The 55616-nt window shown below is 64.0% G+C and carries 59 protein-coding genes and 1 riboswitch (1 of these 60 cut by a window edge); of the genes, 46 read left to right on the top strand and 13 right to left on the bottom strand.

Features of this window, described 5'->3' with window-relative positions:
* The first annotated feature begins 2016 nt into the window (after positions 1–2016).
* The 20 genes from FKV23_RS17485 to aqpZ all read left to right on the top strand — a co-directional run bounded on the left by FKV23_RS17485 (position 2017) and on the right by aqpZ (position 19723).
* Complete coding sequence (locus FKV23_RS17485; protein ID WP_141623048.1) at positions 2017–2295, top strand: hypothetical protein; 279 nt, start codon at positions 2017–2019, stop codon at positions 2293–2295.
* Positions 2296–2352: 57 nt separating this feature from the next.
* Positions 2353–2745: a hypothetical protein gene (locus FKV23_RS06045; RefSeq protein ID WP_141623047.1), complete on the top strand. Its 393-nt coding sequence runs from the start codon at positions 2353–2355 to the stop codon at positions 2743–2745.
* A 58-nt stretch (positions 2746–2803) separates the two neighbouring features.
* Positions 2804–3268, top strand: coding sequence for a hypothetical protein (locus tag FKV23_RS06040; protein WP_141623046.1), 465 nt, complete (start codon positions 2804–2806; stop codon positions 3266–3268).
* A gap of 853 nt (positions 3269–4121) precedes the next feature.
* Complete coding sequence (locus tag FKV23_RS06035; RefSeq protein WP_141623045.1) at positions 4122–4748, top strand: hypothetical protein; 627 nt, start codon at positions 4122–4124, stop codon at positions 4746–4748.
* A 599-nt stretch (positions 4749–5347) separates the two neighbouring features.
* Positions 5348–5725 carry a hypothetical protein gene (locus FKV23_RS06030; RefSeq protein WP_141623044.1) on the top strand — a complete coding sequence of 126 codons (378 nt, stop codon included), beginning with the start codon at positions 5348–5350 and terminating at the stop codon, positions 5723–5725.
* A gap of 139 nt (positions 5726–5864) precedes the next feature.
* Positions 5865–6242, top strand: a complete 378-nt coding sequence (locus FKV23_RS17775; protein WP_407067648.1) for a DUF6869 domain-containing protein — start codon at positions 5865–5867, stop codon at positions 6240–6242.
* Between the two features lie 516 nt (positions 6243–6758).
* Positions 6759–7175 (top strand): hypothetical protein, encoded by a 417-nt coding sequence (locus FKV23_RS06025; protein ID WP_141623043.1) that lies wholly within the window; start codon positions 6759–6761, stop codon positions 7173–7175.
* Positions 7176–8879: 1704 nt separating this feature from the next.
* A complete protein-coding gene (locus FKV23_RS06015; RefSeq protein WP_167285013.1) occupies positions 8880–9371 on the top strand; it encodes an ankyrin repeat domain-containing protein in 492 nt (163 codons plus the stop codon).
* Positions 9372–9431: 60 nt separating this feature from the next.
* Complete coding sequence (locus tag FKV23_RS06010; protein WP_141623040.1) at positions 9432–9821, top strand: hypothetical protein; 390 nt, start codon at positions 9432–9434, stop codon at positions 9819–9821.
* Between the two features lie 67 nt (positions 9822–9888).
* Complete coding sequence (locus FKV23_RS06005) at positions 9889–10518, top strand: hypothetical protein (RefSeq protein ID WP_141623039.1); 630 nt, start codon at positions 9889–9891, stop codon at positions 10516–10518.
* A gap of 69 nt (positions 10519–10587) precedes the next feature.
* On the top strand, positions 10588–11055 hold the full coding sequence (locus tag FKV23_RS06000; RefSeq protein WP_141623038.1) for a hypothetical protein: 468 nt from the start codon (positions 10588–10590) through the stop codon (positions 11053–11055).
* A gap of 484 nt (positions 11056–11539) precedes the next feature.
* Complete coding sequence (locus tag FKV23_RS05995) at positions 11540–11902, top strand: hypothetical protein (protein ID WP_141623037.1); 363 nt, start codon at positions 11540–11542, stop codon at positions 11900–11902.
* A gap of 65 nt (positions 11903–11967) precedes the next feature.
* On the top strand, positions 11968–12300 hold the full coding sequence (locus tag FKV23_RS05990; protein ID WP_167285010.1) for a hypothetical protein: 333 nt from the start codon (positions 11968–11970) through the stop codon (positions 12298–12300).
* A gap of 81 nt (positions 12301–12381) precedes the next feature.
* Positions 12382–12705: a DUF3658 domain-containing protein gene (locus FKV23_RS05985; RefSeq protein WP_141623035.1), complete on the top strand. Its 324-nt coding sequence runs from the start codon at positions 12382–12384 to the stop codon at positions 12703–12705.
* 556 nt (positions 12706–13261) lie between these two features.
* Entirely contained in the window at positions 13262–13648 is a 387-nt protein-coding gene (locus FKV23_RS05980) for a hypothetical protein (RefSeq protein ID WP_141623034.1), read from the top strand.
* Between the two features lie 2510 nt (positions 13649–16158).
* Positions 16159–16527: a GFA family protein gene (locus tag FKV23_RS17895; RefSeq protein ID WP_141623033.1), complete on the top strand. Its 369-nt coding sequence runs from the start codon at positions 16159–16161 to the stop codon at positions 16525–16527.
* A 110-nt stretch (positions 16528–16637) separates the two neighbouring features.
* Positions 16638–17183, top strand: coding sequence for a SixA phosphatase family protein (locus tag FKV23_RS05970; protein WP_167285007.1), 546 nt, complete (start codon positions 16638–16640; stop codon positions 17181–17183).
* Positions 17184–17280: 97 nt separating this feature from the next.
* Positions 17281–18141 (top strand): pirin family protein, encoded by an 861-nt coding sequence (locus FKV23_RS05965; RefSeq protein WP_141623031.1) that lies wholly within the window; start codon positions 17281–17283, stop codon positions 18139–18141.
* Between the two features lie 220 nt (positions 18142–18361).
* On the top strand, positions 18362–18820 hold the full coding sequence (locus FKV23_RS05960; protein ID WP_141623030.1) for a hypothetical protein: 459 nt from the start codon (positions 18362–18364) through the stop codon (positions 18818–18820).
* A 186-nt stretch (positions 18821–19006) separates the two neighbouring features.
* The gene (aqpZ, locus tag FKV23_RS05955; protein ID WP_141623029.1) at positions 19007–19723 is read left to right on the top strand and encodes an aquaporin Z; all 717 of its coding nucleotides are present in this window, start codon (positions 19007–19009) and stop codon (positions 19721–19723) included.
* An 84-nt stretch (positions 19724–19807) separates the two neighbouring features.
* Here the strand turns inward: aqpZ and FKV23_RS05950 are convergent, their stop codons facing one another.
* The 4 genes from FKV23_RS05950 to FKV23_RS05935 all read right to left on the bottom strand — a co-directional run bounded on the left by FKV23_RS05950 (position 19808) and on the right by FKV23_RS05935 (position 23970).
* Positions 19808–20683, bottom strand: coding sequence for a pirin family protein (locus tag FKV23_RS05950; protein ID WP_141623028.1), 876 nt, complete (start codon positions 20681–20683; stop codon positions 19808–19810).
* Positions 20684–20792: 109 nt separating this feature from the next.
* A complete protein-coding gene (gene rlmKL, locus FKV23_RS05945) occupies positions 20793–22940 on the bottom strand; it encodes a bifunctional 23S rRNA (guanine(2069)-N(7))-methyltransferase RlmK/23S rRNA (guanine(2445)-N(2))-methyltransferase RlmL (protein WP_141623027.1) in 2148 nt (715 codons plus the stop codon).
* Positions 22937–23461: a hypothetical protein gene (locus FKV23_RS05940; protein ID WP_141623026.1), complete on the bottom strand. Its 525-nt coding sequence runs from the start codon at positions 23459–23461 to the stop codon at positions 22937–22939. The genes rlmKL and FKV23_RS05940 overlap by 4 nt, the downstream gene beginning before the upstream one ends.
* Positions 23462–23463: 2 nt before the next feature.
* Complete coding sequence (locus tag FKV23_RS05935) at positions 23464–23970, bottom strand: MOSC domain-containing protein (RefSeq protein ID WP_141623025.1); 507 nt, start codon at positions 23968–23970, stop codon at positions 23464–23466.
* Positions 23971–24043: 73 nt separating this feature from the next.
* On the opposite strand from FKV23_RS05935, the gene FKV23_RS05930 reads away from it, so the two are divergent.
* From FKV23_RS05930 to FKV23_RS05915, 4 genes are all read left to right on the top strand, one after another.
* Positions 24044–24601, top strand: a complete 558-nt coding sequence (locus FKV23_RS05930; protein ID WP_141623024.1) for an N-acetylmuramoyl-L-alanine amidase — start codon at positions 24044–24046, stop codon at positions 24599–24601.
* A gap of 67 nt (positions 24602–24668) precedes the next feature.
* The gene (locus FKV23_RS05925; RefSeq protein WP_141623023.1) at positions 24669–25595 is read left to right on the top strand and encodes an acyl-CoA thioesterase; all 927 of its coding nucleotides are present in this window, start codon (positions 24669–24671) and stop codon (positions 25593–25595) included.
* Between the two features lie 61 nt (positions 25596–25656).
* Entirely contained in the window at positions 25657–26553 is an 897-nt protein-coding gene (locus tag FKV23_RS17330; RefSeq protein ID WP_208543247.1) for a hypothetical protein, read from the top strand.
* An 81-nt stretch (positions 26554–26634) separates the two neighbouring features.
* Positions 26635–27867 (top strand): RNA polymerase sigma factor, encoded by a 1233-nt coding sequence (locus FKV23_RS05915; RefSeq protein ID WP_141623022.1) that lies wholly within the window; start codon positions 26635–26637, stop codon positions 27865–27867.
* 509 nt (positions 27868–28376) lie between these two features.
* On the opposite strand, the gene FKV23_RS05910 is transcribed toward FKV23_RS05915, so the two are convergent.
* Entirely contained in the window at positions 28377–29045 is a 669-nt protein-coding gene (locus FKV23_RS05910) for an EF-hand domain-containing protein (protein WP_167285005.1), read from the bottom strand.
* A gap of 207 nt (positions 29046–29252) precedes the next feature.
* Here FKV23_RS05910 and FKV23_RS05905 point away from each other — a divergent pair, with 207 nt between their 5' ends.
* Complete coding sequence (locus tag FKV23_RS05905) at positions 29253–30035, top strand: arginyltransferase (protein WP_141623020.1); 783 nt, start codon at positions 29253–29255, stop codon at positions 30033–30035.
* On the top strand, positions 30032–31264 hold the full coding sequence (locus tag FKV23_RS05900; protein ID WP_141623019.1) for an endonuclease/exonuclease/phosphatase family protein: 1233 nt from the start codon (positions 30032–30034) through the stop codon (positions 31262–31264). The genes FKV23_RS05905 and FKV23_RS05900 overlap by 4 nt, the downstream gene beginning before the upstream one ends.
* A gap of 47 nt (positions 31265–31311) precedes the next feature.
* Here FKV23_RS05900 and FKV23_RS05895 read toward each other — a convergent pair whose 3' ends face one another.
* Positions 31312–31608 (bottom strand): hypothetical protein, encoded by a 297-nt coding sequence (locus tag FKV23_RS05895; RefSeq protein ID WP_141623018.1) that lies wholly within the window; start codon positions 31606–31608, stop codon positions 31312–31314.
* A 46-nt stretch (positions 31609–31654) separates the two neighbouring features.
* Positions 31655–32869 (bottom strand): formate-dependent phosphoribosylglycinamide formyltransferase, encoded by a 1215-nt coding sequence (gene purT, locus FKV23_RS05890; RefSeq protein ID WP_141623017.1) that lies wholly within the window; start codon positions 32867–32869, stop codon positions 31655–31657.
* 116 nt (positions 32870–32985) lie between these two features.
* Between purT and FKV23_RS05885 the strand changes: the two genes are divergently transcribed.
* The 9 genes from FKV23_RS05885 to FKV23_RS05845 all read left to right on the top strand — a co-directional run bounded on the left by FKV23_RS05885 (position 32986) and on the right by FKV23_RS05845 (position 38322).
* Positions 32986–33954, top strand: coding sequence for a hypothetical protein (locus tag FKV23_RS05885; protein ID WP_141623016.1), 969 nt, complete (start codon positions 32986–32988; stop codon positions 33952–33954).
* Positions 33955–34080: 126 nt separating this feature from the next.
* Entirely contained in the window at positions 34081–34944 is an 864-nt protein-coding gene (locus FKV23_RS05880) for an SPFH domain-containing protein (protein ID WP_141623015.1), read from the top strand.
* Positions 34945–34979: 35 nt separating this feature from the next.
* Entirely contained in the window at positions 34980–35261 is a 282-nt protein-coding gene (locus tag FKV23_RS05875) for a hypothetical protein (RefSeq protein WP_141623014.1), read from the top strand.
* Positions 35261–35464 carry an Arc family DNA binding domain-containing protein gene (locus FKV23_RS05870; RefSeq protein ID WP_141623013.1) on the top strand — a complete coding sequence of 68 codons (204 nt, stop codon included), beginning with the start codon at positions 35261–35263 and terminating at the stop codon, positions 35462–35464. The genes FKV23_RS05875 and FKV23_RS05870 overlap by 1 nt, the downstream gene beginning before the upstream one ends.
* A complete protein-coding gene (locus FKV23_RS05865; RefSeq protein ID WP_141623012.1) occupies positions 35461–35640 on the top strand; it encodes a DUF4177 domain-containing protein in 180 nt (59 codons plus the stop codon). Before FKV23_RS05870 ends, FKV23_RS05865 begins: the two co-directional genes overlap by 4 nt.
* Entirely contained in the window at positions 35640–36452 is an 813-nt protein-coding gene (locus FKV23_RS05860) for a CPBP family intramembrane glutamic endopeptidase (protein ID WP_141623011.1), read from the top strand. Before FKV23_RS05865 ends, FKV23_RS05860 begins: the two co-directional genes overlap by 1 nt.
* Entirely contained in the window at positions 36449–37000 is a 552-nt protein-coding gene (locus tag FKV23_RS05855) for a PH domain-containing protein (RefSeq protein WP_141623010.1), read from the top strand. Before FKV23_RS05860 ends, FKV23_RS05855 begins: the two co-directional genes overlap by 4 nt.
* A gap of 9 nt (positions 37001–37009) precedes the next feature.
* Positions 37010–37816 carry a M15 family metallopeptidase gene (locus tag FKV23_RS05850; protein ID WP_141623009.1) on the top strand — a complete coding sequence of 269 codons (807 nt, stop codon included), beginning with the start codon at positions 37010–37012 and terminating at the stop codon, positions 37814–37816.
* 95 nt (positions 37817–37911) lie between these two features.
* The gene (locus FKV23_RS05845) at positions 37912–38322 is read left to right on the top strand and encodes a DUF4332 domain-containing protein (protein ID WP_141623008.1); all 411 of its coding nucleotides are present in this window, start codon (positions 37912–37914) and stop codon (positions 38320–38322) included.
* Positions 38323–38493: 171 nt separating this feature from the next.
* Here the strand turns inward: FKV23_RS05845 and FKV23_RS05840 are convergent, their stop codons facing one another.
* The 5 genes from FKV23_RS05840 to FKV23_RS05820 form a co-directional block, all read right to left on the bottom strand.
* Positions 38494–39168, bottom strand: a complete 675-nt coding sequence (locus tag FKV23_RS05840) for a DNA-3-methyladenine glycosylase family protein (protein WP_141623007.1) — start codon at positions 39166–39168, stop codon at positions 38494–38496.
* Between the two features lie 10 nt (positions 39169–39178).
* A complete protein-coding gene (locus FKV23_RS05835) occupies positions 39179–39571 on the bottom strand; it encodes a DUF423 domain-containing protein (protein ID WP_341867575.1) in 393 nt (130 codons plus the stop codon).
* A gap of 96 nt (positions 39572–39667) precedes the next feature.
* Positions 39668–40807 (bottom strand): polyketide cyclase, encoded by a 1140-nt coding sequence (locus tag FKV23_RS05830; RefSeq protein ID WP_141623006.1) that lies wholly within the window; start codon positions 40805–40807, stop codon positions 39668–39670.
* 151 nt (positions 40808–40958) lie between these two features.
* Positions 40959–41600 (bottom strand): response regulator, encoded by a 642-nt coding sequence (locus FKV23_RS05825; protein ID WP_141623005.1) that lies wholly within the window; start codon positions 41598–41600, stop codon positions 40959–40961.
* A gap of 205 nt (positions 41601–41805) precedes the next feature.
* Positions 41806–43056, bottom strand: a complete 1251-nt coding sequence (locus FKV23_RS05820; protein ID WP_141623004.1) for a sensor histidine kinase — start codon at positions 43054–43056, stop codon at positions 41806–41808.
* A 147-nt stretch (positions 43057–43203) separates the two neighbouring features.
* On the opposite strand from FKV23_RS05820, the gene FKV23_RS05815 reads away from it, so the two are divergent.
* The 8 genes from FKV23_RS05815 to FKV23_RS05780 all read left to right on the top strand — a co-directional run bounded on the left by FKV23_RS05815 (position 43204) and on the right by FKV23_RS05780 (position 49875).
* Positions 43204–43806, top strand: coding sequence for a GNAT family N-acetyltransferase (locus FKV23_RS05815; protein WP_141623003.1), 603 nt, complete (start codon positions 43204–43206; stop codon positions 43804–43806).
* Positions 43803–44582 (top strand): septum site-determining protein MinC, encoded by a 780-nt coding sequence (gene minC, locus FKV23_RS05810; protein WP_141623002.1) that lies wholly within the window; start codon positions 43803–43805, stop codon positions 44580–44582. Before FKV23_RS05815 ends, minC begins: the two co-directional genes overlap by 4 nt.
* Positions 44583–44607: 25 nt before the next feature.
* The gene (minD, locus tag FKV23_RS05805; protein WP_141623001.1) at positions 44608–45417 is read left to right on the top strand and encodes a septum site-determining protein MinD; all 810 of its coding nucleotides are present in this window, start codon (positions 44608–44610) and stop codon (positions 45415–45417) included.
* Positions 45418–45419: 2 nt separating this feature from the next.
* On the top strand, positions 45420–45680 hold the full coding sequence (minE, locus tag FKV23_RS05800; RefSeq protein WP_141625073.1) for a cell division topological specificity factor MinE: 261 nt from the start codon (positions 45420–45422) through the stop codon (positions 45678–45680).
* A 110-nt stretch (positions 45681–45790) separates the two neighbouring features.
* Positions 45791–46264, top strand: coding sequence for a hypothetical protein (locus tag FKV23_RS05795; RefSeq protein ID WP_141623000.1), 474 nt, complete (start codon positions 45791–45793; stop codon positions 46262–46264).
* A gap of 59 nt (positions 46265–46323) precedes the next feature.
* Entirely contained in the window at positions 46324–47019 is a 696-nt protein-coding gene (locus tag FKV23_RS05790) for a YrbL family protein (protein WP_167285002.1), read from the top strand.
* A 70-nt stretch (positions 47020–47089) separates the two neighbouring features.
* Positions 47090–49093 (top strand): M2 family metallopeptidase, encoded by a 2004-nt coding sequence (locus tag FKV23_RS05785; RefSeq protein WP_141622998.1) that lies wholly within the window; start codon positions 47090–47092, stop codon positions 49091–49093.
* A 107-nt stretch (positions 49094–49200) separates the two neighbouring features.
* Positions 49201–49875 carry a class I SAM-dependent methyltransferase gene (locus FKV23_RS05780; protein WP_141622997.1) on the top strand — a complete coding sequence of 225 codons (675 nt, stop codon included), beginning with the start codon at positions 49201–49203 and terminating at the stop codon, positions 49873–49875.
* Positions 49876–49987: 112 nt separating this feature from the next.
* Here the strand turns inward: FKV23_RS05780 and FKV23_RS05775 are convergent, their stop codons facing one another.
* Complete coding sequence (locus FKV23_RS05775; protein WP_141622996.1) at positions 49988–52348, bottom strand: Tex family protein; 2361 nt, start codon at positions 52346–52348, stop codon at positions 49988–49990.
* Between the two features lie 396 nt (positions 52349–52744).
* Between FKV23_RS05775 and FKV23_RS05770 the strand changes: the two genes are divergently transcribed.
* The 3 genes from FKV23_RS05770 to gcvP all read left to right on the top strand — a co-directional run.
* On the top strand, positions 52745–53203 hold the full coding sequence (locus FKV23_RS05770) for a VOC family protein (protein ID WP_141622995.1): 459 nt from the start codon (positions 52745–52747) through the stop codon (positions 53201–53203).
* Positions 53203–54462 carry a multidrug effflux MFS transporter gene (locus FKV23_RS05765; RefSeq protein WP_141622994.1) on the top strand — a complete coding sequence of 420 codons (1260 nt, stop codon included), beginning with the start codon at positions 53203–53205 and terminating at the stop codon, positions 54460–54462. Before FKV23_RS05770 ends, FKV23_RS05765 begins: the two co-directional genes overlap by 1 nt.
* Positions 54463–54702: 240 nt before the next feature.
* Positions 54703–54858: riboswitch (glycine riboswitch) on the top strand.
* A 60-nt stretch (positions 54859–54918) separates the two neighbouring features.
* Positions 54919–55616, top strand: the 5' end (the start) of a protein-coding gene (gene gcvP, locus FKV23_RS05760) for an aminomethyl-transferring glycine dehydrogenase (protein ID WP_141622993.1). It continues 2269 nt past the right edge of the window; 698 of the gene's 2967 nt are visible here — the first part of the coding sequence; its start codon is at positions 54919–54921; its stop codon lies beyond the right edge, outside the window.

The following is a 55616-nucleotide window of genomic DNA, read 5'->3' as shown; positions in this document are numbered from 1 at the left end:
CTCGGCCTCCGGGACAGTTGGCCAAGCCCAGACGGGCGGCACAGGGATCGGTCAAGCTCGGGTTTGGGGGCGGCGCTCCTGGCTTCGGTCAATCGGGTCCGGGCCACCAACTGTTGTCGGCCTTCGTCGGGTTTGATCGGCGGGCTCACTGCTTCGTGTACGGGTACGGTTCCACTTCGCCGCCTTTCACCGTGCGCCTAACAGGTCGTTCAAGCCGAACCCGCTTCGGATCAGCTTGCACCCGGGTGGTTCCGCGTTAACATCGGCTTCGGAACCGGCCCGGGGCGGGTCGGCTTAACTCTGGCGTTAGGCCGCACAACACATGACAGAGCTACGTGTAGTAATCCTTGTCGGTTTCATCGGGCTCTTTGCCATCGTTAGCGCGTTCGCCATTTACTCGCTAGCTTTCCCGCCTTTCACGGACGCTGAAATCCAGCAATCCTTCGTGGACACTTGGGGCGTAAATGCCATCATCACTATAGTTGGCCTAGCCGTTGTCTTGCCAATTGGCGCTTTGTCGGCGCTACTTAGTTGGCGCGGGACAAGCTTGACAAAGCGTTTATCCGTCGCGTCTGTTACGCTCTCCATTACTGCTGCAGGCGTTCTTGTTCTCGCCCACGCAACGCTCACTGAGCGGACAACCAAGCTCACTGGGCAAGAGTTTGGCGGTATCCTCGGCCTCGGTTTGGGGCCCATCTGAGGTGCGGCCTAACAATTCGTTCAAGCCGAAGTTGCTTCGCAACTCGGCTTAACTCTGGCGTTAGGCGCCTATGCAGGTCAATCGTATGCCAAGTCCACAATACTTGATTGCCCATGCCTGCTTTGACTGCCGCAAGAGCTTCAAGGTCGCACCCCGCCCAGACTCAGTTGCCGTCTGCCCAAGCTGCGGCGGGACAATCTATGAGATGGGTCGCTCGTTCAAAGCGCCTCCCGCCAAAGATCTTGAGCAATGGACAAAGGTCCAGGCCCTCTTCGCAGCTGGCTTCCGGTTCTTTAGCTATCGCAGCACTTCCGGACCGTCACTGCCTGATAGGCTAGCGGACGTTGAGGCGTTCATCCGAGACAACCCGGCGCACCCACTCCGAGTGGCGCCGCCTAACAATTCATTCAAGCCGAACCCGCTTCGCGGGTCGGCTTAATTCAGGCGTTAGGCGTGGGCATGCCGCTTTCAAAATTGCGCTCCCACTGCCGAGCCGCCCTGCCCGGTCAGGCATTCCCTCGCGTCAAAAGCCGCCTTCGGTTGTTCCTTGCTGCACCGCCGCGGCCATTGTGCCGCTCGGCCTCCGGGGCAGTTGGCCAAGCCCAGACGGGCGGCACAGGGATCGGTCAAACTCGGGTTTGGGGGCGGCGCTCCTGGCTTCGGTCAATCGAGTCCATGCCACCGACTGCTGTCGGCCTTCTTTGGGTTTGATCGGCGGGCTCACTGCTGCGCGTACGGGTACGATTCCACTTCGCCGCCTTTCACCGTGCGCCTAACAGGTCGTTCAAGCCGAACCCGCTTCGGATCAGCTTGCACCCGGATGGTTCCGCGTTAACATCGGCTTCGGAACCGGCCCGTAGCGGGTCGGCTTAACTCTGGTGTTAGGCGCTGTAAAAGCAGTTTGCGTTGCTGGCTTCGCTGCCCCGCTCCGCCGTCCGCGCTGCGCACGGCTCCGCTGCTAGCGTTTCCAGGTCACTAGCCACAACCATCGTGCTTTCACCGCCGCCCGCTTCGCGCGCGGCTGGGTTCGTCGCGTCGGACACAGCTTCGGACACGCTGCCAGGCGCGCTCACACGGGGTCGCGGGCAGTCTGTCGGCTTCGGACGTAGGCCAAGCTCACGGCCGGGCTGTCGGTAAAGCCCACTTCGGGCGGCGCACAGCGGACAGGTCATCGGGCGCGAACTGTTGCCCAGGTTTCGGGCGCCTTCAAAGCGGCAGTTGCCAGCCCCGGGGCATTCTGGGGTAACCTCAGCGCCTAACAATTCATTCAAGCCGAAGTTGCTTCGCAACTCGGCTTAATTCAGGCGTTAGGCCCCATGACAGACCACATGACAACCGACAGCGTAGGTCAGCCCGTTCGCATAGGCACGCTTGTCCGCGTCACTGATATCCATGAGTCCATCGTTGCCCCCCTATCCCAACCGGAAAGGGATCGAGTTTTGTCCATGCTCGGCGAGACCTTCAAGGTCTACGAGGTGGATGAGTGGGGACAAGCTTGGGTAGAGAAATGGTGGCATGGGGGTGAGGATCTTGCTGACTCACACTCGTTGGGCTTAGAGCCTCAGCAGATGCTCGTAGTGCAAAATGGGGCCTAACAGTTCATTCAAGCCGATGCCGCTTCGCGGCACGGCTTAATTCAGGCGTTAGGGCCCATGACCAAACACCTCGTGCACTTAGGGTTGCTTACCAGCCTGCTATTCCCAGCCATGGCTTTAGCCACCCCAATCGGTCCCATTACCAAAATCGTCGTAACAGAGACAGGTGTCGGACCCAAGAACGAGGGCTGCGCTTCGTTCGCCGTAACACCGAATCAGATCCGAGCCTTCTTTGACAAGGCGGTGCTGATCTCCGGGCGGCAACAGCACGACTTCTTCCTGCATGGCCCATGCGCCGCCCGAGGCACCTTGGAGACCCGCTACGACACTTGGCATTGGGAGATTCGTAACATGGGCACCGGCAGCATCACTGCCACCAACGGAGACACATTTCTCCTCGCGGACCCAAGCCAAGAGTCGTCTCTTGCAGGCGACTCGCCTGGGCCCTAACAATTCATTCAAGCCGAAGCCGCTTCGCGGCTCGGCTTAATTCAGGTGTTAGGCGCGCATGAGACATTTGCTAGCAACTGCGGTACTTATCATCGGCTTTTCCGGCTCAGGCTCGGCCTTGGCCGGAGACTCACATCCGTGCAAATCTGAGACTGAGGGGCGCGTGGCAAAAACCGGTATCAACTATCTCTTTCCGCCAGACCAGATCAACAATCTCCCGTCATGGCGCTTTGTGCTTCATTTTCAGGCGCCAACCCTATTTCGGGAGCGCCGGACAAAGAAGGTATCAGAGCAGATAAAGGCTGCCACCTTCAAAGCTGTCACCTTCCCAATTGGACTGGACGCCTTGCCCTATGACGCAAAGCAAAAGGTTGTCTCGGTGCCAATTGAGGTTCCTGAGTCTCGCCGCCGCCAACCCAACAGCCTGGCGGACTATGAGTCAGACGTCTGGAAGATCTACGGCAACATGATTGAGTGTGGCTTCGGAGACCTCTACTACGAGGCCATTGATTGGCGTGAGTAGCTGCGCGCCTAACAATTCATTCAAGCCGAACCCGCTTCGCGGGTCGGCTTAATTCAGGCGTTAGGCCGCTAAGAGCACTACCAAGTTATGGCGATCGTTGAGATTACAAGCTGGCATCTCGGGTTCCGGAAAGTATCTTGCACAGAGCTGTTGCATTCCGTAGCGGGTATCGGGCTGGCTGAGGCAAAAGGCATAACGGACGCACTTCTCAATGGAGAGACCCAGAGGATCAAGGTTTCGCCTCCTGTCGCTGCTGATCTGGCTGCGTCGCTCCAGCAGCTCGGCGCCTCGGCCCGCGTCGTGCCTCAGGCCTAGGCATGCTTTTCTCACTTTGGGTAGCGGGCCCGCGGCCTAACAATTCGTTCAAGCCGAACCCGCTTCGGATGACCTTGCACCCGGGTGGTTCCGCGTTAACATCGGCTTCGGAACCGGCCCGGGCGGGTCGGCTTAACTCTAGCATTAAGTTGCAGAGCCACCGGCATGGGAAAGCTCCTTTCAAAAACAGTAGCGTTCTGGCTTAGCCTGGGACTTCTAATTGCCTTTGTGGCAGCACAACTTCGCGATTTTCTTGTGCTGCGACTTCCCGCTCATCAGTCACTTGTAGATCGCGGAACTGGCCTAGCACTTGTGTTTGCTCTTGGCATCTTCGTTCTTCGTCCGTTATTCCTGCACTTTGGCATCGGCCAAAGAGATTCATCCAAGAGCCAACCACCAACCTAGGGCAGGCTGCAACCTAACAATTCATTCAAGCCGAACCCGCTTCGTATCAGCTTGCACGCGGGTGGGTTCGCGTTAACATCGGCTTCGGAACCGGCTCATGGCGGGTCGGCTTAACTCAGGCGTTAGACATCGCATGACAGATGATCGCTGGTTTCGAAACACGAGCTGGGATTCCAGCATCGCTTCTGCCTTTGAAGAGAAGCTGCGACGTGTTCGTCGCAAAAGCCAGTATCTTCGGATTCAATCCGGCCACCTCACACAAACCCATCCGCACGTAGCCCTAGAGCTGTTGGATCGGTACTTTGAGCTTGGCGACGACTTTGACCATGCCCAAGCTCACGTCGATCGTGCAAGAGCGTACCTAGCTATCGGCCACACAGAGGATGCGTTCACATCCTATGAGGCCGCTCTCAAACGCGAGGAGGAGTTTCCAAACCTGCGCACCGGTGCGTACTTAGATCTGCCGTATCAAATCGCCCTATCGGGCAGTACTCATCGCTACGAGCAAGCAATGGCGCTACTCTCGCCACAAGCCGAGGCGCGCCTCATGTTCGCCATGGATCACTTTGTGTTTCATGCAACAAAGGCGCTCATTCTCGCGTCCCAAGCAAACCTAGTGGACGCTCGCACCCATGCCAGGCTCGCCCTTGAGGCTGCAAGTCGTGATCATTCTGGGTTCCGCCACCATCCAGACGCAGGCCTCGTATCAGACAAGTATGCAGAAGCTATAGCCTTGCTGCGCCCTCTGTGCGATGCCTAACAATTCATTCAAGCCGAAGCCGCTTCGCGGCTCGGCTTAATTCAGGCGTTAGGCGCCAATGACAACATCTCCGCCACCCATGACTCATTTGCAACGCGCCGGTTATGCTCTCGTCGTAACGATCGTTATTGGGGCTGTGGTGAGCCTATTGATTGCCTTGGGGTCCGCGGACGGCATAGCCATCCTGCCAATATCTGCGTTTGATCTGATTGATAGCCCCTACCTACTTGTTCCAATCTACGTTTTGGCTTTTCTCCTTGCGCCATGGCTTTCTGCTCGCATCAAAGTCAAGCGTTGGTAACCTTGTCGGTGCAATTCAGATACGGTGCGCAGAAGTCACGCCCAGGCAGTCATTCTGCTGAGTAGGACCTTTGAACCTGGCTATGTGCAATTCCAGTCAAGGACACGGTATTCTCGGCGTATCCGGCCCAAGGCCATAAGGTCTGGGCTAGTGGCAAGGCGTCAAACAATCCTGATTTGCGCCTAACAATTCGTTCAAGCCGAACTACCTTCGCTACACCAACCACATGGCAGGTAGAGCATGCCATGTAGTTGCCTCCGCTACGGTAGTCGGCTTAACTCTGGCGTTAGGCCCCATCATGAAGAAATGGACCACTCCCGTTATCACCCTTCTAGCCTTGGCTGGCCAGCCCGCCTCTGCTTCCCAGACCGCGTGCTTCTTTGATAGCGGGCAGGATCCGGAATACTACGAGTTGGAGTTCATTGGCTACGATGACATCAATCCAATGATCGTCTTTAGCTCCACGGTGAATGGCTCCGGCAAGCGAATCACGCTGTCGTCTGAGAACTACTCGCTGGAACATTTCAGTCAAAAGACAGCGACGGTCCATCTAGAGTTTCGTAACCCTGGCGACGACTCATTGCCCCCGTCTTTCACTCTCATTGGCCGGAACGGTCTGGCTCAGCTCAAAATTGGTCCCACTGCCGTGGATGGCTCTCTTAGGTGTGGCTCTTGAATGGCTTCCAGTTGGGGCCTAACAATTCGTTCAAGCCGAACCCGTATCGGGCCACCACCTGGGTGCTTTTCCGCTACGCTAGCACCCAGTCGCCATCCCGCCACGGGTCGGCTTAACTCTGGCGTTAGGCGGCACAGACGTGGACTCGCAGGCCATCAAAGACTGGGCAACTTCATACATCGCTCTCCAGCAGGACAGCGGTCGTTCCCTTGAGGGTCACCCACTTTTCTGGGCGGCAGAGCATTTTATGCTTCCTGGAGACTCGGCGAGCGCCGAGGATTGCTGGGCTGCAATCCTAGAGATCCTGTCACGCAACCCGCCAGAATCAGTCATTGGCGCACTCGCAGCTGGACCGCTTGAGGATCTCATAGATGCTTCTGGTCCCGAGTTCATTGAGCGCATTGAGCTTCAAGCTCGTCGCGATCCGGCGTTCCGTCATATGCTTGGCGGTGTTTGGGCCAGTAGCACACCAAGCATCTGGTCCCGCGTTGAGGCGGCTCGTGGTGTCGCGTGGTAGTGCCGCCTAACAATTCATTCAAGCCGATGCCGCTTCGCGGCACGGCTTAATTCAGGCGTTAGGCGGCGTTGGGGATCACACATGCAACCAAAACTGAACGATTCCGAGACCACAATCATCCAACGAGTTGAGCGTGGGCTCAGCTTCTGGCGTTACGCCAGATGGATTCAACTTGTAGCAGGGCTATCTCTCGTTGTGTATTCCATTACGTTGACTGAAAGCAGCTCAAGCCCATCACTTCCATTCGTATTCGGCATCGCTCATCCATTTTTAGCTACAGCCATAGGCAGTGCGCTAGCTGGAGAGGCCATCTTTGACCGCTCCGCAAAAGAGCGGCGACTTCTTCTCAAACTGCACCGTACCGCAGAGGCAGGCGCCGCCTAACAATTCGTTCAAGCCGAACCCGCTTCGGATTACCTTGCACTCGGGTAGTTCCGCGTTAACATCGGCTTCGGAACCGGCCCGGGGCGGGTCGGCTTAACTCAGGCGTTAGGGCGCAGGGGGAGTCTTATGCGTTTGGCAGCACAGATTCTTCTCTTCTTGCCCATACTTCTTGGCTACTGGTACGCGCATAGTGAACTCGCGGTATGGGTTCAGTGGGTGCCTGACATGTTCTCGGCTCGACCCTTTCGCCTGACTGGCGTTCTGTTGGGGGCTATCTTGTGCGGGCTTCTCGCAGGAATCATTTTTTCTGCTCCGGTCAAGCTTCTCTTTCGGCGGCGATCTGTGTTGGCTGGTGCGGCCATTTCGTTGATTGCCGCTGCCTTTGACGCATATCACATACAGTTTTCTGGCCAACTTCCATTTACCCAAGTAGCTTTGTCGCTAGACCTCATAGTTCTCTTCTTGGCGCTGCCATTGGTTGTTTTCGTGCTCGACCGGCTGCGCCCTAACAATTCATTCAAGCCGACGCCGCTTCGCGGCGCGGCTTAATTCAGGCGTTAGGCCTACGTGGAGAGTTCATCGTGCGCCAATCATTGAGCCTCATCTCGTCAGTCTGTCTTCTTACCATCTCGGCGCTCCCAGCTTCAGCACTCGATTCGCCAGAACTTTCTCCCTCCATTGCCATTCAAGTGGTCCTTGACACCCAGCAGGAGACTTTTCGGGCTGTTGATAGTCCTGACAGCTGGTGGCACGACACAAAAGAGCGCTCTTGGTCGGTCAAGCGACCAGTGGCGCCCGGCACCCTAGATACAACTCACATGTTCGTCGTTACCTACAGGATTGATGGAGCTACGGTGGCCACCTGGCAGATCGACACAGGTACGGGCACTGCAGTTGCGGTACCGTAGGCCTAACAATTCATTCAAGCCGACGCCGCTTCGCGGCGCGGCTTAATTCAGGCGTTAGGCCGCTATGAAGTACGTCGCACGACCTCGAGAGTTCAGGCGTCCCGATATACATACCATCGGGCACATCTCTGGCGAGGAAACGGTGAGAGGAGATTCAATGCCGCTGCCCGACCGCGTCGAGATTGAACCTGAGCCAGGTAGTGAGCACTGCATGATGTATCGGTACACTCGGGCCGGAGAGTTCTGTGGTGACACATGGCATGAGGACTTGGACGCAGCGTTTATGCAGGCCGAGCATGAGTACGGTCTTAGTGCCTCCGACTTCCTTGCAGTTCATGAGGGCTAGTCGGACAACAGCCGTGGCGACGCGGCCTAACAATTCATTCAAGCCGAAGTTGCTTCGCAACTCGGCTTAATTCAGGTGTTAGCGCCCTATGGTAGTCAGTCGTAGCCGAGCCATTCTTTCGGGAAGCGCCGCCATTGCTGCGGTTATCGCCATTCAGGCGTTCAATAGCTTTGCCTGTTACAGCCATGACTTCTCGTCTTTCTTGGCTGCCCTCGGCATCTTCCTGCTCATCCCCTTGCTGCCCGCGATTATCTCGCTGGCAACAGCCAACCCGTTGAGGGCCCTAGGTGCCTGTCTTCTTGTTGTGCCCTGGCTCCTTCTGGCCTACTACACTGATTGTGTTCGCCCATATACTGGCGGTGGGGCGTCAATGATCTATGTCGCAGTGATTCTTTGGGGTACTCCGTGTTCAATCGTTGGGGCACTTGTCACTGGCCCCATCATGCGAGCGCTTGGTGTTTCTGTTGCCGGGCGCTAACAATTCATTCAAGCCGAAGCCGCTTCGCGGCTCGGCTTAATTCAAGCGTTATGCGTGGGTTAGCGGTTTCAAAGTGGCGCTGCTACTTCCGCACCACCTCGCCCGTTCCCACCGTCACTGACGCTTCGCACAGCCCGCTTCTGGCGGGTTCGCGTTGCACCGCCGGCGGTTCTCGCGCCGCTGAGGCACAGAGTTGGTCGGCTACCGGACCTGCGGCGCGGTTCGCTGTCGCGGTTAGTTTGCCGGCTCTCGGGTCGGCGGCGCCCGGGCTTCGGTTGGTCAAGCGCTGGCCTCGATCTGTTACCGGCCTTCGGGACAGTGATGGTAGGCTCCCGATCATGGTCGCGTCGGGGGCGGTGGCGACTTCGCTCATTGCCCAAGGCGCATAACAAATCGTTCAAGCCGAAGCCGCTTCGCGGCTCGGCTTAACTCAATCGTTAGGCTGCATGATCAAGTTCGTCGCAATCGTTACTTTGCTCTTAACTTCGCTAACGTGCGCCGCTCATGGCGCGGAGATATCCATGGAAGCACCTGAAATATACGACGCGGCAGTGTTCGGAGATTTCTCGAAAGTCGATGCCATACTAAAGCAGCATCCTACTTCCGTAAACGCTACCGATGAGTATGGCTTCACCCCTCTACATGGCGTGGTGGGAGAGCACTATTTTGATATGGCTAGACTTCTCATCGCCAATGGAGCCAACGTCAACGCCAAGAACGATAGCGGCACCACGCCACTTCACTTGGCGGCCTACCCGGAAATGGTTGAGATACTTGTCGCTAAGGGTGCCGACCTAGAATCACGCGATTCGAGTGGCAGCACTCCATTGCATGCGGCAACCGAACACCCTGAACTTATCGAGGTCATGGAAAAGCTGTTGGAGCTGGGGGCTGACGTGAACGCCAGAAACAACTCCGGGCAAACTGCTTTGGACATTGCGGTATCACGCGAGGATGGCGACAAGATCGAGCTGTTAGAGCAACATGGCGCACGCCCCGGCAATGCAACCTAACAGTTCGTTCAAGCCGAGGCCGCTTCGCGGCCCGGCTTAACTCAGGTGTTAGAGGTGGTTATGAGTTCTCGCAAGCTGATAGTTGGACTGCTGTCACTTCTGGCCACTTTGGGGACAGCGGCTGCCCAAAACCCAGCGCCCGCGCCGGGTTGGCTCTTCGGCACTTGGGTGCTCTGCGAGGACCCCGACAACAGTCCAAAGGACTCGCTGCAGTTCAACGCAGATGGCACCGGCCTAGTCATTCGCGCCAAGGGCAACGTCGAGTTCCTGCACAAGCACTCTGGACAGTCCGTATCCCTGCTCGCCAACGCAAATGGGTACGCCATTCCCATTGAGCTAACCTCCTCCTCAGGATTCGACAAGCTGCTTTTGCACAGCGACAAGACCGGCAACACTGCCAGCTACGTCAAGCCGGGCAGCCCCCAATCTCGCACCTGTAGCATCAAGTGACCACCTCTAACAATTCATTCAAGCCGAACCCGCTTCGCGGGTCGGCTTAATTCAGGTGTTAGATCTCATGGACAACTCAGTAGATCATTTCGAACTCCTGAAGCAGCAGCTTGCAACACTCGAAGCCATCCCTTCTGATCGGGGTGAGATCAGCTATTTTGCACAAGAAGCATTGCGCTTCTATTCGATAGCCGGGACGCTTCGCGAAAATGACATGCTCAAGAACGCATCAGCGGCTGAGCGTCAGATTTCGCACATCTTGGGAAGGTCTTTGCTCGAAGGCTTCTTCTGGCTCATCTACATCTTTGATGACCCAGCCAAGCGAGCTACCCGCTTCGAAGAAAAAATAAACGCCTTCAAGCGAGAGTACGGAAAATTCTGGAATGAGCCAATAATTCCAAGAAAGAAAAGCTTGGAGGCGGCTGACCCTGACTGGGCCGCGCTGCCTCGCCCGAAAGACGTAAATAGCATGCTCGCCCAAGCCGCGAACGATCATGGTGACAAGCTGAGCTATCTCTACTTCACGTATCGGGTTGCGAGCTTCGATACGCACGGAAACAGCATGGATGCGCTTTTCCAAGCTGTCTTCGGCAAGCCGTGCAACTTTGCCGTCCTGGACTTCGCATTCGGCTTCGATCTCATAGCCAATCACTATTTGGTCATCATGGGGCAATTGCATGACGCGGGAGAGATCTAACAATTCGTTCAAGCCGACGCCGCTTCGCGGCGCGGCTTAACTCAAGCGTTAGGCCTAGCTGGGAGCTACATGAGCGCATTGATACTCTCCCTTCTTACGGCTGTCACTAGCTTAGGCTCTGCCGTCGCTCCTGCAGACATCTATGCTCTGGGTCAATCCCTTTCACGCACCCTCTGCTCGGTTGACGTGGCCACAAAGGTGCAATCATTCAGGCCGTCGCTGTACGACCCGGAAGCGACTGAGCAGATAGAGACGGTCTCATGCAGCGCTGGAGAGTCGCAAATCCTGTACTCTCCGCTTGCCACAGACCCAAATGGAATTGTTCTCTACGTCTATGTGCATGGTACAACAGCAGAAGTGCCCGGTTTTCTACAGGTTGGCGCTTCGTTAGAGTCCGCAATTTTGGCGCTCGGCCAACCATCTCAGCGCCAACCGGGCAGCATTGTATTCCTCCTCGGAGAGAGCGGCTCAACGCTAGAAATCTTGCACAAGAACGGCAAGATCGTATCTCTTGCCTGGTCGTTCTATAGCGGCTAGGCCTAACAATTCATTCAAGCCGACGCCGCTTCGCGGCGCGGCTTAATTCAGGCGTTAGGCGGCAAATGGCGTACTTCATCATCCTACCTGCGTTTATTCTCTGGCTGCTTGCTGCCGCGGCGGCGATCCTTACGGCCAGGCTAGTTCCGCGCCTTGCGCCTATCTACCCCTATGCTCTAGGCATCTCGCTGTGGGCCACACTGGGGTTCATCGTCGCCAACGCCGTGCTTATCGGGCTGCTGGCGCTTGGATTTGTTGTGTTGGACAGTTCGTCAGCCCCAGCATCTGCTCCCCGTGACGCTGTGCAGATTGCCTGGGGGCTCACCGCTTTGGGCGGGCCTGTCGTAGCATCTGCACTTGGTTGGCTCGCCGGCTGTGCTCTCGGCGGTCTTCTTGCGTTCCTTCGGGCGCGTCGGTTGCCGCCTAACAGTTCGTTCAAGCCGAAGCCGCTTCGCGGCTCGGCTTAACTCAAGCGTTAGCCCTCATGTCACAGTATCTCCGCGCGTCCTTCTTCATTTACATCGCAACACTAATTGCACAGGCTGCGCTCGCTCCTTTCTATGAGACCGGCATTTGGCGGGTTGTTACACCTGCACTATGCTTATCGTTCGTGGCAATCGCCTTGTCGTTCATTCGCCGCAAACAGCGGGCTTGGCCCTATATGCTCTGGGTCTCCTTCTTTGGCATTCTCATCAATGCGTTCTTCTTTCCAACAAGTGAGTACTACGGGCGGTACACCGTCATCGCCCAGGCACTATCCGCTGTTGAAATTGGCACGTGTGCCGTTGTTCTGTGGTCTATCCTCCGCCATCAAGCTACCAAGCGTTGGTTTACGGCCGCACAATGAGGGCTAACAATTCGTTCAAGCCGAAGCCGCTTCGCGGCTCGGCTTAACTCTGGCGTTAGGTGGCTATGGGACTTTGGTCGCTACTTGGTGCAATCCTTTTTGGGGGCGTCTTCGCTCTCTTCGCGTTCTGGCGCGTCGACGTAGTTGATTCACAAACCATCCGCGGCGTCATTGCTGCATTTTTGTTCGGCTTGTACTGCGCCATCGTCATCTTCGGCACGTCGGACAAGAAGCGCTCATTGACCCTGTCCGGCCAGACACTCTTGGGTGTTGCCATGGCGTGCGCCATAGCCGCGTTGTTTGGTGCCATATCGGAGGGTTACATTCTGGCTGTCATGGTCGGACTTATTCTCGGCTTCACCGCGGACAAGTGGGTGGCGCATGTACAGTTGCCATAGGTCGCCACCTAACAATTCATTCAAGCCGAAACCGCTTCGCGGTTCGGCTTAATTCTGGCGTTAGGCCTCACAAGGAACGTCATGACAACTTCAGAAGATCATGAGTTTTCTGATCCACCGCCGGATGCCGAAGCGCTCAAGCTGATCGCAGCTCTTCGGCCGGAGCAAGTTCAAGCAATCGACGCGGCCGTAATGCGTGCTGCGGGGCGTAATTGGCGGAAGGTTGCTTTTGTCGTTGGCACGGCCATGGGCACCTTTCCTGAGCTGGCTCCTGGCATCCCTGACGTCTTCTATACTCAACGCGTTATCTCACTAGTGTCTCAAGGCCGGCTAGAGTCCCAAGGCGACCTTTCTCGCATGCGCTACAGTGAGGTTCGCATTCCAAGACAGGCCGGTGAGGCCTAACCGTTCGTTCAAGCCGATGCCGCTTCGCGGCACGGCTTAACTCAGTCGTTAGGCCCCACATGGCAGAGCACGCCACCCGTCCATCCGCTCGCACCAGAGTCGCTGCGCTGCTCAAGCTTGGCGCTCCGCTTGCGGTTGTGGGTGGGTTGGTATTGGCTGCTTGTCTGTACGCCGCCCACGTCGTTCCGCTTCCCACATGCGCTCAGCTACCGTGGATTAGGCTGGTCGCTATCGTAGGGGCAGTAGGGCTGCTTTCCCTCGCTGTTCTGTTCTACCGCAGCGGACTAAAAGTCTGGCGCTCTGGCCAGTTCCCCGCACCAGGCACACCAGTCATCTTTGCCACCAAGGTTTCGACTGGCTGGTGGGCTCGCGCCAATGCAGCTACATTGCTCCTGCTCGCCGCCCTCTCAGTGGCAGGTCTTGCTCTCTGGCTTCAGTTCTTCGTCTTCTCGCAATTTTGGGCGTATGTTCTTGGGCTTCGCGGCTGTGGGGCCTAACAATTCATTCAAGCCGATGCCGCTTCGCGGCACGGCTTAATTCAGGCGTTAGGCCCCGCATGAGAGAGCACCTCACTCGTGAACTCATCAAGGCACGTACCGGTCTGATCCGCACCTACGTGCTGCATGTTGTGTGGTTCACCGTCATGTGTGCATTCATCTCTCTCCAATGGGACAAGGACGGCCTGAAAGCTACAGTCTTGCTCACACTCGTCACGGTTCCGCCCGTGCTGTTCTACACCGTTCGGGTTCACAAACTCTGCCGCAGCATCGATCCAGCTGCTCGTACTGTCGGGCTAGTCCCTGTCCTGGTCACAACATTAATCTTGAGTCCCTTCGAGTCAGGACTGATTCTTCCGGCCAAGAACCTGCTCGTGGCAAACAAAGTTCTCCGGGTTCATCGGCAGCATGCGGTCGTTCTGGCAACCACTGGCTGTGGGCCCTAACAATTCGTTCAAGCCGAACCCGTATCGGGGTACCGCCTGGGTGCTTTTCCGCCACGCTAGCACCCAGTCGCCGCCCCGCCACGGGTCGGCTTAACTCTGGCGTTAGGCTGCACATGAGCAATCCTTACCAGCCATCAAAAGCAGACCTTCCGGCAGTCCAACGGCGTTGGCGCGTTGCCCACTCGATTACCGCACTTTTTTCTGGTCTCATGCTCCCGCCGGCAGCACTCCTACTGACAGCTCGTCTTCTTTTTCCTGATGTTCCATTGGCCCACGGCAACTCCACGTTCTGGGGAGCCGTTATCCTGGGGAGTATTCTGGCCGCGGCTGCAGTCTATCGACATAAGCGTATTCCTCTATGGTTGGCAGCTGTCATTGGCCCAGCCATAGTTTTTGTTCTAGCCTTCGCGCCCACTCTTTGGGCGGGGGTGCTGGGCGCAGCCTAACAGTTCGTTCAAGCCGAACCCGCTTCGGATTACCTTGCACCCGGGTGGTTCCGCGTTAACATCGGCTTCGGAACCGGCCCGCAGCGGGTCGGCTTAACTCTAGCGTTAGGCAACTGACCAAGCATGCCGAGAAACGGACGGAAAAGCGGATTTATCGGTCTGATAAGACTGTTGCTTGGACTTGCTCTAGCGACCCTGTGCGCTGCGGCGATACCGATCTACGGCCTCCCGTTCAATGGGTGCAATCAGTACGGATACCAAGCCTTCGATCTTCATTGCAGTCCTTGGCCAGAGTTTGCTCGCGGATTTGCATTTGTCGCTATTACTTCCTTGGCAACATTCGGCCGTTCTATTGGCCCTTGGATTGCTCTCGGTCTAGTGCTCTTGGTGGCAGCGGTCGGCGGGATTGACCTCTTGCGCTCTGAGCCTGTTTACTCCATCTCATTGATTGGAGCACTAATGAGCGGCTTATCCCACGGCGCGGTGGCGGCATTCATGCTCTACCTCGCAGCGGTCTTCTTTTCTAAACATAGGCAAGCAGTTGCCTAACAATTCATTCAAGCCGAAGCCGCTTCGCGGCTCGGCTTAATTCAGGCGTTAGGCATATGAGATCAAGTGCGCTGCTGCTGATAGGCCTATTGGTTGGCTGTGCCCATGCTCCGGCGCAGACGTCGTCTGTTACTTCACTCGTCAGTTCCGCCCCGGAGAGCTGCGATCTCTTTGCCCGCGAGCAGTCCGTCCTGCTTACAGTTCGTAACTCGGGGCCAGGAAAGCTTCGTATCAGGGCACAGAGCGGGTCCGGTCCGCCCTTCCGGATGGGCTGGCCCTACTACTCAATCCTCAGTGGTAAATCTGATCCTGCACAGATCTACCAGAGCCCTGCGGGGCATGGGCCACTACCTCTGGCAACCGTATCTATTGGGCCTGGTGACGAGTCGCAGTTCCTACTTTATCTGCCGGAGCGCACCCCAATCTCTAGCGATCTTCGCTACCGCGCGCAGTTCGAGGATCTGGCGGGTCAGGTGCATTATTCGGCACCCTTCAGCCTGTGCATCGCGAGCTCAATGCCTAACAATTCGTTCAAGCCGATGCCGCTTCGCGGCACGGCTTAACTCTGGCGTTAGGCCCCGTTCCGTGGCATTTGCGGCCGCGTCACTCCAGCAGGTTTCCCGCCGCTGATCCTTCTCCCCACTTCGGTCACTTGGTCGGCCCGCATGGAGTAGCCTCTCGGCGTGGGGTTCCCAGCAATGCCCCGGCTACTTCGGGCGCTGGGCAAGACCCACTCCTCTCGTGTTCCCATCGGTGTTACCTTTCCGGCTCAACGGCCAGTCTTCGGGTATCCGGCAACCGCTGTCCACGGGCTCCGAAGAACGTAACGGGGCCTAACAATTCGTTCAAGCCGAACCCGCTTCGGATCAGCTTGCACCCGGGTGGTTCCGCGTTAACATCGGCTTCGGAACCGGCCCGGGGCGGGTCGGCTTAACTCTGGCGTTAGGCGCCACGGGAAGATCATGGAACGTCTTGCCCTCTTTTTTGCAGCAGCGACTATTGCGGCATGCTCAGCGGCCTCGGAGCCAAAAAGCCCGCCATTGTCTTGCATCCCTGCTAGTTCATGTGGGTGCAGCATTATCGTGTCCGGAAACACCTGTCCGAGCGGAGGCGTGCATTTCTTCCACGAGCTGGCGGATGGCTCACCGCTGCAGTTTGATTTTGGCCAGGGTACCGTCGCCGCCACTTCAGAACGGGCTAGGACAAACGTCTTTAGCCCCGGGGCGGGCGAGTATTGGACTGAAACCTATCGCTATAACGGCGGCAGCATCGAGATTCGCTACTCTCCCGGACCCAACACGTGCCCAAAGCTCGTACAGGGGGAGCAGTGTGAGTACTTTGATGTACGTGCCCGGGTGCTCATCTCTAAACCTCAAGGCACTCAAAGCTATTCCGGGGTAGGCGCATGTGGCTGCTAGTGGCGCCTAACAGTTCATTCAAGCCGAAGTTGCTTCGCGGCTCGGCTTAATTCAGGCGTTAGACGCTATACCAGAACTTCAAGGAGAATTTGAGCCTATGCCTCTCAAAGCTACTTGTCATTGCGGTGCCACATCCTTCGAGGTAAGTGAGGCTCCCACCAGCATCACGGAGTGCAACTGCACATTCTGCTTCAAGCGGGGTGGGCTATGGGCTTACTACTCGCCAGAGCAGGTGTCATTCACAAAGACCGACAAGACCACCCCTTACACCAGCGACGCGACTACGCATGCTCATCACCATTGCAGCATCTGCGGTTGCGGTGCTTACAACCAGGTCTTGTGCACGTGGGGTGAGAGTGGGCCCGACTTCACCAAGCCGCAAGTTGCCGTCAATGCGAGACTGTTTGATGACTTTGACATCGCCACTCTTCCTGTCAACCATCTTGACGGCAGGAATCAGTGGTAGGCCCCTCGACACTGGCGCCTGACACTTCGTTCAAACCGAACTTCCTCCACTGAACCAACCACATGACAGATGATGCAGGTCATGTGGTTGTTGTAGCTATGGCACAGGACATGAACATCCAACGGACTATCCCCTGCATCGCGGCATTGTTGCTGCTGCCCATGCTCGCCGGGTGTGCATCTCGACCGGCCCCTTCCGCGATGGCGTCCGACGACATCCGCTTCGTGGTCGTGCGCCATGCCGAGAAACAGTCCGGCACCGGCGCTTCGGAGAATGACCCCGGTCTGACGGAGTCGGGACGCTGTCGTGCCGGGCGCCTCGCACAGTCGCTCGATGATGCCCGGCTCGTCGCGGTGTACTCGACGCCGTATCGCCGTACCCGCGACACGGGATTGCAGACTGCGCAGGCACACGGCCTGGACATGATTGAGTATGACCCACACCAACCGGCGACGGACTTCGCCGACACTCTGCGTGCCACGCATCGGAGCGGCACGGTACTCATCGTAGGCCACAGCAATACCGTGCCGGCGCTCGTCTCCGCCTTGTGCGAATGTGCGGTGAGCGAAATGGGTGAGGATGAGTACGACCATCGCTTCATCATCGCCATCGATGCCGCAGGCAATGCGCGGATGTCCGACATGCCGCTGCCCTGATCCGTCCCGGCAACGGTGTGTCGCGATTCCGGCGCTCCGCATTCACGGCAATGGTGCCAAGCTGCAGCTTCCACTTCACTGCTTGTGAGCGACAGCCATGGCCACGATCATCACCCCCCGCGTCCATGATCTCGGCGGCTTCCAGGTCCGCCGTGCCGTCCCGACGATCCAGGCCCGCAGCGTCGGGCCGTTCGTGTTCGTCGATCATATGGGCCCGGCGGTCTTCGAGGCCGGGCGCGGGGTCGACGTGCGCCCACATCCACACATCGGGCTGGCGACAGTGACCTTTCTGTGGTCCGGCACGATGACCCATCGCGATACGCTCGGCAGCGTGCAGGACATCAACCCGGGAGACGTCAACTGGATGACCGCCGGCCGTGGCATCGCCCATTCCGAACGTACGCCGTCCATGCTGCGCAAGGGCCAGCACCCGCTGCACGGAATGCAGACCTGGGTGGCGCTCCCGTTGCCGGACGAGGAGACCGCGCCTTCGTTCATCCATCATCCCGCCACCACCCTGCCCCGGCAGCACAGCGACGGCAGCAAGCGGCGGATCGTGGCCGGCCGAGGGTTCGGCGAGGAATCACCGGTAAAGGTGTTCTCCGACACCCTGTACGTCGCTCTCGATCTGGATCGGGATGCGGAGCTGGTATTGGAGAACAGCCATCCCGAGCGGGCTGTCTACATTCTGGAGGGTGAAGCCCAGCTCGACGGCGCCGACATACCGGCCATGCATCTGGTCGTCCTCGATCCCGGCACCCGACCGAAGCTGCGGGCGAAGACCCCACTCAAGGCAATGTTGCTCGGCGGCGAGCCTCTGGATGCACCGCGCCACATGTGGTGGAACTTCGTTTCCAGCTCGAAGGAGCGGATCGAGCAGGCCAAGCAGGACTGGCTGGACGGTCTTTTCGGCAAGATCGAGGGCGACGACGAATTCATCCCGCTGCCGGAGAGATGACGGGCCTGAACGCGGTCCGCGCCGGAAACATGAACAGGAGTCTCCAGGCAAGCCGACTTCGGTTACCCCGGAAACCATCTCCCCGGATTTGTCAATCCCTCGCTTCTGCATTATGGTCGTGACGGTGATCACGACCGGTATGCCAAGTCGTCGCTACTGAGACCGCATGCCGGCGCAATCGCCAATCAGCGCAAGTATCGGCGCAACCAGGGGGTTTTTGATGAAGATGGGGACACGTTACATGACGTTCTGCGTGCTGGGCCTGCTTTTCGCGGCCGCGGCGCAGGCACAGGATGTCCAGGGAGGGTGTCCGGCACTTCCGGCCAGCACGGGGCTGACCTGGGAATATCAGAACGTGGGCGATGCCGACTTCTGCCGCGCACTGCGCGAGGATGGTTCGGAAGCCTTCGGCATGTTCATCTCGAAGGATCCGGCGTTCTCGCCCAAGCGTTCCGACAGGGCCGAGGAAGGGGTGATCGACGGCCGGAAGGTGACCTGGTATCGCAGCGAGCTGGCCGGCAAGCCGGACATCATCGCCCGCGAGACCCTGCTCGAGCTCGGCAAGAACCGGACCGCCCACATCTGGGTCCAGGTCGGGAGCCAAGAACAGTTGCAGGAAACCTACCGCCAGGCATCCAGCCTGGAATTCAATCCGCAGCGGCAACTCAGCAGCAACTGAAGCCTGGGCTGCACGACGACACCGGGCGCGGCCATTGACCGCGCCCGGTGTCGTCGTGCCCGGCGAATGCCTTCCGGCGGCGTGGTCTGTGAGCACGCGTTCACAGGGCTTGCTCTAGCGTCTGCCGTGGCCCTGCCCGGCTTCCATGCGCAGGCGACCGACCATCCCTTCTTTGGAGCAAAGTCCATGATCAAGCGACTCGGTGCGGAGTTCATCGGTACGTTCTGGCTGGTGCTGGGCGGCTGTGGCAGCGCTGTGCTGGCGGCCAATTTCGGTGGTGACGGCAATCCGCTCGGTATCGGCCTGTTGGGAGTCTCGCTGGCATTCGGTCTGACCGTGCTGACCGGCGCATACGCACTCGGGCACATTTCGGGCGCCCATTTCAATCCGGCGGTGAGCTTCGGACTCTGGGCCGGCGGCCGGTTCCCGGCGAAGGACCTGGTGCCCTATGTCTTCGCCCAGGTGCTGGGCGGTCTGTTCGCCGGCTTCATCCTGTGGCAGATCGCCAGCGGCAGCAGCGCGTTCGCCTCCGATCCGGCTGCGGCCGGCAACTTTGCCAGCAATGGCTTTGGCGAACTGTCGCCAGGCGGCTACTCGATCGCAGCGGCGTTTCTGTGCGAGGTCGTGCTGACGGCGATGTTCCTGGTCGTGATCATGGGCGCGACCCATCGCAAGGCGCCGGCCGGCTTCGCACCGATCGCGATCGGCCTGGCATTGACCCTGATCCATCTGATCAGCATCCCGGTCACCAACACGTCGGTGAACCCGGCCCGCTCGACCGGCGTGGCGCTGTTCGCCGGATCGGGAGCGATCTCGCAGCTTTGGATGTTCTGGATCGCGCCGATCCTCGGTGGCATGCTCGGCGGCATGTACTACCGTTGGCTGGCGCCGAACAACGACTGACCGCCAACGGCCGGACGCGCCACGGAACGAAAGAGCCGCACCCGAAAGTGCGGCTCTTTCATTGCCGGCGCAGGATGCGATCGCTCAGAACCGGCCTTCCTGGAAGTCCACGAACGCCTGCATGATCTCCTGCCTGGTGTTCATCACGAACGGGCCATGGCGAGCGATGGGCTCGCGCAGCGGGCGACCGGCGACGACGATCAACCGTGTCTGCTCCATGCCAGCCTGCCCCGTGCCGGCCTTCAATGCCAGACGCTCGCCGCCGCCGAGGACGGCCAGGGTCTGCGTCGGCACTTCACGGGCGTCCTCACCCTTGCCGATCGTGACGCCGCCTTCGTAGACGTAGGCGAACGCGCTGTGGCCTTCGGGCAGGTCGTGGACCCACTCGGCATCCGGTGCGAGCACGATGTCGAGGTAGACCGGGTCGGTGGCCGGCTGCGAGATCGGGCCACGGGCACCATCGACCTCTCCTGCGATCACCTTCACCGAAACACCCGGCTTCGGCTCGGTTTGCGGGATATGCTCGGGCGCGAACTCCTGGTACTTCGGCTCGGTCATCTTGTCGCGCGCGGGCAGGTTCACCCACAACTGGAAGCCACGCATCCGCCCCTCTTCCTGCTCGGGCATCTCCGAATGGACCAGGCCGCGGCCGGCGGTCATCCACTGCACGCTGCCGGGGACGAGCACGCCCTCGTTGCCGTGGTTGTCCTTGTGGCGCATGCGGCCGTCGAGCATATAGGTGACGGTCTCGAAGCCGCGGTGCGGATGATCCGGGAAGCCGGCGACGTAGTCCTCCGGCTTGTCGGTGCCGAATTCATCGAGCAGCAGGAACGGGTCGAGATCGGGCAGCATCGGGCCGCCGATGACACGGGTCAGGCGCACACCGGCACCGTCCGAAGCCGGCTGGCCACGCAGCAGGCGGCTGGCATGTGCGTTGCGGATTTCGGGGGTGGTGGACATCAGTGGACCCTCGTCTGACTCGCCGGGAGTGGCGTTGGGAACAGGATGAACCTACACGAACAGAACAAACCACTCATTATCGCGGCTATTTGTTCCAAAAATAGAACATCTACGTGCGACGGCGAAGGCGCCAGCAGCGGTGGATGCGCGGATTGCGGGCGAAGTCGGGCGGGATGGTGTCGGCGCTGATCTCCTCGCAGTCGGCGAAGGCGGCCACGGCCTCGTCGTCCAGCCTGAAGCGGCGGAAATTGTTGGAGAAGTACAGCACGCCACCGGACGCGAGGCGGGCGACGGCGAGGCTCAGCAGCTCGACATGCCTCGCCTGGATATCGAAGTCGTCGGCGCGCTTGGAGTTGGAGAAGGTCGGCGGGTCGCAGAAGATCAGGTCGTACTGGCCGGTCTCGGCCTGCAACCACTCCATGACGTCGGCCTGGACCAGACGGTGCATGCGGCCGCCGATGCCATTTGCGGCGAGGTTGTCGGCGCACCACTGCAGGTAGGTGGCGGAGAGGTCGACCGTGGTGGTCGAACGGGCGCCGCCGATCGCAGCCTGCACGGTCGCCGCACCGGTATAGCCGAACAGGTTGAGGAAGCGGGTGTCGTCGGCGTCCTCGAACAGGCGCATGCGCATCGGCCGGTGATCGAGGAACAGGCCAGTGTCGAGATAGTCGAACAGGTTGACCCGCAGCCGCGCCGCGCCCTCGCGCACCGGCAGGAATTCGTCGCGGCTGTCGAAGGCACCGTACTTGCTGCCACCCTTGCCACGCGCGCGGGTCTTCAGCGCAAGCTGCTCGCGCGGCACGTCGAACACCTCGCGCGCGGCGGCCAGCAGCTCGTTGCGGCGGCGGCGCTGGTCGGCCTCGGGGATGCTGGCCGGGGCGGCATACTCCTGCATGTGCAGGAAAGTGCGCGATGCCGACTCATCGGTTTCGTAGACGTCGATCGCGGCGGCGTACTCGGGCAGGTCGGCGTCATAGGCGCGGAAACAGGTGATGCCTTCCTGTTTGCGCCAGGATTTCAGCTTGCGAAGGTTCTTGCGCAAACGGTTGGCAACCATTTGCGCGCCTTCGTTCAATTCGCGCGGGCCTTCATCCAAGCGAGACGCGGGCGCGACCGGGTCGACGGTGATCAGGCTGCATTCGATCGCGCCGTTGAAGATCGGGTACACCTTCGACGCACGCAGGCCGGTCGCGCGTGCGAGCTCGGCATCGCCGCAGAGCAGGCTGGCGCGCCATTGCGGCACCGCATTCTTCAGCGCATCGCCGAGCGTGCGATAGAGAGCGGGATCGGCGGCAAGGCGGGCATCGTAGGGCGGGTTGCAGACGACGAGACCACGATCCGAGGGAAGCTTCGGCAATGCGGCGACATCGGCATGATCCCAGGCGATCGCGCCGGTCAGCCCGGCGAGCGCCGCGTTGTCGCGGGCGGCACGGATTGCCTGCGGATCGCTGTCGCTGCCGAAGAAACACGAACGCAAGGCGGTCATGCCGACCGACTCGCGCCTGCGTGCGTCGTCGACCAGCGTCTTCCAGCCTTCGGTATCGAAACCACGCCATCGGCTCGGAAGAAACGCGCCATGCCTCGACAAACCCGGTGCGACGTCGGCCGCCATCAAGGCGCCTTCGATCACCAACGTGCCGCTGCCGCACATCGGGTCGAGCAGCGCGCCGCCCTCGGCATACACCTTTGGCCACTGGCCGCGCAGCAGCACCGCGGCAGCAAGGGTTTCCTTCAGTGGCGCCTCGCCCTGGTGCTGGCGCCAACCACGCCGGTGCAACGGGCCGCCGCCAAGATCGATGGACAGGATCGCCCTGCCCTTGCGGACGACCAGGTTCAGGCGCAAATCGGGGTTGTCGAGATCGACGTCCGGACGCGAGCCCGTCGCTTCGCGCATCGCGTCGACCACCGCGTCCTTGACCCGCTGCGCGGCATAGCGCGCGTGGGTGATGGCCTGGCCGGAGACGTGGGCGTCGACCGCCAGGGTGCGACCGGGATCCAGGTGCTGCGGCCAGTCCATCGCACGCGCACCGGCATACAACGCGTTCTCGTCCGGGCAATCGAACTCGGTGATCGGCCACAGCACCCGACTCGCCAGCCGCGACCACAGCACTGCGCGTTGTGCGTCGGCCAGCGTGCCTTCTGCGTTGACACCGGCGATGGTCGCCTTGGCGCTGGCGCAGCCCAGTGCGAGCAACTCGTCGGCGAGCAGGTACTCAAGGCCCTTGCCGCAGCTGGCGAAGAACTTCGATACGGTCATAAATTGGCCAGCAGTTGCGCGAACGCGTCGGCCGAAGCCGCAACGTGGCCGGACAGGCGATGGCTGTCGTCGACCATGAGCAAGCGCGCGTTGCGCAGCTGCGCCCAGTCGACGACCTCGCTGGCCGGAATCAGTTCGTCGTGCCAGCCGTGGACGATCGAGATCGGCACGTCGGCAGCCTCCAGCCGTGGCGCCTCGCCCATCTTCACCGGCGGCGCCATCAGGAACAGGCCGGCGGTCGGCACCTGCAGCGAGACGCGGCCGGAGATCCACGCGCCGAGGCTGGAACCGGCCAGCACCAGCGGACCGCGTTCGGCGGCAGCGCGCGCGAGGCCGAGCAGGCGTTCCAGCCGCATCGGTACGTCGCCGAGTTCGCTGACCTCGCGTCTCGCATCCAGGTCGGTGTAGTCGGGGCGCTCGTGGGTCCACCCCAGGCACTCGGCCGCCTCGGCCAGGGCGGTGACCTTGGTCGCGTCGGGGCCGCTCTCGAAACCATGGGACAGGATGCAATGTCCGCGCATGTTCAGCTCCCCGCCTGCAAGGCTTCAACCGCGTCGCCGATGGCGAATTCGCCGCCCTCGACGATCCGCGCGCACAATCCGCCCATGCCGCGCATCGCGTTGTAGCCGCCGGGACCGAGCGCGGCCTCCATCCGCGAGCACGGGTCGCAGGCATCGGTGCCTTCCAGCACCACGTCGCCGATACGGAAGCGGCGGTCTCTCAACGCAACCAGCGGGATGCCCGACACCACCACGTTGCGGCGCAGGGTCGCCGGCGCGACGGCGGCGTGCCCGGCCAGTTTGGCAATCACCGGCAGGTGCTCGGCCTGGATCAGGGTCACGCCGCGCTTGCCGCTGCCGCTCTTGTAGCGATCGCCCACAAGGCCGACGCCGGTGGTGGCCTCGACCCGCTCGACCGCCTGCATCGGCTCATCGCGCGCGGGGCGCAGGCCGATCCATTCCACTCGTCCGGCGCGCGGCAGGGTGGCCATCAGCTTGCCGAGTTCGGAGTCGGCGGGAGGCAGGGTCATGGGCAGGCTCCGGAGGCGCCACGGCATGGGGCGGCGCGCGGCTGGGACGGGGGCGAATGGTAGCATCCGGCCCATGCCGATCCCGCCCATCGTCCACGCCTCCCTGCCCTACCAGGATCGTCTGCAGGAGCGCGACCTGGCCGCCGTCGACCTGGCCGTAATCCACTGCACCGAGCTGCCCGACCTCGCCACTTCACGCGAGTATGGCGAGCGCATCCACTATCCCAGCGGCACCGGCAACAGCGGACACTTCTACATCGACCGCGACGGCAGTGTGCAGCAGTGGGTGAGTGTCGACCGCATCGCCCACCACGTCCGCGGCCATAACGAACGCGCGATCGGCATCGAACTGGTCAACACCGGCCGCTGGCCGCACTGGCTCGACGCCGGCCACCAGGCCATGGACGAACCCTATACCGCAGGACAGATCGCCTCGCTGGTCGCCCTGCTGGTCCACCTGCGCGACACCATGCCGGCACTGCGGCTGATCGCCGGACATGAGGATCTCGACACCGGCGAGGTCCAGGCACGCGACGATCCGGCCCGTCTTGTCCGGCGCAAACGCGACCCGGGGCCGCTATTTCCGTGGGACGAAGTACTGTCGGCAGTGCCATTGCAGCGCATTCCGTAGCTCTCCCGGGTGCGGCCTCCGGTCCTATCCGGGCTACACTTGTGCACCCCCAGGAACCTCCCCGAGCATGACTTCCGCCGTCTCCGAACCCGTCGTCCATGAGCTTGTGGAACTGCTGTCGCTGGAGCGGCTCGAGGACAACCTGTTTCGCGGCCAGAGCCGTGACATCGGCACCAAGTACGTGTTCGGTGGCCAGGTGCTTGGACAGGCGTTGTCGGCCGCGCAGGCAACGATGATCGAGCCGCGCACGGCGCACTCGCTGCACGCCTACTTCCTCAAGGCCGGCGATATCGAGGCGCCGATCGTCTACCAGGTCGACCGCACCCGTGACGGCGGCAGCTTCTCGGTCCGCCGGGTCACCGCGATCCAGCACGGCCAGCCGATCTTCTTCCTCGCCGCCTCGTTCCAGAAAACCGAGGGTGGCGGCGAGCACCAGCTGTCGATGCCCGAGGTGCCGTTGCCCGAGGACATCGACCCGGCTCCGCCTGTGCCGGAGGAGGTCATGACCACGCTGCCGACCAAGATCCAGCGCTGGCTGTCGCGTGAAGGGCCGTTCGAGTTCCGCCACGTCTGGACCTCGGGCGAAAGCCTGCGCGAAAAACTCAATCCGCCCAAGCGCCCGCCCTACCAGCAGTTCTGGTTCCGGCTGTCGGAAAAGGTCGGCGACGCACCGGAGCTGCACCGCGCCCTGCTGGCCTACGCCTCGGACTTCCACCTGCTCGGCACCGCGACTTTTCCGCACGGCATCAGCTACTACCAGCCGAACGTGCAGATGGCCTCGCTCGATCACGCGCTGTGGTTCCACCGTCCGTTCCGCGCCGACGACTGGCTGCTGTACTCGATCGACAGTCCCAGCGCACAGCGCGGCCGCGGCCTCGCCCGCGGACAGATTTTCGACCGTGGCGGCCACCTGGTCGCCAGCACAGCGCAGGAAGGCCTGATCCGGGTAGTCGAGGACGCGGCCGCCGCGCGGCACGTTCCGGCGAAGGACTAGGCGGAGATCTCGTGTACGCACCCATGACCTGTTGCAACAGCCCCAGCCTGGACACGATCTGATGCGCCAGGTATTCAGCAGCCCGCGTCTGGAGAACGTCGAAGGGGTCGCCCGCCTGCTCGAGGAGGCCGGGATCGAGATCCGCATCACCGACGGACGCTCCTACCGCGGAAACCGCCGCGGCACCTTCAGCTATCGCGACGCCGACGTGCCGAAGCCGGCAGTGTGGGTGGTGAGGTCCGACGACCAGGTCCGTGCGCGCGAAATTCTGCGCGAGGCCGGCCTGATCGACTCCACCCGCCATCGCGACAGCTTTGTCGCCAGTTTCCGCAGCGATGCCGCCCAGGTCGCCCAGAGCGACGCCCGCCGGCGTCGGGTCACGCGGATCAAGTACACCCTGCTCGTGGTGCTGCTGGTCGCCGCCGGTGTGATGACGGTAGGCGTGATACGCAACCAGCCGGCCCCGATCGCCCCAACCGCCCCGATGTCGCCGGTCGAGGCACCGCCCGGCCCGTTGCAGCAAGCCTCGCCACCGTTCGACGGCAGCGTGCAACCGGTCCTGGTCCCGGTCGCCCAGGCGGTGTTCGAGCACGAACTGGCGTCGAGCCGGCTCGACGTGGCCTGCCTGTCGATCGATGGCGGCGACATTCCGGCACCGATGCTGGAATCGCTGCAGGCCGGCCTCAAGGCCGCGCCGGAATCGGCCGCGATCGTACTGGTTCCCTCGTCGGCCTGTGAACGCAACCCCGACGAGGATGTCGGCAGTCGGCACTGGGCTTCGCGCCAGCCTGCGTTGATCGTCGATGTCACCGGCTTCCGCCCGTCCGCAGCGGACGCGGGCGAGGTCGAGTACAACGCCTACCATCACCGCATGTTCGGCCAGTACCGGACGCTGGAGGTCAAGCTCGTGGATGGGAAATGGCAGGTCACCGACGTGTTGCGCAGCGTCTCGATCTGAGCGGGGCCGGTCACATTCCCCCACGGCGGGCGTCCTGACCTGTAGCGTCGCAACAGCGCGCGCCCTACAGTGGAGACCGCCATGAACGCCGTACTGGCCGCCAACGCCCCAGCGCAGGACATCGACAGCCTGATCCATGCGCATCTGCCCGCCGCGCGGCGTGGCGACCACGATGCCTACGCGCGCATCGTCGCCGCCTGCCAGAACTCGATCACCGCGATCGCACTGGCCATCGTCCGTGACGTACCGACCAGCGAGGACATCGCCCAGGAAGCCTTCCTCAAGGCCTGGCAGGGACTGGACACGCTGAAGAACCACGCCAGCTTCCTGCCGTGGCTGCGCCAGATCGCCCGCAACCTGGCCCGCGATTACCTGCGCGCCGCGCGTCACCGGCCAATGACCGGCGAAGGGGCCGACGTCGCCATCAACATGGCCGCCGACCCGGCGCCCTCGCCCACCGAAAAGCTGCTGCGCACCGAGGAGGAGCTGGTCGCGACCGAGATCATCTCCGCCCTGCCGGACGACAGCCGCGAGGCATTGCTGCTCTACTACCGCGAGGGTCAACGCTCCAAGCAGGTAGCCGAGCTGCTCGGCCTCAGCGATGACGCGGTCCGCAAGCGGCTGTCGCGTGCCCGCGCGCAGGTGCGCGACGAGATGCTGGCGCGGTTCGGCGAATTCGCCCGCACCACCGCACCCGGCTCGGCATTCACCGCGATGGTGGTGGGCATGCTGGCGATGTCCTCGCCGGCAGTCGGCGCCGCCGCGGTGATCGGCTCGGGCGTGCTCGGTGCGGGCGCGGGCAAGCTCGGCAGCAGCGGGCTGGTCGGCACCGGTGTGTCGGGCGGCGTGGCCGGCGGTTCAGCCGGCCTGCTGCTGGAAAAGCTGCTGGAGAGTCCACAGGCGCTGGGCGGCCTCGCCTTCGGTGTGATCGCCGGTACGATCGGCTTCGTCTACACCTATATCTACCTGTGCCGCTTTGCCGGCAACGAGGACGAGCGACGCCGGATCAGCCGCTTCATGACGATCAACAGCCTGAGCGGGGCGATCTGGCTGGTCGCGATCCTGCTCGCCAGCACCAGTCCGCACTGGCTGCCGTTCACGGCCGCCTTCGCAATCGGTTTCATCGTGATCAACTACCAGTACCTGGGACCGCTACAGCAGCTGATGGCGCCGATGCTGGCACGACCCGAAAACCAGCACCGTGTCCGCTGCTACCAGTACATGGTCGGACGCAAGGCGGTCGCATACGCCAGCCTGTTCACGCTCGCCGTCATGGTGTACGCCCTGTTCTCGTCGGGTCGGATCACGCTCTGAGCACGAAATAGGGTCTTTGCTCAATCGGGGAAAAGCGCCGGGTCTGTTGGATGACCGGGCCGCCAGGAGCGAAGGCCCTTGGATGCGAATGTCCCCCGGCACCGGCCAGGGCCGGCGCCTCCTCCCTGATTTCGCACCCAAGGGCCTTCGCCCCCGGCGTTCCGACATGACCGGTGGTTCCAAAAGCGCACTCCCAGGGAGGGTCTGCTTCGCGTTCCAGCGTGGCCGCGCGATCCCGACGTGGCCTGCCGGCCTTGACGGCGAAATCAAGGAGGAGGCCGCCGCCATGGGCGGCGGCCGGGGGACATTCGCCGTCAAGGCCGGCAGGTCGCGTCGGGACAGCCAGGTAGCGGCGAGAACCGGCGATCGAACACAAATGGCAGCGTCGACGCCTTCGCTGAAAGCGAGCTCCCCCTCACCTGGGAGAAGAGCCAAAAAAAAAAGCGCCACGGCCTACACCGTGGCGCCCGCTGCGCTCCCCCGAGAGCGCCAAAGCAGTACAGGGTGTTTCAACGCCCGCCGCGATGCATGCCGAAGCCGCCCATCGGCTTCGCTTCTTCGCGGCTCAGGTGGCCATCACGGTTCTCGTCCAGGAAGTTGAAGGCCTTGGCCAGATGCGGCATGCCGGCCTCGACCTCGGCACGGCTCAGGCGACCGTCGTTGTTGGTGTCGGCCGCATCGAACTTCTGCTTCTGGCGCTCGTCCATGCGGACTTTGAACTCGTCCCGCATCTTCTCGTGGTGCGCGCGCAGTTCGCTGCGGACGATGTAACCGTCGCGGTTGCCGTCGATGTCGTCGAAGCGCTCGGCCAGGTGACGCGACCCGGCAGCCTCGACCTTGCTGATACGGCCGTCGCCATCGGCGTCGAGGGCGATGATCCGGTCGATACCGCCATGACCACCACGGTGGCCGCGATGGCCCTTGCCCTTGTGCCCCGGCAGTTCGTTGCGGGTCAGCCGGCCATCACCGTTGCTGTCGAGGGTATCGAAGCGCTCGGCCAGGCGCGGCGACCCGGCAGCTTCGGCCCGGTCGATGGCACCATCGCCATTGGCATCGAGTTTCATGATGTGCAAGCCGCGTTCGCCCTTCCCGGTGGGCGCGTCCTGCGCGGCGGCCACCGTGGTACCGGCTGCCAGGGCGGCCAGGACGACGGCGGTAATCAGAGTGGGACGATTCATTGTGGGTGTCTCCGGTTGGGCGGCGCCGTGGCGGGTGCCGCGCGCCGTTGTAGCCATCAACGCCCGGCACCGGCGCCGGTTGACTCCCGGACATGGCGGATTCAGGCGCGGGACAGGCCGCCCGGCCGGGCATGCAGCATCGTGCAGCGCCATCACAGGAGGTGTCGCGCTTGCCCCAACGACGTTGCCAGGCCCTAGACTGGCGTCATGGGCAAGACCCCGGCTCCTGACGACAACGACCTGCGCCTGTTCCACACCGGCGAGCATGCCTGTGGCTACTGGCCCGAGCGCGTCGCGCGCGACCTGGTGTTGGATCCTCGCGACCCGCGCCTGCCGGAGTGGTATCCAATGGCGCTGGAATGGGGTTTCCGCCGCTCCGGCGACATCGTCTACCGCCCGCATTGCAATGGCTGCCGCGCCTGCGTGGCGGTACGCATCGCGGTCGACCGTTTCCGCCCGAGCCGCAGCCAGCGTCGCTGCCTGGCCCGCAACGCCGATGTCGAGATGCGCATCTGCCAGCCGCAGCGCACCGAGGAACAGCTCGCGTTGTATCGCCGCTACCTGCGCGCACGCCACCCGGGCGGCGGCATGGACGGCCACGGCGCGGTCGAATTCGAGCAGTTCCTCATCGGCAGCTGGAGCGAAGGCCGCTTCCTGGAACTGCGCGAGGCGGGCACACCACGTCCGGGGCGCCTGCTCGCGATTGCGGTCACCGATGTCACCGAAAATGCGCTGTCGGCGGTGTATACCTTCTTCGATCCCGACGAAACACGCCGGGGCCTCGGCACGCTGGCCATCCTCAAGCAGATCGAATGGGCGCGCCGTGAGCGCCGCGAACATCTCTACCTCGGCTACTGGATCGCCGGCCACGCCAAGATGGACTACAAGCGCCGCTTTCATCCGCTGGAGGCGTTCGATGGCCGCGGCTGGCATGCTTTCGACGAGGACAAGGCATCGCCTGACAGCTTCATCGACCAGGACAACGCATGACCCGCTTGCTCCGCCACGCATCCTTCGCTGCCATTGCCCTCGTTACCCTCTCCACCGGCTGTGCACTCAGCGAAGCGCATGAGGCCCCGCCCGAACCGATGCTTCCAACCACACATCTCCGCCTCGCCACCTACAACACATCGCTGTATGCCGACACCAGCGGCGGCCTGATCGAGCGGCTGGAGAACGATGACGCCGGTGCGCGCAGCGTCGCCGCCGTGCTGCAACGGGTGCGGCCGGATATCGTGCTGCTCAACGAATTCGATTACGACGAATCCCACCGCGCCGCCGATCTGTTCCAGCAGCGCTATCTCGAGGTCGCACAGCCTGGCGGTAGCGAGCCGTTGCACTATCCGTACCGCTACCTCGCACCGGTCAATACCGGCCTGCAGAGCGGGCTGGACCTGGATGGCAACGGCGCGATCGGCGGGGAAGGGCGCGAACGCGGCAACGACGCCTGGGGCTACGGTCTGCATCCGGGCCAGTACGGCATGCTGGTGCTGTCGCTGTATCCGATCGATACCGAGGCAGCACGCACGTTCCAGCTGCTGAAGTGGAGCGCGATGCCCGATGCCCGGCAACCACGCGACCCGGCCACCGGCACGCCGCACTACCCGCCGCAGATTTGGTCTCAGCTGCGGCTGTCGTCGAAGTCCCACTGGGATGTGCCGGTGCGCACCCCGGGCGGCACGTTGCACATGTTGGCCGCGCATCCGACCCCACCGGTATTCGACGGCCCCGAAGACCGCAACGGCGCGCGCAATGCCGATGAGATCCGGCTGTGGCGAGAGTACATTTCCGCGGAGGAAACGACCTGGCTGTGCGACGACACCGGCCACTGCGGCGGACTGGATGCGGATGCACGCTTCGTGATCGCCGGCGACCTCAACAACGATCCGGCCGATGGCGATGGCCGCCACGAAGCCATCCTCGAACTGCTCGAACACCCGCGCGTCGTGCGCATGGCCACGCCGCGCAGTGAGGGTGCGGTGGAAGCTGCCGCACGATATTCCGGCATCACCCGCGTGGGCGACCCCGGCCATGCCACCGGCGACTATGGCCCGCGTACCGGCACCCTGCGGCTGGACTACGTACTGCCCTCGGTCGGGCTGTCGGTGAAGGACAGCGGCGTTTTCTGGCCGAAGGCCGGCGAACCCGGCGCGGAACTGGTCGAAGCCAGCGACCATCGGCTGGTGTGGGTGGACGTTGAAATCAGGAGTGAAAGGTAAGGATTGAGGAGTGAGCGTTCGCTTCCCTCCTCCCTACTCATTCCCCTTCACTCACTTCCGGCTTGCGCCCCCCAGCGCGGCCCGAAGCCGAATGCCTCCTCGCTGCGCGCCGACACGATCATCCGCACCATGCCGGACGGCACCATCAGCTCCAGCGACACCGTCTCACCGGCCGGAGTGTGACCATCGAGCATCATCTTGATGAAAGCACCGCCGGTGTCGACCTCGCGGCACATCACGTGCTCGACACCTTCCTCGCCCTGCAGGTAGGGCTTGATCGCCCCGCCCAGCGCCTCGACGGCCTGCGGGAAGAAGAACACGGCGTAGCCTTGGGTGTCTTTCACTCTCTACTCCTTAGACAGAAACGCGTGGAGACGACTGCAGCGGCCCTCAGCGCAAGCCAACCTTCAACCTGTCCGCCGCCTCGCGCGCAGCGGCACGCGCCTGCTCGACATCGTCGCCATGCGCCAGCGTCACCGCGACCCGGCGCTGGCCTTCGACGCGAGGCTTGCCGAACAGGCGCAGCTGGGTGCCGGGCGCGGACAGCGCGACATCCACACCTTCGAATACCGGCACGCCATGCCCCTGCGCCAGCACCGCGCAGGAGGCGGTCGGGCCGACATGCGGCACCACGCCATCGCCATCGGCGTGGATCGGCAGGCCGAGGATCGCCCGCGCATGCAGGGCGAACTCGCTGAGCACCTGCGAGGCCAGGGTGACCAGGCCGGTGTCGTGCGGGCGTGGCGAGACCTCGCTGAACCAGACCTCGTCGCCCTTCACGAACAACTCGACACCGAACAGGCCCCAGCCGCCAAGGTCGTCGGTGATTTTTCGCGCGATCTCCTGCGCGCGTTCCAGCGCCTTCGGCGACATCGGTTGCGGCTGCCAACTCTCGCGGTAGTCGCCATCGCGCTGCAGGTGACCGATCGGCGCGCAGAACGCGGTGCCGCCGGCGTGACGCACGGTCAGCAGGGTGATCTCATAGTCGAAATCGATGAAACCCTCGACGATGCAGCGCCCGGCGCCCGCGCGACCGCCGGTCTGCGCATACTCCCAGGCCTTGTCGATGTCGGCGTCGCCGCGCACCGTGCTCTGGCCCTTGCCCGAGGACGACATCACCGGCTTGACCACGCATGGCAGGCCGATCTCCGCCACCGCGGCGCGGTATTCCTCCTGCGTGTCGACGAAGCGATAGGGCGAAGTCGGCAAGCCCAGGGTTTCGGCGGCGAGGCGGCGGATACCCTCGCGGTCCATGGTCAGACGGGCGGCACGGGCGGTTGGTATCACCCGGGTATCGGAACCGCGTCCGGCGAACTCGCGTTCCAGTTCGACCAGGGTCGGGGTATGGATGGCCTCGATCTCCGGCACGATCAGGTTCGGCCGTTCGGCCGCGATCAATTCGCGCACCGCCTGGCCGTCGAGCATGTCGAGCACGTGGCTGCGATGGGCGACCTGCATGGCCGGAGCATCGGCGTAGCGGTCGGCGGCAATCACTTCGACGCCAAAACGCTGCAGTTCGATCGCGACCTCCTTGCCCAGCTCGCCGGATCCGAGCAGCAGGACACGGAAGGCATGAGGCGAGAGCGGGGTACCGATTTTTGTCATGCGCGTCATGGTCATGCGTAGCCTGGAGATTGCGGAAGCGGGCCACAAGTCTAACTTCCGGGCCCTGCCCTGCCGACCGTCTTGGGTGCCCGACGGCACCATGCCATGCTTCGGTCATGACGCCGCCGCCGGCCAACCCGACCCGACCACGCGCCCGCCTGGCTGTGCTGTGCCTGTCGCTGGCACTGCTGCTTCCCGCCTGCCGCAGCGATGATGCTCAGGCGCCGGGGAGCCAGCTCATGGGTGCGTTGCTGGACCCGCAGATGAGCGAGATCAGCGGCCTGGCCGCCTCGCGCCGCCACCCCGGCGTGCTGTGGATGCACGACGACGGCGGCAATCCCGAGCGCCTGTTCGCGGTCAGCGACAGCGGTTCGCGACTCGCCACCTTCCGTGTCGAAGGCGTGACCAAGACCGACTGGGAGGACATGGCCGCGTTCGAGCTCGACGGCAAGGCCTGGTTGCTGATCGCCGACACCGGCGACAACGGCGGCCTGCGCCACAGCCTGCAGCTGCATGTGTTCGAGGAACCCGACACGCTGGAGAACGCACGCCTGGAACCGGCCTGGTCGATCGCCTTCCGCTGGCCCGACGGCGCCCGCGACTGCGAGGCGGTGGCGGTGGATGCCGAACGCGGCCAGATCCTGCTGATCTCGAAGAAGCGCACTCCGCCGGAACTGTTCATGCTGCCGCTGCGTCCCGACAGCGAAGGCCTGCTGACCGCGAGCCCGGTCGGCACCCTTGCCGGGGCGCCCGGTCCGGCCACCGACCTGCCCGACAACGCTCCGCTCAGGGCAAAAATCGAACATCAGGTCACCGCCGCCGACATCTCGCCCGATGGCCGCACCCTGGCGGTGATGACCTACGGCAACCTGCTGATCTACCCCCGCCTCGGCGCGGAGGAGTGGAGTTCCGCAGTCTCGCGACCGCCCTCGATCAGTCCCCTGCCCTGGCTGCCGCAGGCCGAGGCGCTGGGCTGGAGCGTGGATGGCAGCGCCCTGTTTGCCACCGGCGAGTTCATTCCGGCACCGCTGTACCGGATTCGCCCGGAGTTGAAAGCTCCAGCGGAAGCAACCGTACCTGATTGATATTCAATGCTTTACCGGACTTCCGGGTACTTCCCGGAGGGGGCGCCGTGCCTGCTTGGCGGCCAGTTACTTGACTTGATATCAATTTGATATCACATTGCCCGACATCCCAAGGAGGACACCGCCATGAAAGAAAATCCCATCCGCTCCCTGCCCGGCATCCCGCTGCTACTTGTGCTGATCCTGGCCGTGTTGGGCGCGGGCTACCTGGCCTTCCAGGCCGTCGGCACCGGCCGGCCGCCGCTGCTCTTCGTGGCGCTGGGGGTGATCGCGATCGTGGTGTTCATGCTCGTCGGCCTGTACACCGTGCAGCCCAACCAGTCGGCGGTGCTGAGCCTGTTCGGCAAGTATGTCGGCACCGTGCACGAGAACGGCCTGCGCTGGAACAACCCGTTCTTCAGCAAGCGCAAGGTCTCGCTGCGGGTGCGCAACTTCGAGAGCGGTCGGCTCAAGGTCAACGAACTCGACGGCAGCCCGATCGAGATCGCGGCGGTGATCGTATGGAAGGTGGTCGACTCGGCCGAGGCGGTGTTCAACGTCGACGACTACGAGAGCTTCGTCCACATCCAGTCCGAGGCGGCGCTGCGTGCGATGGCGACCACCTACCCCTACGACCAGCACGAGGACGACCAGATCTCGTTGCGCAGCCATCCCAGCGAGATCTCCGACCGCCTCAAGGAACATCTGGACGAGCGCCTGACCGCGGCTGGCGTGGACGTGCTGGAGGCGCGGATCAGCCATCTCGCCTACGCACCGGAAATTGCTCAGGCGATGCTGCAACGGCAGCAGGCCAACGCGGTGATCGCGGCACGCACGCGGATCGTCGCCGGTGCGGTCGGCATGGTCGAGATGGCGCTGGGCGAGCTGCAGAAGAACGGCGTAGTCGACCTCGACGAGGAGCGCAAGGCGGCCATGGTCAGCAACCTGCTGGTGGTGCTGTGCGGCGACCGCAGCACCCAGCCGATCGTCAACGCCGGCACGCTGTACTGATCGCGTATCCAGGCGCGGATTTTTCAGGAAACCCGATGACCGACGCACTCATCCCGATGATCATCGCCTTGTCCGGCCTGCCGGCACTTGGCATCGCGTGGTGGAACCTGCGCACCGGCGATATGCACTCCCGCGGTTCGGCATTGCGCTGGGCCATGATCGCGATCGCCATCTTCATCGGTGCGCTCGCCCTGTACTGGGCCGGCGACAGCAAGGGCTGGGCCATGGCCGTGGTGGCGGCGATGGTGGTGGCGGTGAACGTACTGCTGGTGTCGCTGCTGCTGCACCTGCGTCGCGGCGGGCCACGAGATCACTGATGAGCGAAAAGAAGAAGGCCTATCCGCTGCGCATCAATGCCGAGGTCCTGGCCGCGGCGCAGCGCTGGGCCGACGACGAACTTCGCAGCCTCAACGCACAGATCGAATACGTGTTGCGCGACGCACTGCGCAAGGCCGGCCGGCTGCCGAAGCCCGGCGAGACGCCCGACAGGGAGCGCAAGCCAGAAGGAGGCAGTCAATGAGCAGCAACTGGAAGTACCAGGTCATCGAGGTCAAGCCGTCGCTGATGGGCAGCTACAAGCCCGACGCGCTGCAGGAAGCAATGGACAAGCAGGGCCGACTCGGCTGGGAACTGGTCAACGTGATCGTCCCGGGGCCAATGTACCCCGCACTTCTGGTGTTCAAGAGGCCGCAGTGATGGCCGCCGCGACCACCCTGCCCGCTTCGATCACGCCGTGGAAACACGACCTCAAGATCGCCGCCTTGCTGGGCGCGGTCTCGGCCATGGCCGTGGTCGCAGTGTTTCCCTACCTCGTGCAGATCATGCCGGAGAAGTTCGAGAAGCTGCCGGTCTCAATCACGGTGCTGGCCATCGCGCAATCCGTGCAAGCCCTGGTGATGCTCGGCCTGATGTCGCTGGCCGGCCTGCGCATGGGCCACCGGGTCGGGCTCGGCGCGCCGTTGCTGCAGCATTGGCTCAACCGGCAGCCGCTTGAAGACGACAGCCCACGTCCGCTGCAGGCCATCGTTATCGGCATCGCGGTCGCTCTGGCCATCCTCGCCCTCTCCGGCCTGATCGACCCCTTGCTACCCGAAATGCGCAATCCGCCGGCCGAGGCCGATGCCGCGAAGTCCGCGCTCAACGGGTTGCTCGCGTCGTTCTACGGCGGCATCGTCGAAGAGCTGCAACTGCGGTTGTTCCTGATGACCCTGCTGGTCTGGCTGGTCGCCAGACTGCGCAAGTCCATGCCGCCGCCGGCCGTCTACTGGGCCGCGATCGTGATCGCCGCGTTGCTGTTCGGCGCCGGCCACCTCCCCGTCGCGAACACGATCTGGGGCCTCGACGCCATCGTCGTGCTGCGGACGCTGCTGTTGAACGCGATCGCCGGCCTGGCCTTCGGCTGGCTGTACTGGAAGCGTGGGCTGGAGATGGCCATCGTCGCCCACTTCAGCGCCGACATCGTGCTGCACGTGGTGACGCCCCTGGTTTCCGGTGGAGCTGGCCCATGAAGCGGACGAACATGCCCGCGCAGGAGTTCCCGCTCGCCCCGCTGCGGCGCATCGCGTGGCTGACCCTGATCTTGCCGGCGGTGGCCGTCGTGATCGGCACGCTGCTGCTGCCGCAAAAGCAGGCCACGCCGGCACCGGCCTGGCTGGTCACACCATTCTTCATCGCCCTGCTGATGACCGGCCTGCTGCTGGCATTGCGACGCCGCCGCATCGCCATCGAGGGCCGCGAACTGGTCGTCGCGGCGACGCTCTATACCAAGCGGGTCTCCATCGATGCCCTCGATCTCGGCAAAGCACGCATCGTCGACCTGGCCGAGCACACCGAATACAAACCGATGCTCAAGACCAACGGCTACGCCCTGCCCGGCTTCAGTGCCGGGCACTTCCGGTTGCGCAACAGGGCCAAGGCGTTCTGCCTGCTGACCCGTCGCGAGCGCGTGTTGCTGCTTCCACGACGCGACGGCAAACTGATCCTGCTCAGCCCGGAGAGGCCGCAGGAATTGCTGTCGCAGCTGCGCGGACTGGCAGCGGCCATCGTCCCGCACTAAGCTCCGGGCATGCGTGGCCGCCCCGACTTCCTGATCAACACTCCCGAGATCGAGCTCTGGCCCGGGCACCTGCTGCGCGCGCGCGGCAACCACGATGCGCGCGCCCTCGCCCGCGCGCACCGGGTGCTGCGGCGCAAGCGCGACGGCCGCTACCTCGCCGCCGAGTTGCCCGAGGGCCTGTTGGCGCTGGTGGTGCGGCTGGCACGCGAGCCGGGCATCGACGCTGCGCTCGACGTGCTCGACACCGACCCGGGCCATCGCCGCCCCGGCATCGAACAGGTCGGCGAGCTGCCGCTGGAGCGGCTCGAACAACGCCTGCAGGCACTTGGGCTGGATGGCAGCTACGGCAAACGCACCGGCCTGCCACTGGTGGCCGAACCGGACTGGCTGGCTCTGGCCGGATTCGACCGCTACCGGCGCCCGATGTGGCTGCATGTCGATGCCGCCCGCGGCTGGCGCCACCTGCAGGCGGCCGCGCTGCGCGACGACATCGTGCTGGAGGCGATCTCCGGCTACCGCAGCCACGACTACCAGCTCGGCATCTTCGAACGCAAACTCGCGCGCGGCCAGACCGTCGAACAGATCCTCAAGGTCAACGCCGCTCCGGGTTACAGCGAGCACCATTCCGGCCTCGCGCTCGACATCGGCAGTCCGGGCGAACCGCCGGCCGAGGAATCGTTCGAGCACACCGCGGCCTTCGCCTGGCTGACCGCCAATGCCGCCGGCCACGGTTTCACCATGAGCTACCCGCGCGACAATCCGCACGGCATCGTCTACGAACCCTGGCACTGGTGCTGGCATCCGCCACAGGCATGAAACCGATCCGGCTGTCACCGGACGGCTCCTTGAACACTGCTACATTCGGCCGATCCGCTTTCCCCCGCACCATCCATGCACAGGAGAAACGGCCCATGGCCAACTACAAGATCGAGGACGTCGAAGGTATCGGTCCGGTTACCGGCGAGAAGTTCCGCAGCGCAGGGGTCAAGGACACAGACAGCCTGCTTGCCGGCAGCAAGACCCCTGCACAGCGCCAGGAGCTGGCCGAAAAGACCGGCGTTTCCACAAAGCAGATCCTCAAGTTCGCCAACATGGCCGACCTGTACCGGATCAACGGCGTCGGTTCGGAGTACTCGGAACTGCTCGAAGCCGCCGGCGTAGACACCGTGCCTGAGCTCGCGCAACGCAACGCCACCAACCTCGCCCAGGCGATGGCCGAGGTCAACGAGAAGAAGAAGCTCACCCGCCGCGTGCCGACCGAAGCCGAGGTCAACAAGTGGGTCGAGCAGGCCAAGACACTGCCCCGCGCACTCGAATACTGATCGTCCCTGCAGTAGCGCCCTTGGCCGCGATTCACATCACCCGCGCCAGATCGCACCCAAGGGCGTTACTGCGGTTTCCCGGTCCTTGACGAACCGCGCACCAGACCGGTCCCGCGCATGCTGCCCGGGCACCCGATCGCTTGCGAGCCAATGGCTCGTCGAGGTCCACCCTCATCCCTGTGAGCGGTTGGTCGGGGCTTTCGCCTCGTTGGCGCTGTCGGCGATCCGCCACAGATAGAAGCTGGCGTAGGTACGGTACGGTCCCCAGCGGTCGCCGCGTTCGGCCAGCAGCTTCGGTGTTGGCGCCTGTTCCGCCCTGTCGACCACTCCGGCCCCCTTGCGCACGCCCAGGTCGTCGATCGGCAGCACATCGGGACGGCCAAGCCGGAACATCAGCATCATCTCCACCGTCCAGCGACCGATGCCGCGAATCGGCGTGAGTGCGGCGATGATCGCCTCGTTGTCGAGGCCGGACATCTGCCGCAGGGTCGGAATCTCGCCACGCGCCTCGCGTCCGGCCAGATCGCGCAAGGCCAGGGTCTTGTTGCCCGACACACCACAGGCACGCAGGTCGCTGTCGTCGATGCGCGACAGCGTGTCGGCGTGCAGGCGTTTGCTGCCGATCGCCGCCTCGACGCGGCCCACGATCGTGGACGCCGCCTTGCCGCTCAACTGCTGGAACAGGATGGCGCGCGCCAGAGCATCGACCGGATCGAAGCGCCTGCGCCAGCGCGGGTCCGGCGCGATCGGCCCAAGCCTTCGCATCCAGGCAGCGAGTTTGCGGTCATGACGCAACAGGTGCTCCCAGGCGGCTTCGGTATCGAATCCACGGGCGTGACGAGGCATGGCTTAGTTCCTAGGCGCCATCAGGGCGGGCGAAAGCTGCATCGATGGCATGGACCAGCCACGCCAGGATCATCAGGATGCCGCCGTAAGGCGCCAACCGGGTCGGCAGTCCAAACCCATGTGCCGCGACCAGGCTGCCGGAGAACAGCAGCACGCCCAGCAACAGGCCGACCAGTGCCAGTCGCCGCAGTCGATGCCCTGCGCCTGGTGCAAGCGCGGCCAGCGCAACCCCATGGCCGAATGCGAACACCGCAGCCAGCAGCAACTGCCCGCGGGCTTCCGGATCAGCCGCGTGCGACGCGTAGGCTGCCAGCGCGACCGCGGCTGCCGACAATACCGCGCCGGCGGATCCAAGCGCGCGCTGCATCGGCGCTGGAGAAACCGGGAAGGGAGCGTCTGGCATGGCCGTCATGGTCCGGGCGTGGTGTCCGGCGACGATATCAAACGAAAAGCGCCGCACGAAGCGGCGCTTTCCGACATCACAAAGGACAGGTCAGGCTTACTTGATCGACCAGTAGACGACGAAGTCGCCTTCCTCGGTGAAGCCTTTCTGGAGGCCGTTGTTCCAGTCCTCGTACGGGCGGTCGACGGTGTCGTAACCCTGGGTCAGGACCCATGCACGCAAGGCGTCGCGAACCTGGGACAAGTTGGCCATGTGGCCGATGAAGGGCACCGCGGCAACCTTGGATGCCGGCAGGTACTGCGACTCGACTGGTCCCTCGAGCTTGATGTCGAGCTCTTCGGTGGCGGCCACGATCGGGGTGGTTTCGGCCTTGTCGCCATCTTCACCCTCATCGCTGCCGGCATTGCTGCTGCCCTCATCCCCCTTCTTGCGTACCGGCTGGACCACGTCGAAGGAATAGGTATCGGAGCCGAACTCGTTGGTGACGATGCGGACCGGGCCGGCGGCGACCAGGTTGTTGGCGTCCATCACCTTCTTGATCCAGTCCTGGTTGCTCTTCATCTGGCTGGCCACGGCCTCGTTGTCGCGGGGCACTGCGGCGCGCACGTACAACAGGTTCTGGGCCGGCCGGTCGCGAAGATGCGGCGCCTTGGCCGGGTCGTCCTTGCCGAATACCGAGTAGTCGTGGTTCGGCACGGTCGCCAGCATGTTGGACAGACGGCTCAGGCTCAGCTTCATGTCCTGGCCGACGTTGCTGGTCACGTACATGCCGGTGTAACGGCCCAGCAGATCCCAGCCGTACTCGACGTCATAGGTCTGGGTGATCATGACGTTACGGCCACCGCGACCGGTCGGGGTCAGGGTGTAGGTGGTGCGCTTGTTCTTGCCGCGCTCGGCGCTGGTCAGTTCGTAGGAAACGCTCTTGTTGGGCTCGGTGGCCGTAAGCAGCCAGCTGCCCTCGCCGATACCCTTCTCCTTCGACGAGTAGTCGAGCCGTGCTCCAACTCCGGATTCGGGGCCTGACCGCTTCAGCTCGATCGCAGGATCGCGCAGCACCAGCGAGTTCCAGTCCTGGAAGCGACGCAGACTGTTGAGGGTGTCGTAGACGATCGACAAGCGGCGGTTGGTCTCGACGCTTTCCTCAAGGTGGCGGCGGTCGGGCAGCAGCACACCGAGGGTCAGGAACAGCGCGGCAACAATGGAAAAGGAAATCAGGAGCTCAAGCAGACGGGTCATTCAGGTTTTCTCCAGGGCCGACCCGGGACCAGACCGGGACGCAGACCTCCAATCCTAGCAAGGAACGTGGCCGCGGCGCATTACCTCGCCGGAAAATCTTCCGCCGGGGCCGGGATCATTGCCCGGCCGCGTTCGCCCCGGGACAGCCCCTTCACACCAGTTGCAGCTCGAATGCCTTCAATACGGCCCGGGTGCGGTCGCGCACGCCCAGCTTGGACAGAATGTTCGACACGTGGTTCTTGATCGTGCCCTCGGCCACGCCCAGTGAATTGGCGATCTCCTTGTTGGAGAAGCCGCCGGCCATCAGCCGCAGGATCTCGGTCTCACGGTCGGTCAGCGGATCGGGGCGATCGAGACTGACGAAGTCGTTGCGCATGTGCTCCAGCCCCGACAGCAGACGCTGGGTCACCGCCGGCTGTACCAGCGAGCCGCCCTGGGCGACGGTCTGGATGGCGCCCACCAGCTGCTCCAGCGACACGTCCTTGAGCAGATAACCCTTGGCCCCGGCCTTGAGCCCGGCCAGCACCAGTTGGTCGTCGTCGAAGGTGGTCAGGATGATGGTCGGCGGCAGGCTGTCGGTGCGGGCCAGCGCCTGCAGCGCCTCGAGCCCGGACATCACCGGCATGCGCATGTCCATCAGCACCACGTCGGGCCGGACCTCGGGGATCATTTCCACCGCCTGGCGGCCGTCGGCGGCCTCGGCCACCACCTCGATGCCCTCGGCCAGCGACAGCAGCGAGCGCACGCCCTGCCGGACCAGGGTCTGATCGTCAACAAGCAAAACGCGGATCATGCAACCGCTCCTTGAGAGCCTGTCCCTGGCTCCCACACGGCTCGCGCCGGGACTGTGGGCCTGCAGGACAAGGAAGATTGAGGGAGTGTATGCCAATACCCGGCCGGGCAATGGCGCCGCAATGCAGTCGCGGCCACCGGATGGTTCGGCAGCGCCCGCCATGCGCCAGCGCGCGCCTCGATCCAGTCACCCGCCACGCGCTGCTTCACGTAACACCGCCTGACGACCGCTGTGGAACCACGCGGGCCGTGTCGGGGACGGGCGCTCCCGACGTGGTGGCGGGAACCACCGTGGCCGGCAACGTCAGGCGCAGGGCAAAACCCGCCTGCGGCCGGGTCTCGATCTGCAGCTCGCCGCCGTACTGGAGCAGGCGCTCCCGCATGCCGCGCAGGCCGTTGCCGGACACCGGCGAGTCGGCACCACGGCCGTCGTCGCGGGCTTCCATCACGATCGTGCCGCCGTCGCGGAATGCCTTCACCCACAGGTTCCCCGCTCCGGCATGGCGGACGGTATTGGTGATGATCTCCTGGGTGCAGCGCAGCAGGACCTGGGCCCGTTCGGGATCGTCCAGAGTCAGCGGCGTCTCGATGTCCATGTGGATGCGCAGCGCGGGCACGTTCTCGGCCAGTGGCCGCAACGCCGCCGCCAGATCGATCGCACCGCCTTCGCGCAACTGGCTGACCGCCTCGCGCACATCGGTCAGCAGCAGCCGGGCCAGGGTGTGGGCCTGGTGGACATGCTCCTTGACCCGTCCCTCCGACAGGTGACCGGCGACTTCCAGATTCAGGCTCAGCGCGGTCAGATGGTGACCGAGCAGGTCGTGCAACTCGCGCGAGATGCGGGTTCGCTCGTTGACCCGCGCGCTCTCGGCCAGCAGGGCGCGGGTGGCGCGCAACTCCGAATTCAGGCGGCGCTGCTCCTCGCGCGCCAGCGACTGCTGCCGTGCGACCAGGCTGGTCACGAACACGAAGCCCGAGAAGCCGGCATACAGCACCGACTGCATCACCGCCTCGAAGATCGGCAGGTCGAGGCGGATGTAGACCGGCACGATGATCAGCTGGCTGAGCAGCAGCCAGGCGATACCGACCGACAGCGGCAGCATCCATGGCAACACGCTGGCGGTGACCATCAGCAGGATGCTGCCCAGGCCGGTCTCGGTGAAGTAGCTGACCGCCACCGCGCTGGCGGTCAGTACCAGCAGCGCGAACTGGTCGAACCCGCCGGTACGGCGCTGGCCCAGTCCGCGGCTCAGCCAGGCATAACTGGCGCCGAACAGGAGATAGGCACAGATCGCTCCCCACGGCACCCGGCCCAGCCAGCTGGCATCTTCGAGCAGCCCGTCCGAGTCCAGCAGCCACGACCATGAATAGAGATAGAGCAGCGGCACCCCGACCACGACCCAGGTGAACAAGCCCGCATAGCGGAGCAGTCGGGAATGGTTCAGGTGATTCAACATGCCTGCATGCTAGCCGCATCAGTGACTTGCGTAGCCACCCGAAAGTCATGGGAATGGCATCGTGCGGTCGCCCGGACGGGGCAGCCATGCGATAATCCACGGCGCTGGCGCGCCTATGCGCCCGCCTGGAACATCATGGAGTCAGGAATGTCGATCGTCGTCCGCGACGTGCTTGAGCACGAGCTGGATTCCGTCCTTGCCCTCAACAACGCCGCCGGCCCCGCCATCCTGCCGCTCGACGCGGCCCGGGTGCGCCACTTTTACGACTCCGCCGAGTATTTCCGCGTTGCTTTGCGCGACGACACCCTCGCCGGCTTCATGATCGGCGTGGGCAGTGGGTCCGAACACGACAGCAGCAATTTCCGCTGGTTCCGCGAGCGGCATGCGGATTTCTTCTATATCGACCGTATCGTGGTCGCCAGCCGCCGCCGTGGTGGCGGTGTCGGCCGTGCGCTGTATGCCGACGCACAGAGCTATGCCGAACTGCGCTACCCGCAGATGGCTTGCGAGGTGTTCCTGGAAGGCGATCACGATCCGGCCCTGCTGTTCCACGGCAGTTTCGGTTTCCGTGAGATCGGCCAGCACGTGATGCCGGGAGCAGGCATGCGTGCGGCAATGCTGATGAAGCCACTGTGCAGCCATGCCTGGGTCCGTGAGACCTACGGCGACAGCCTGCCCGACGAGCCCTGGGTCCGCGCCCGGCAGACGATCGCGGCCCGGCCGCGCCTGACCGGGACCCGCAGCCGATGAGTGCGGCGATGGATTATGAACAGGCCGGCGAACTGAAGATCGGCCAAGTCGGCATCGCCAACCTCCGTATCCGCAATCTCGACGTTTCCCGCCTGGTCGAGGAAATGCGCCAGCGCGTGCAGCGCGCGCCGAAGCTGTTCGCACGGGCCGCGGTGGTGATCGACTTCGGCGGCCTGTCGCAGGTGCCCGACGAGGCCACCGCCCGCAGCCTGCTGGACGGCCTGCGCGATGCCGGCGTGCTGCCGGTCGCCCTCGCCTACGGCACCACGGCCACCGAGCGTCTGTCCGAGGCGCTTGGTCTGCCGCTGCTGGCCAAGTTCCGCGCCCAGTACGAGCGTGCCGATGGCGGCAATCCGGCGCCCGAGCCCGTGGCAGCGCCCGAACCGGCCCGTCCCGCCGCCTCACGGCCTGCCGCTGCGACGTCGGCGCCGGCCGCCCCGGCGCCAGATCCGGGGCTGATCCAGGCCGCCCCCGTCCGCTCCGGCCAGCAGGTCTACGCCGACAATCGCGACCTGACCGTGCTGACCTCGGTCGGCGCCGGCGCCGAAGTGATCGCCGATGGCTCGGTGCACATCTACGGTCCGTTGCGCGGCCGCGCCCTCGCCGGCGCACAGGGCAACGAAAAAGCCCGTATCTTCTGCCGTGAGTTTCACGCCGAACTGGTGGCCGTGGCGGGCCACTACCGCGTGCTCGAAGACATCCCCCCCGACCTGCGCGGCAAGGCCGTCCAGGTCTGGCTGGAAGACCAACAACTAAAAATCGCGGCACTCGACTGATGCCGCTCCATTGGAGGATTTGAACTTGGCCGAAATCATCGTAGTCACCTCGGGCAAGGGCGGCGTCGGCAAGACCACCACCAGCGCCAGCCTCGCTTGCGGCCTTGCGCGCCGTGGCCACAAGGTCGCCGTCATCGACTTCGACGTCGGCCTGCGCAACCTCGACCTGATCATGGGCTGCGAGCGCCGCGTGGTGTACGACTTCGTCAACGTCGTCAACGGCGAGTCCTCGCTCAAGCAGTCGCTGATCAAGGACAAGCGCTTCGACAACCTCTTCGTGCTGGCCGCGTCGCAGACCCGCGACAAGGACGCGCTGACGATGGAGGGCGTGGAGAAAGTGCTCAAGGACATGGCCGACGACGGCTTCGACTACATCGTCTGCGACTCCCCCGCGGGCATCGAGAAGGGTGCCTACCTGGCGATGTACTTCTCCGACCAGGCGGTGGTCGTGGTCAATCCGGAAGTCTCCTCGGTGCGCGACTCCGACCGCATCCTCGGCCTGCTGTCGTCGAAGACGAAGAAGGCCGAGAACGGCGAACGGGTCAAGGAGCACCTGCTGCTGACCCGCTACAGCCCCAAGCGCGTGGAGACCGGCGAGATGCTCAGCGTCGGCGACGTCGAGGAGATCCTCGGCCTCAAGACGATCGGCGTGATCCCCGAGTCCACGGACGTGCTCAACGCCTCCAACAAGGGCGAGCCGGTGATCCTCGACACCGAGTCCGATGCCTCCCAGGCCTATGACGACGCGGTTGCCCGGCTGCTCGGCGATACCCGGCCGATGCGATTCACCAACGTGGAGAAGAAGGGCTTCTTCAGCAAGATGTTCGGAGGTTGATGATGGGATTGTTCGACTTCCTGCTGGCCAAGAAGCAGACCGCCTCGGTCGCCAAGGACCGCCTGCGCATCATCGTCGCCCACGAACGCGCGACCCGCGGCGGCCCCGACTACTTGCCGACCCTGCAGCGCGAGCTGCTGGAGGTGATCCGCAAGTACGTCAACGTCGACGCCGAGGCGGTCAAGGTCGACCTGATCGGCGAAGGCGACAACAAGGTGCTCGACATTTCCGTGGCCCTGCCGGAGAACGCCCCGCAGGCCTGAAAAGCAGAAGCGAGGGAAGAGAATTGAGAAGTGGGAGGCGGGCAAACGCAAAAGCCTTGCCAGTCCTGCTTCTCTGACTCCTCACTTCTCTTCACTCACTTCTCGCTCTCATGCTTCTACTCGCCGACATCGATTTCGACGCCGCAGCCGCCCTGCTCGCCCGCTATGGCCTGCAGTTGCATCGTGTTGCCGATGATGCGCCGATCCCCGGCAGCTACTGGGGCGACTGCGAGGCCGGCCTGATCGGCTGCAACGTATATGCGCGCGGCGACACACCGGTGCATTCGTTGCTGCACGAAGCCGCACACCTGATCGTGCTGCCGCCCGAACGCCGCGCCGCCGTGCACACCGACGCCACCGATTCGATCGAGGAAGAGGACGCGGTCTGCGTACTGCAGGCCCTGCTCGGCGACGCCCTGGCCGGGGTCGGCCGCGACCGCGTGCTCGCCGACATGGATGCCTGGGGTTACACGTTCCGGCTCGGCTCGGCCAAGGCCTATTTCGAACACGACGCCGACAGCGCCTGGCAATGGCTGCAGGCGCGCGGGCTCACCGATGCGCAACGGCGCCTGCAACTGGCCTGAGAGCCTGCCTGCAGGCCACGCGTGGATCGCAAACAGGCTCCCTGGGGCATCATAGGCGGATGCCGACTTCCTGCTCAGTCGATGCCCTGCTCTCCGACGCCCCGGGGCTGTCCGGCTGCACCCTGCTCGGCCACGGCGCCAACCGGATGGTGCTGTCCGACCCGGCCGATCCCGGCTGCTGCCTGAAACTGGAACTGCCCGCCCCTGCCCGTACCAGCGGCAGCCTGCGCACGCGCCTGCGCCGTCGACTGGCACGCCTGTTCCCGCAGCTGGGCGAAAACGCGGTCGAGCTGCGCGCCTGGCACCGCCTGTTCACCCGCCTGGGTGCGGATGCGCTGGCCGGCCGTATCGCCGCCAGCCACGGGATTATCGAAACCCCCGCCGGCCCGGCCTTGCGCTGCGAACTGGTGCGCGATGCCGACGGCCGCCCTGCGCCCAGCCTGTACGCATTGCTGTACGAAACCCCACGCTTCACGGCCGACGCGCTCTGCGCGGCCGTGGACGACTTCGAAGCCTGGCTGCAATGGCATGCGATCCCTCTGTTCGACCTCAATGCCGGCAATTTTGTCGTGATCGATGGCGACGGAGGGCCACGGATGATCTGCGTCGACGCCAAATCCACCCTCTCCGGCAAGGAACTGCTGCCGCTTTCGCGCCAGCTGCCGGCGTTGCGCCGACGCAAGATCGCCCGCCGCGCCGAGCGCCTGCGCAAGCGGATTCGCACCGCCTTGCCCACCGGGGCCAGCTTGCGATGAGCCGCAGGCCGCACTAGCCTGCCCGCTCAACACCCATCGCGCCCGTGCGGCGCCTGTCCGAGGACCTTCCGTGAAACCACGCCACGCCCTGCTCGCGCTCGCCGTCATCGCCACGCTGAGCCTGTCTGCCTGCGGCCGCGACGACGGCGATGCTGCCGACCCCGCAGCTCCGCCCAAGGGAGAGACCGCCGACCAATTCGTTGTCCGCGTCAACAACGAAATGCGCGCGATGTACCCGGAGATCACTTCCGCGCAATGGCTGGCCTCGACCTACATCAACAGCGACAGCCAGCTGATCGCCTCCAAGGCGAACGAGCGCATGCTGGCCCAGCTCAACACCTGGATCGAGCAATCACGCCGCTTCGAGGGCCAGGAGATGTCGCCCGAGACCGCGCGCGCGATCCAGCTGCTCAAGCTCGGCACCTCGATGCCGGCGCCCAAGGACCCGGCCAAGCTGGAAGAGCTGGCCGGCCTGGCGACGAAGATGGAAGGCATGTATGGCGCCGGCACCTACTGCAAGGGCGAAGGCGACGACAGGCAATGCCGCCAGCTCGGCGACCTCGAGGACGTATTGCGCAGCGACCGCGACTACGACGCGCAGCTCGACGCCTGGCAGGGCTGGCACACGATCTCGGTACCGATGCGCGCCGACTACACGCGCTTCGTCGAACTGGTCAACGAGGGCGCGCAGGAAATGGGTTACGCCGACGCCGGCGAGATGTGGCGCTCCGGCTACGACATGAGTCCGGTCGAGATCGCCGCCGAGACCGACCGCCTGTGGGGCCAGGTCAAGCCGCTGTACGAACAGCTTCACTGCTACACCCGCACCCGCCTCGAGACCCGCTATGGCAGCGGCAAGGGCCAGGTCGAGGGCGGCATGCTGCCCGCGCACCTGATGGGCAATATGTGGCAGCAGGACTGGAGCAACCTCTGGCACATCCTGGAACCGTACCGGAACGTCGGCAGCCTCGACATCACCGGCGCCCTGGAACAGCAGTGGCAGCAGAACTTCTCCGCCGAGATGGCGAAGCATCGTGGCGAGCGCAACGCCGGCGACCTGGTCGAAATGGAGCGCCGTGCCGACCTTGTCACCGCGCGTGGGATGACAGAGCTCGCCGAGGATTTCTACACCTCGCTCGGCATGCCCAAGCTGCCGGCGAGCTACTGGGACAAGACCCAGTTCATCAAGCCGCGCGACCGCGACGTGGTCTGCCATGCCAGTGCCTGGCCGATGGACATGGCCGACGACGTACGCACCAAGATGTGCATCAAGCCGAACGAGGAAGACTTCACCACGATCTACCACGAGCTCGGCCACGTCTATTACTACATGCTCTACAAGGATCAGCCGCCGATCTTCCAGAGCGGTGCGCACGACGGCTTCCACGAGGCGATCGGCGACACCATCGTGCTGGCGATGACGCCTGAATACCTGCAGTCGATCGATCTGGTCGGCAAGCAACAGCAGAGCGAGCAGGCGCTGATCAACGCGCAGATGCGCATGGCGCTTACCAAGGTCGCGTTCCTGCCGTTCGGCTTGATGATCGACCGCTGGCGCTGGGGCGTGTTCGACGGCAGCATCGCGCCGGAGAACTACAACAAGGCCTGGTGGGACCTGAAGACCAAGTACCAGGGCGTGGCCCCGGTGACGCCACGCGGCGAGGAGTTCTTCGACCCGGGTGCCAAGTACCACGTGCCGGGCAACACCCCGTACACCCGCTACTTCCTCTCGCACGTGCTGCAGTTCCAGTTCTACAAGGCACTGTGCGATGCCGCCGGCCACGAGGGTCCGTTGTACGAATGCAGCTTCTACGGCAACAAGGAAGCCGGCGAGAGGTTCCAGGCCATGCTCGGCAAGGGCGCCAGCCAACCGTGGCAGCAGACCCTGAAGGAACTGACCGGCGGCGAGAGCATGGACGCCTCGGCGGTGCTGGAATACTTCGCCCCGCTGCAGGACTGGCTCAAGCAGCAGAACGAAGGCAAGACCTGCGGCTGGCAGGCGGGCGTCGCGCCGGCACCCGAGGCAGCGGCCGAAGGTGAGGCCGACAGCGGAGACGAAACCGCGAAGGGCTGATCTTCCGTCCTTCGGGTGAGGCAGAAGGGGCCGGTATCTGCCGGCCCTTCTGCGTGGCGCTGAAACAGCACGTACAGTGCCCTGCCGCCACCCAGGGGAGTGACTACATGAGCGATGCCAGGTTCTGGAACAAAGCCGCCGAACGATACGCACGTCAGCCTGTTGCCAACCCTGAGGCATTCGAGCGCAAGATCGAGGTCACGCTGTCGAGAATGACGCCACAGTCCGTCGTCCTCGACATCGGATGCGGCACCGGCTCGCTGGCGTTGCGCCTGGCCCCGTCCGCGGGCCATGTCCACGGGCTCGACGTGTCCACCGAGATGATCCGCATCGCCCGGCGGAAGACCAGCGATGCACGCGTCGACAATGTCAGCTTCCACGTGGGGGCATTCGACGACAGCTTCGCCGTGTTCGATGAAGCGAGCCTGGATGGTATCTGCGCCTACAGCCTGCTGCACCTGTTGGAGAACCGGCAGGCTGCGCTGGCCCGCATCCACCGGCTACTCAAGCCCGGCGGATTCTTCGTCGCCTCCACGGTCTGCCTCGGCGAGTCGCGCCTTCCTTTTGCACCGTTGCTGTGGCTGATGCGTCGGCTCGGAATGGCACCGAAAGTGAGCGTGCTCGACAAGCGCACGCACGAGATCGAGGTCGCCAAAGCGGGCTTCGTCGATCTGGTCCAGCCCGATGTCGGCGTAAAACCCACCATCATGTTCCTGACCGCGACAAAGCCACTCACGACGCCATGCCGGGATGAACAGCCCGACATGGCGCCGCTACCGTAACCGCCGTAGCCCGGGTAAGCGGAGCGCACCCGGGATCTCGTGCAACCAGGAAACCATCCCGGGTGCGACCTTTGGTCTTACCCGGGCTACCGGACCGCGATAGTCGAAAACCTCAGTTTTGTCCTTTCGCCTTCGCGAATGCCGCCGCCAGTGCGTTGTTCGGTGGCGGCGCGGCGCGACCGGCCTGACTGGCGGCACGACTCATGCCGCGATCGCGACCGCCGGCCGGTGACCCGCCATCACGCGCGCCGCGTGGTTCACGTTGGGGGGCAGTCGCCGGATCGAGGCGGCGGCTCAGCGCGATGCGCTTGCGGGCGACATCCACTTCGAGCACTCGAACCTTGACCACATCACCGGCCTTGACCACCTCGCGCGGGTCCTTGACGTAGCGGTCGGCCAGCTCGGAGATATGGACCAGGCCGTCCTGGTGGACGCCGATGTCGACGAAGGCACCGAACGCGGCGACGTTGCTGACCACGCCTTCCAGGATCATGCCCTCGCGCAGGTCCTTGATGTCCTCGACGCCGTCGGCGAACTTCGCCGCCTTGAACTCGGGGCGCGGGTCGCGACCGGGCTTCTCCAATTCCGCAAGGATGTCGCGCACGGTCGGCACGCCGAACCTGTCGTCGGTGAACTGTTCGGGCTTGAGTGCACGCAGCGCGGTGCTGTCGCCGATCAATTGCTTCACCCCCTTGCCGGACGCAGCGAGGATGCGCTCGACCACCGGGTAGGCTTCCGGATGCACGGACGAGGCATCCAGCGGCTGTTCGCCATCGTTGATGCGCAGGAATCCCGCACACTGTTCGAAGGTCTTGTCGCCCAGCCGCGGCACCTTCAGCAGCGCCTTGCGGCTGGCGAACGGGCCGTTCTGGTCGCGGTGGACGACGATGTTCTCGGCCACCGTCGACGACAGCCCGGACACACGGGTCAGCAGCGCGGCAGAGGCGGTGTTCACGTCCACTCCGACCGCGTTCACGCAGTCCTCGACCTTCGCGTCCAGCGCACGCGCGAGCTTGAACTGGTCGACGTCGTGCTGGTACTGGCCCACACCGATCGCCTTCGGCTCGATCTTGACCAGCTCGGCCAGCGGGTCCTGCAACCGGCGCGCGATCGACACCGCACCGCGCAGCGAGACGTCGAGGCCGGGAAACTCCTTCGCCGCAAACTCGGACGCCGAGTACACCGACGCACCGGCCTCGCTGACGACGAGCTTCTGCATCTTCAGCTCCGGCGCCAGCTTGATCAGCTCGCCGGCCAGCTTGTCGGTCTCACGGCTGGCAGTGCCGTTGCCGATCGCGATCAGCTCGACGTTGTGCTTGCTGCACAGCGCGCGCAGCACGTGCAGCGACTGATCCCACTGCCGCTGCGGCACGTGCGGGTAGATGGTCGCGGTGTCGACCAGCTTGCCGGTGCGGTCGACCACGGCGACCTTGACCCCGGTGCGCAGGCCCGGGTCGAGGCCGAGCACCGCCTTGGGGCCGGCCGGCGCGGCCAGCAGCAAGTCCTTGAGGTTGTCGCCGAACACCTCGATCGCCTCGGCCTCGGCCTTCTCGCGGGCCTGGCCGAACAGGTCCAGCATCAGGTGCAGGTGCAGCTTGGCTTTCCAGGTCAGGCGGCAGCTGTCGAGCAGCCACTTGTCGGCCGGACGGTCGGCGGCCCTGATCCCGGCATGCGCGGCCACCCGGCCGGTGCCCTGCAGGTGGCCGGCCTCGGCGTCGCTGCCCGGGTCGAGGTCGAGGAACAGGAACTCCTCGCGGCGACCGCGGAACAGTGCCAGCAGGCGGTGCGAGGGAATCCTAGACAGCGGCTCGGCATGGTCGAAGTAATCGCGGAACTTCTCGCCGGCCGCCTCCTTGCCCTCGGCCACGCGCGAGCGGATCACCCCGACCTCGGTCAGCCACTGGCGCAGTTCGCCGACCAGGGCTGCATCCTCAGCCCAGCGCTCCATCAGGATCGCGCGTGCGCCGTCGAGCGCGGCCTTGGCATCGGCGACGCCCTTGTCGGCATCGACATAGGCCGCCGCGACTTCTTCCGGCACCTGCGACGGATCGGCCAGCAGACCGTCGGCGAGCGGCTCCAGTCCGGCTTCGCGCGCGATCTGCGCCTTGGTGCGTCGCTTGGGCTTGTATGGCAGGTACAGGTCCTCCAGCCGCGCTTTGCTGTCGGCGGCCTCGATGTCGGCGCGCAATTCATCGGTCAGCTTGCCCTGCTCGTCGACGCTGGCGAGGACTGCGATGCGGCGGTCCTCGAGTTCGCGCAGGTAGGTCAGGCGCGTTTCCAGGTTGCGCAGCTGGGTATCGTCGAGGCCGCCGGTGACCTCCTTGCGGTAGCGCGCGATGAACGGCACCGTCGCGCCCTCGTCGAGCAGGCCGATCGCGGCCACCGCCTGGGCGGGCTGGGCACCGATCTCCTCGGCGATGCGGGCGGCGATACCGATAGCGACGGCGGCTGAGAGCTTGCTGCTTTGTGACATTCGGGAATATCGATTGCGGGAACAGGGGACCGATTGTGGCGTCCCGGACGCCGCGGCGGTACCCGTTGACAAGTCCGGCCATCCGTCGCCATGCCGGGCGTAGCGAGAGATCTGCTTTGATGGTCCCCTGAGGACGCAACCGGCAATGGCTTTGCAGGACACGCCGTAAACCCATCCCTGGGGGCTCATCCGCAACATCCATGTTGCGGAAGGTCCTGCAAAGCCATTGCCGGTTGCGTCTGGAAAGACCCCTTTGGAAAGCCGATCCCTCGCTACGCCCAGGATGACGGAGAGACAAGTTGGCCCACCTCCGGGATTCAGCGTTTTGCCGTGTCTGGCACTCCGGTGACCGCCCGGCCGCTACCATGGCGTTCCCACCCCGCCGGCTCATCCCCCATGGACGCCTCCGATGCCCCGCCGTTCCAGCTGATGCACCTCGATCACGTGGTCCTGCGCGTGCGCGACATGGCGCGCATGCAGGCGTTCTACTGCGAGGTGCTCGGCTGCACGGTCGAGCGCGTGGTCGAATCGGTCGGTCTGGTGCAGCTGCGCGCTGGCGACTCGCTGATCGACCTGGTCGACGTGGCCGGCGGGATCGGCCGCAAGGGCGGCGCGGCGCCAGGCGAGGATGGCCACAACATGGACCACCTGTGCCTGCGCGTGGCGCCGTTCGACCGCGATGCCATCGTCGCCCACCTGCGCGTCCACCATGCCCGCATCAGTGAGTTCGGCAGCCGATATGGGGCCGAGGGCATGGGGCCCTCGCAATACCTGTTCGACCCCGAAGGCAACCTGGTCGAGCTCAAGGGACCGCCCGCGCCGGCCGACGACAGCGTGGACGGGAAGTCGACCTGATGCCAACCAGCGCACGTGCGCCGGCAGTGCCTTTGCGCCGCCTCGCCTTCCTGCTGGGCGGACTGGCGATGTTCGGGCCGTTCGCGATCGACACCATCTTCCCGGCTTTCCCGGCGATGCGGACCCAGTTCGGGGTCGACCAGATGGGCATCCAGCAGACGCTCAGCGCCTATCTCGTCGCCTTCGCGCTGATGAGCGTGGTGCATGGACCGCTTTCGGACGCTGTAGGCCGCAAGAAGGTGATCCTGGTCGGGCTGGCGGTGTTCACCCTCGCCTCGGTCGGCTGCGCGTTGGCGCCGGACCTCGCCACCCTGCTGGTGTTCCGCGTACTGCAGGGCCTGTCGGCGGGCGTCGGCATGATCGTCGGCCGCGCCGTGATCCGCGACGTGCTGCATGGCGACGATGCGCAGCGGCTGATGAGCCAGGTGTCGATGATCTTCGGCATCGCCCCGGCGATCGCGCCGATCATCGGCGGCTGGATCCTCGGCTGGAGCGCATGGCCGGCGATCTTCTGGTTCATGGTCGGCTTCGGCCTGCTGCTGCTCGCCGCCACCTGGATCATCCTGCCCGAGACCCACCCGCCCGAAGCGCGACTGAAGGTACCGCCGCGCCGGCTGCTGCGCGATTACGCGGCGATCTTCGTCAATCCACGTTTCCAGAGGCTGGCCGCGGCCGGTGCGTTCAACTTCACCGCACTGTTCCTGTACATCGCCTCGGCACCGGTGTTCGTGATGGACATCCTCGGCATGGCGGAGGATCAACTGGGCTGGTTCTTCGTGCCGACCATCGGCGGCATGGTGCTGGGCGCCTGGCTTTCCGGCCGCAGCGCGGGACGTATCAGCGGCGCGCGGCTGACCGGAATCGGCTTCGCCTGCTGCGGCGTGGCGGTGACCGCCAACATCGTCTACAACCTGCTGGTCAGCGAACCGGCGCTGCCGTGGGCAGTGCTGCCGATGACACTGAACGCCTTCGGCATCGCCCTGGTGTTCCCGATCCTGACCCTGGCCATCCTCGACATGTACCCGCGCCAGCGCGGCTCGGCCTCGTCGCTGCAGGCGTTCACCGGGCTGGTCCTGCACTCGGTGGTGGCCGGAGTGGTCTCGCCCCTGCTCAGCCGGGACCCGCTGTGGCTGGCGCTGGGCGCGGCAGTGTTCGCCGCCATCGCCTGGGCGTTCTGGTACTGGGAAACCCGGCGCAACCAGAGCATCCCCGACTGCCCGGCCGAGGCGGCCGCGCTGGAGCCGACCGAACGGCTATAATCGCCGGGTTCCCGTGTGGGAGAAGCGGCCCACGAGTCACCAACAGAACACGGCCGACACGTAGCCCGGGTAAGGCGAAGCCGCACCCGGGATCGCGCAACGCCGACGTAATCCTGCCCCCGGGTGCGGCTTCGCCTTACCCGGGCTACGGAAGCCGTGAAAGTGTTCTGTGGACGACTTCTGAAGCCGCTGCCGAAGGCGCAACTGCCCGCAATCGCTCAGGCCCAGCACTACCCGGGATTCCAAAACTCTGGAGAGACCGACCGCACCGGCTGATCTGGCCGCGCGGAACCGGCGCCGAAGGGGCAAGAAGCAAGGTCTCCGGGAGGCAACCCTCCCCCGGCCGCCCGTCGAGGCAGCTTCCAAACTCTCAGGCAAAAGGACAGAGGGGCATCTGAATGCCGTCGTTCCGGCCCAAGCCGGAGTGACGCACCCGACATCATCAGGTGCCTACCCATGTCCAAGCACTCCCAGCGCGACCCCAGCCCGCTCGAAACCAGCCCGCTCGAAACCAGCCTGTTCGAACTCGAGCACCACGACGCGTTCATCGAACGCCACATCGGCCCCAACGACGCAGAAATCGCGCACATGCTCGGCGTGGTCGGCCACGACTCGCTCGACGCGATGACCAACGCGATCGTGCCCGGCGGCATCAAGTCCGCCGAAGCATTGGCCATGCCCGGCTCGCTGACTGAAGTCGAGGCGCTGGCGAAGATCCGTGCGATCGCGTCGAAGAACCAGGTCTTCCGCAGCTTCATCGGCCAAGGCTACTACGGCACCCACACGCCGAACGTCATCCTGCGCAACATCCTCGAAAACCCGGCCTGGTACACCGCCTACACCCCGTACCAGGCGGAGATCTCGCAGGGCCGCATGGAGGCGCTGATCAACTTCCAGCAGATGTGCGCCGACCTGACCGGCATGGAGATCGCCAACGCCTCGCTGCTGGACGAAGCCACTGCCGCCGCCGAGGCGATGACCCTGGCCAAGCGCTCGGCGAAGTCGAAGTCCAACAACTTCCTGGTCGCCGGTGACACCCACCCGCAGACCCTCGAAGTGCTGCAGACCCGCGCCGAACCGCTCGGTCTCACCGTCGAGATCGCGCGCGGCACCGATGCCTTTCATGCCGCGCTGGCGAAGGGCGACTACTTCGG

The organism is Lysobacter alkalisoli (assembly GCF_006547045.1).
GTDB lineage: Bacteria > Pseudomonadota > Gammaproteobacteria > Xanthomonadales > Xanthomonadaceae > Marilutibacter > Marilutibacter alkalisoli.
This window is presented reverse-complemented; position numbering and strand designations above follow the sequence as displayed.

Excerpts from the sequence above, each read along its gene's own strand:
- FKV23_RS05815 (WP_141623003.1), top strand. The coding sequence starts at position 43,204 with ATGTCGATCGTCGTCCGCGACGTGCTTGAGCACGAGCTGGATTCCGTC.
- FKV23_RS05970 (WP_167285007.1), top strand. The coding sequence starts at position 16,638 with ATGAACATCCAACGGACTATCCCCTGCATCGCGGCATTGTTGCTGCTG.
- FKV23_RS05930 (WP_141623024.1), top strand. The coding sequence starts at position 24,044 with ATGCCGATCCCGCCCATCGTCCACGCCTCCCTGCCCTACCAGGATCGT.
- FKV23_RS05880 (WP_141623015.1), top strand. The coding sequence starts at position 34,081 with ATGAAAGAAAATCCCATCCGCTCCCTGCCCGGCATCCCGCTGCTACTT.
- FKV23_RS05935 (WP_141623025.1), bottom strand. The coding sequence starts at position 23,970 with ATGACCCTGCCTCCCGCCGACTCCGAACTCGGCAAGCTGATGGCCACC.
- FKV23_RS05960 (WP_141623030.1), top strand. The coding sequence starts at position 18,362 with ATGAAGATGGGGACACGTTACATGACGTTCTGCGTGCTGGGCCTGCTT.
- FKV23_RS17895 (WP_141623033.1), top strand. The coding sequence starts at position 16,159 with ATGCCTCTCAAAGCTACTTGTCATTGCGGTGCCACATCCTTCGAGGTA.
- FKV23_RS06010 (WP_141623040.1), top strand. The coding sequence starts at position 9,432 with ATGAGTTCTCGCAAGCTGATAGTTGGACTGCTGTCACTTCTGGCCACT.
- FKV23_RS05765 (WP_141622994.1), top strand. The coding sequence starts at position 53,203 with ATGCCAACCAGCGCACGTGCGCCGGCAGTGCCTTTGCGCCGCCTCGCC.
- FKV23_RS05840 (WP_141623007.1), bottom strand. The coding sequence starts at position 39,168 with ATGCCTCGTCACGCCCGTGGATTCGATACCGAAGCCGCCTGGGAGCAC.
- FKV23_RS05965 (WP_141623031.1), top strand. The coding sequence starts at position 17,281 with ATGGCCACGATCATCACCCCCCGCGTCCATGATCTCGGCGGCTTCCAG.
- FKV23_RS06030 (WP_141623044.1), top strand. The coding sequence starts at position 5,348 with ATGAAGAAATGGACCACTCCCGTTATCACCCTTCTAGCCTTGGCTGGC.
- FKV23_RS05910 (WP_167285005.1), bottom strand. The coding sequence starts at position 29,045 with ATGAATCGTCCCACTCTGATTACCGCCGTCGTCCTGGCCGCCCTGGCA.
- FKV23_RS06040 (WP_141623046.1), top strand. The coding sequence starts at position 2,804 with ATGAGACATTTGCTAGCAACTGCGGTACTTATCATCGGCTTTTCCGGC.
- FKV23_RS05830 (WP_141623006.1), bottom strand. The coding sequence starts at position 40,807 with ATGACCCGTCTGCTTGAGCTCCTGATTTCCTTTTCCATTGTTGCCGCG.
- FKV23_RS06035 (WP_141623045.1), top strand. The coding sequence starts at position 4,122 with ATGACAGATGATCGCTGGTTTCGAAACACGAGCTGGGATTCCAGCATC.
- minC (WP_141623002.1), top strand. The coding sequence starts at position 43,803 with ATGAGTGCGGCGATGGATTATGAACAGGCCGGCGAACTGAAGATCGGC.
- FKV23_RS05990 (WP_167285010.1), top strand. The coding sequence starts at position 11,968 with ATGGGACTTTGGTCGCTACTTGGTGCAATCCTTTTTGGGGGCGTCTTC.
- FKV23_RS05865 (WP_141623012.1), top strand. The coding sequence starts at position 35,461 with ATGAGCAGCAACTGGAAGTACCAGGTCATCGAGGTCAAGCCGTCGCTG.
- FKV23_RS05770 (WP_141622995.1), top strand. The coding sequence starts at position 52,745 with ATGGACGCCTCCGATGCCCCGCCGTTCCAGCTGATGCACCTCGATCAC.
- FKV23_RS17485 (WP_141623048.1), top strand. The coding sequence starts at position 2,017 with ATGACAGACCACATGACAACCGACAGCGTAGGTCAGCCCGTTCGCATA.
- purT (WP_141623017.1), bottom strand. The coding sequence starts at position 32,869 with ATGACAAAAATCGGTACCCCGCTCTCGCCTCATGCCTTCCGTGTCCTG.
- FKV23_RS05905 (WP_141623020.1), top strand. The coding sequence starts at position 29,253 with ATGGGCAAGACCCCGGCTCCTGACGACAACGACCTGCGCCTGTTCCAC.
- FKV23_RS05855 (WP_141623010.1), top strand. The coding sequence starts at position 36,449 with ATGAAGCGGACGAACATGCCCGCGCAGGAGTTCCCGCTCGCCCCGCTG.
- FKV23_RS06015 (WP_167285013.1), top strand. The coding sequence starts at position 8,880 with ATGGAAGCACCTGAAATATACGACGCGGCAGTGTTCGGAGATTTCTCG.
- FKV23_RS05950 (WP_141623028.1), bottom strand. The coding sequence starts at position 20,683 with ATGTCCACCACCCCCGAAATCCGCAACGCACATGCCAGCCGCCTGCTG.
- FKV23_RS05940 (WP_141623026.1), bottom strand. The coding sequence starts at position 23,461 with ATGCGCGGACATTGCATCCTGTCCCATGGTTTCGAGAGCGGCCCCGAC.
- FKV23_RS05775 (WP_141622996.1), bottom strand. The coding sequence starts at position 52,348 with ATGTCACAAAGCAGCAAGCTCTCAGCCGCCGTCGCTATCGGTATCGCC.
- FKV23_RS05870 (WP_141623013.1), top strand. The coding sequence starts at position 35,261 with ATGAGCGAAAAGAAGAAGGCCTATCCGCTGCGCATCAATGCCGAGGTC.
- FKV23_RS05875 (WP_141623014.1), top strand. The coding sequence starts at position 34,980 with ATGACCGACGCACTCATCCCGATGATCATCGCCTTGTCCGGCCTGCCG.
- FKV23_RS05845 (WP_141623008.1), top strand. The coding sequence starts at position 37,912 with ATGGCCAACTACAAGATCGAGGACGTCGAAGGTATCGGTCCGGTTACC.
- FKV23_RS06005 (WP_141623039.1), top strand. The coding sequence starts at position 9,889 with ATGGACAACTCAGTAGATCATTTCGAACTCCTGAAGCAGCAGCTTGCA.
- FKV23_RS05915 (WP_141623022.1), top strand. The coding sequence starts at position 26,635 with ATGAACGCCGTACTGGCCGCCAACGCCCCAGCGCAGGACATCGACAGC.
- FKV23_RS05980 (WP_141623034.1), top strand. The coding sequence starts at position 13,262 with ATGAGAGAGCACCTCACTCGTGAACTCATCAAGGCACGTACCGGTCTG.
- FKV23_RS05995 (WP_141623037.1), top strand. The coding sequence starts at position 11,540 with ATGTCACAGTATCTCCGCGCGTCCTTCTTCATTTACATCGCAACACTA.
- FKV23_RS05885 (WP_141623016.1), top strand. The coding sequence starts at position 32,986 with ATGACGCCGCCGCCGGCCAACCCGACCCGACCACGCGCCCGCCTGGCT.
- FKV23_RS05860 (WP_141623011.1), top strand. The coding sequence starts at position 35,640 with ATGGCCGCCGCGACCACCCTGCCCGCTTCGATCACGCCGTGGAAACAC.
- rlmKL (WP_141623027.1), bottom strand. The coding sequence starts at position 22,940 with ATGACCGTATCGAAGTTCTTCGCCAGCTGCGGCAAGGGCCTTGAGTAC.
- FKV23_RS05850 (WP_141623009.1), top strand. The coding sequence starts at position 37,010 with ATGCGTGGCCGCCCCGACTTCCTGATCAACACTCCCGAGATCGAGCTC.
- minE (WP_141625073.1), top strand. The coding sequence starts at position 45,420 with ATGGGATTGTTCGACTTCCTGCTGGCCAAGAAGCAGACCGCCTCGGTC.
- FKV23_RS06045 (WP_141623047.1), top strand. The coding sequence starts at position 2,353 with ATGACCAAACACCTCGTGCACTTAGGGTTGCTTACCAGCCTGCTATTC.
- FKV23_RS05780 (WP_141622997.1), top strand. The coding sequence starts at position 49,201 with ATGAGCGATGCCAGGTTCTGGAACAAAGCCGCCGAACGATACGCACGT.
- FKV23_RS05835 (WP_341867575.1), bottom strand. The coding sequence starts at position 39,571 with ATGCCAGACGCTCCCTTCCCGGTTTCTCCAGCGCCGATGCAGCGCGCG.
- FKV23_RS05790 (WP_167285002.1), top strand. The coding sequence starts at position 46,324 with ATGCCGACTTCCTGCTCAGTCGATGCCCTGCTCTCCGACGCCCCGGGG.
- FKV23_RS05820 (WP_141623004.1), bottom strand. The coding sequence starts at position 43,056 with ATGTTGAATCACCTGAACCATTCCCGACTGCTCCGCTATGCGGGCTTG.
- FKV23_RS05825 (WP_141623005.1), bottom strand. The coding sequence starts at position 41,600 with ATGATCCGCGTTTTGCTTGTTGACGATCAGACCCTGGTCCGGCAGGGC.
- FKV23_RS06000 (WP_141623038.1), top strand. The coding sequence starts at position 10,588 with ATGAGCGCATTGATACTCTCCCTTCTTACGGCTGTCACTAGCTTAGGC.
- FKV23_RS05795 (WP_141623000.1), top strand. The coding sequence starts at position 45,791 with ATGCTTCTACTCGCCGACATCGATTTCGACGCCGCAGCCGCCCTGCTC.
- FKV23_RS05985 (WP_141623035.1), top strand. The coding sequence starts at position 12,382 with ATGACAACTTCAGAAGATCATGAGTTTTCTGATCCACCGCCGGATGCC.
- FKV23_RS05900 (WP_141623019.1), top strand. The coding sequence starts at position 30,032 with ATGACCCGCTTGCTCCGCCACGCATCCTTCGCTGCCATTGCCCTCGTT.
- aqpZ (WP_141623029.1), top strand. The coding sequence starts at position 19,007 with ATGATCAAGCGACTCGGTGCGGAGTTCATCGGTACGTTCTGGCTGGTG.
- FKV23_RS05925 (WP_141623023.1), top strand. The coding sequence starts at position 24,669 with ATGACTTCCGCCGTCTCCGAACCCGTCGTCCATGAGCTTGTGGAACTG.
- FKV23_RS17330 (WP_208543247.1), top strand. The coding sequence starts at position 25,657 with ATGCGCCAGGTATTCAGCAGCCCGCGTCTGGAGAACGTCGAAGGGGTC.